We start from the raw sequence: 55,595 nt of genomic DNA on the forward strand, positions 1-55,595 counted from the left end.
CCGCCCGGGTCGAGGACGGCGTCCCCGTGGACGCTGCGACAGCCGATCGGCAGCCGTTCGCCCTGTCCGCCGAGAACGCGGACCGCACCGCGACCCGCATCCAGGTCGTCGCCCCGGGGGCAGCCCGCGTGCAGCTCGTCTCGGACCTGCCGACGCTGTACCCCGACACCGCCAAGGTCGCCCTGGCGAACGGCACCACGGTCCTGACGACTGCTGCGTGGCCCGAGACAGGTTCGCCCTACCGGATTTCGACCTTCGACTCCTCGGGTGCACTCATCGGCACCTGGCCGATGCGGCTGCCCGGCAAGGACGACCCCTACGACGTGGCGCCCTAGCGGCCCTGGTTGGCCACCGCGGCGGCGGCCTCGGCAGCAGCCTCCGGGTCGAGGTACTCCCCCGGCTTGGTCGGCATGAAGTCGTCACCGAGGGTGTAGACCAACGGCTGGCCGGTCGGGATGTTGAGCGCGGCGATGTCCTCGTCGCTGATGCCGTCGAGGTGCTTGACCAGGGCGCGCAGGCTGTTGCCGTGGGCCGTGATCAGGACCGTCTCGCCGGCCTTGAGGTCGTCCTGGATGGCGCCTTCCCAGTAGGGCATCATCCGCGCGATGACGTCCTTGAGGCACTCGGTGCGGGGCACCTCGATGCCCGCGTAGCGCGGGTCGCCGCTCTGGTCGAACTCTGACCCGACCTCGATCGGCGGCGGCGGGGTGTCGAAGGAGCGGCGCCACAGCATGAACTGCTCGTCGCCGTACTTCTCGCGGGTGGCCGCCTTGTCGAGGCCCTGGAGGGCTCCGTAGTGCCGCTCGTTGAGCCGCCAGTCGCGACGCACCGGGATCCAGTGGCGGTCAGCGGCGTCGAGCGCCAGGTTGGCGGTCGTGATCGCGCGCCGCAACACCGAGGTGTGCACGACGGTCGGCAGAACTCCCTTGTCCTTCAACAGCTTTCCACCGTTGACCGCTTCCTCGCGGCCCTGGTCGTTGAGGTCGACGTCGACCCAGCCGGTGAAGAGGTTCTTGGCGTTCCAGTCGGAGTGCCCGTGGCGCAGCAGGATGAGCGTGTATGCCATGGCGCCAGCCTAGTGCCGCGCCCTCATGGCCCTGATCTCGAGCCGGTTCTGGTGCAGGGCCTCGCGCAGCTCGGGGTCGTCCATGGCGAGGTAGACCAGCCCACAGTCCTGCGGGCCGGTCGCACCGGGAAAACACAACGAGCAGGGTTCACCGGGTCGCAGGGGGCACTGCGGCATGGGCACGCGGCGGGACGAGGTCGTCACGCTCCATGGTCGCCGCCCGGGGCCAGCCGGGCGCAGGGCCGAAGGTCCCGCGGTCCAGCGGTTCCTTGGTTCCCGTGGTTCCCGTGGCGGTCAGTCGTGGTCGAGGAGTGAGCGGAACGCCTCGAGGTTGCGCAGCGACTCCCCGCGCGACACCCGCCAGTCCCACTCCTTCTGCATGCTCGTCAGGAAGCCGATCGCCAACAGCTCGTTGAAGTGCGAGTCCGCTGCGTCCAGGACCACCCCGAGCAGCTGGTCGAGGTAGTTCGCGTCGACGCCGTCGGCCGGCACCCGGCCGGTCACGTAGACGTCGCCGGCCTTGTCGATCGAGTAGGCCAACCCCGGCAGGCGCAGGTTCTTGCGCAGGAGGTAGCGGTAGAAGGCCTCGTGGTTCTCGTCGGGGTTGCGCATCACGAACGCCGACACCGACAACGCATCGCGACCCGCGACCAGCGAGACGACCGTCTTGAGCTTCTTCTCCCCGGGCAGCGTGACCACGAACTCGCCGTCCCTGGCCCCCGGCTCCCACTCGATCCCCGCCCCGGCGAGGAACTCCTCCACCACCGTGGCCAGCCCGGTCACCGGTGTCACGGAACCACCGCCGCGGGAATGCCGGCCAGCGAGCCGTTGGGTGACGGGGCGTCCTTGGTGAAGGCGCGCGAGCGGCAGGCCTCGACGTACACCTCGTACAGGCGCTCGGTCGTGCGGTCCCACCCGAAGAGGGCCGCATGCTGGATGGCCTTGCGGCTCAATGCTTCTCGTTGCTGTGGATCGAGGAGGAGGGCTTCCAGGGCGAGCGACCAGACGTGGGGGTCGTGACCGTCCACCAGGACGCCGGCCTCGCCAACGGCGGTGGGGAGGCCTCCCACGTCGGCAGCGACCACCGGTGTGCCACAGGCCTGCGCCTCGACGGCGACCAGACCGAACGACTCGGAGTGTGAGGGCACTGCGACGAGGTCGGCGGCGCGGTACCAGTCGGCCAGCTCGGCCCGTGGCACCGGCGGGACGAAGCGGACCTGGGCACTGATGCCGAGCCCCTCCGCGAGCTCCTCGAGCCCCCGGGGGTGGGCCAGCCCCGACCCCGACGGACCCCCGAGCACGGCGACCACCAGCTCTCCGGCCCAGTCCGGGTGCCTGCCGAGCAGCTCCGCGGCCGCCTTGACCAGCACCTCCGGGCCCTTGAGGGGCTGGATCCGGCCCACGAAGAGCAGCACCTTGGCGTCCTGGGGCAGGCCGACCGCGGCGCGGGCGGCACGGGGGTCGCCCGGCGAGAAGAGTGACAGGTCCACCCCGGGAGGCACGACGACCACCTTGTCGGGCTCCGCGGCATACAGGTCGATCAGCTCGTTGCGCTCGCCCAGGGTGTTGGCGATGAGGCGGTCCGCCGCCTCCACCACCTGGACCTCACCGATCTCACGGCCGGTGGGCTCGGGGGTGTCGCCCTCGGCGAGGTGTTGGTTCTTCACCCGGGCCATGGTGTGCATCGTGTGCACGAGCGGCACCTGCCACCGGTCGGCGGCGAGCCACCCAACCTGTCCCGACAGCCAGTAGTGCGAGTGCACGAGGCTGTAGTGGCCCTCCGGCTCATGGGCCCCGGTGCGCATCACCCCCGCGGCGAAGGCGCAGAGCTGGCCCGGGAGGTCGTCCTTGCCCAGACCTTCGTACGGGCCCGCCGTCACGTGGCGCACGGTGACGCCGGGCTCCATCTCCACCGTCGGCGGCAGGTCGGCCGTCGTGGTGCGGGTGAAGATCTCGACCTCCACCCCGCGCTTGGCCAGCTGGTGGGCGACCTCCACGACGTAGACGTTCATGCCGCCGGCGTCACCGGTGCCCGGCTGCTCCAACGGGGAGGTGTGGACGCTCAGCATCGCGACGCGGTCGATGCGTTCGCAGCAGCCCATGTCGCGAGTCTGCCACGCGGCCCCGAGGGCTACGACGTGGAGGTGGGGCTGTGCCGGGCCTGCGAGGAGACGGTGAGGAAGCAGCCGTCGGTCCACACGTGGATGTCGGTGCGCCCCTCCTCCCGGATGTCGACCCCGCGGGCCACCCGCTGCGGACCGACGCCGACGTCGGTGCCGAGCACGGTGGAGAAGACCGCTCGGCCCTCCACGGTGCTCGGGTCCACCCAGGCGGCCCTCTTGCGCAGGTTGATCGACGGCAGGCCGGGCCGGATGCCGACGGTCAGCGACTCGCGGTTGAGGTGCCAGACGACGCCGTCCGCACCGTTGACGGAGGCACCGATGCGCACCACCCCACCCGCCGCCTCGATGCGGATCGTCAGCGGCAGCGAACGCGAGCCGTCACTGACCGTCCCGAAGTAGCTGGCCGTGCCGGGCAGGAAGACGAGCTCCTTGATGGTGACGTTGTCGAGCTGACCGGTCACCTTCTCCTGGGTGTGCCCATCCGCGTCGGTGGTCGCACTCCCCTCGACGGCCGACAGCATCGAGCCGCCGATGACCGTCTGCAGGAGCAGCGAGCTGTCGCGGCTGACCCGCATGCCGTCGGAGTAGAGCGACACGGTCACCCCACCCCCGAGGGTCGCCACGCCCTTGGCGTCGTCCTCCACCGTGAGCAGGCCGGGGCGCACGTCGACGAAGCCCTCACCGTGGGAGACCCAGCCCGGGACGGTCGTGGCCAGACCCAGCAGGGCCAGTGCGGTCAGGGAGACGACGAGGGCGACCATGCTGCGGCTGATGTCGCGCTCCCGCCACCGCCCGGCCTGCAGGCGGAGCAGCTGCCACCTGCGCGCGCCTGGCTTCCCTGCTGGCCCGTGCACCGGGGGCCCGTGCACCGCGGGCCCGTGCACCGCGGGCCCGTTCACGGCGCGCCGCCTCGCGGTGCATCAGCCAGCGAGGCGAACCCGTCGAGCAACCGGTCGACCGACCACCGCAGCTGCGCCTCCCCGACCCGGGCGGCGGCAGCGTCGCGGGTGGCGGCGGTCAACGGGTGGGTCTCGGCCGGCACGAGCTCCAGCGCGGCCCGTCGGCCGGCGATGCGCTCCGCCTCCGGGGTGAGGGGCACGGTCCCCTCGGTCTCTGCCATGGCCAGCGCGGCAAAGCCGATCACCTGCACGATCAACGCGTATGCCGCGCGGCTGGCCTGCGCGGCCGGCAGCCCCGCCCGGGTCAGCTCGCGGAGCAGGCCCTCGCCGAGCTCCATCGCCTGGGGTCCGTCCATGGGAGTGTTCATGAACAGCTGTGCCGCTCCCGGATGACGGACGAGCGCTGCGTGCACGTCGAGGCACAGGCCCCTGATCCGCGACTGCCAGGTGCCGCGGGCCCCTCGCGCCGGCACCTCGGCGAGCACCGACTCGACGACCAGGCGCTCGAGGTCCTCACGGCTGCGCACGTAGGTGTAGAGGGCGTTGGGGTTGATGCCCAGCTCGGTGGCCACCGAGCGCACCGAGAGACCTGCGGCGCCGCGCTCGTCCAGCACCCGCAGGGCGGTCTCGGCGACCTGCTCTGTGCTGAACCCGCGGCGCGTCGAAGGCTTCTTCGGCGCGGGAGGTGACATGCGCCCACTGTACACCGTACAGTCGCCTGTACGGTGTACAGTAGAAGGCCGGTCACCCGGCCCCGCCAGTCAGCCCCTCGCCCCCCTCCCCGACGTGTGGCCCCCAGTGCCTCACCAGACACCCGTATGCCGGGCCCGGTGCCACACCCGTGGCCACCAGTGCGCGGGCCTAGGCTTCGGCTCGTGGCTCGGCAGCGCCCGGTGGGCACCATCACCCGCGGCACCACCAACCCCAACCGGCTGCGTCGGGTCGACCGCTGGCTCGCCGGCCCGCAGGCCTGGCGACTGAGGCGGTCGGAGGCAGTGCCGGTAGTGGTCGACCTCGGCTACGGCGCCTCGCCGGTCACGGCGGTCGAGCTGCACGACCGACTGACGAAGGTGCGGCCCGACCTCCAGGTCGTGGGCATCGAGATCGAGCCCGACCGGGTCGCCCTCGGCCGGCCGCTCGAGCGCGACGGGCTGTCGTTCCGGCTCGGCGGCTTCGAGGTGCCCCTGGACGGTCGCGACGCCACCATCGTGCGGGCCTTCAACGTGCTGCGACAGTACGACGAGTCGGAGGTGGCGGACGCCTGGGCCACCATGCAGCAGCGGTTGACCGCCACCGGGCTCCTCGTCGACGGCACCTGCGACGAGCTGGGGCGGCGCAGCGCCTGGATCGCCGTCGACCGGACCGGCCCCCTGTCGCTCAGCCTGTCCTGGCGGCTGCGCGGGCTGGACCGACCCTCCGACATCGCCGAGCGCCTCCCCAAGGCCCTCATCCACCGCAACATCGAAGGCGAGCCGGTGCGCGACTGGCTGCGCGCGCTGGACCGGGCCTGGCTCCGGTCGGCCCACCACGCCAGCTTCGGGGTGCGCCAACGCTTCCTGGCGGCCGTCGAGGCCGTGCGCGACGAGGGGTGGCCGGTCGCCGACGGACCGTCCCGGTGGCGGCTCGGCGAGGTCACCGTCGACTGGTCGGCCGTCGCCCCGGACGCCGCCACGCGGCATACCTCACCCTGAGGGCGAGGGGTCAGCCCTCGCGGGCGTAGTCGTCCTCGAGGCGCACGATGTCGGCCTCGTCGAAGTCGCCGTAGGCGATCTCCAGCAGGCGTCCGGACCGGTCACCCCGGTTGGCCATGCGGTGGACGGCCTGGCAGGGCACCCAGACGGCCTCACCGGGCTGTGCGGCCCAGGTGCGGTCACCCACCGTCACCTCGATGGGCACGTCGAGCACCTGCCAGAACTCGCCACGGTGGTCGTGGGTCTGCAGGGAGAGCCGGTGGCCGGGCTCGACCGTGATGATCTTGACGGTGACCCGCTCGTTCGAGACGAACTGCTGGAACTGCCCCCAAGGCCGGTGCTGGGTGAAGACGCCGTCGCGCGGGTCGGCCAGGTCCGCGACGTCGCGGTCCGTCCCGCGTCCTTCGCTCACCACGGTCCGTACGGTCCCATGTGCTGGCCACCGCGACCGCCACTGACCTGCCGCAGAGCGGGACGCACGTCCGCGAGGTAGATGCCCGCGGCCACCACGGCGATGAGGCCGATGGAGAAGGTCAGCTGGCTCCCGATCGAGACGAAGCCGAGCAGGACGGCGACCGCGAGGACGATCGTCCAGAACTGCTTGGTGCGCTTGCCTGCCGCCACGAAGGCGTCCGGACGGTGCCGCACTGCATCGACGAGCGCGAACACCTCGGCAGCGAAGGCGGCGAAGCCCAGCAGCAGGGTGATGATGCCCTGAGCGGTGAACAGTCCGTTGAACATGAGGACAGCCTAAGGGTCAGGAGACACCGACACGCTCACGCGTCGACGACGAGCGTGACGGGACCGTCGTTGACGAGTGCCACCTCCATCATCGCCCCGAACCGCCCCGTCGCCACCTCGATCCCCCGGCCCCGCAGGGCCGCCACGACCGCGTCGACGAGCGGCTCGGCCACCGCGCCCGGCGCCGCGGCTCCCCACGACGGCCGCCGACCCTTGCGGGTGTCGGCGTAGAGCGTGAACTGGCTGACCACCAGGACCGGCGCGCCCTCGTCGGCGACGGACCGCTCGTCGCGCAGGATCCGCAGGTCGCCGATCTTGCGGGCGAGCGCCACGGCCTGTGCCGGTCCGTCGTCGTGCGTCACCCCGACGAGCGCCAGCAGCCCCGGGCGGCCGATCGACCCGACCACCTCACCGTCGACGGTGACCGACGCGCTGGTCACCCGTTGCAGGACGGCACGCACGGGTCAGAGGTTGACGGCGACGATGGCACCGACGGGTTCGCCGTGCCCCAGCACCGGGGAGTGCTCGAGCTGCGCCAGGGCAGCCGACTCGACCCCGAGGCGCCGCAGGGCCGCGGCGAGGATGACCGGCTTGGCCCGGGGGTAGCCGTCGGCGACCTTGACGGCGACGCCGCGCCCGTCGGCCAGCCCGACGGCATACACCGACTCGGCGCCGTCCTTGGCGATCAGTCCGGGCGTGGCCTCGATGAGCGCCGTGACGTCGCGCCCCGTGCCCCCGAGGTAGGCCGGGTTGCCGCGGATCGCGTCGGCGACCTCGGCCTCGTGGGTTCCCGGCTCGGCGGAGGCCATCCGGCCGAACGCGCGCGCGAGCCCGGCGAGGGTGACCGCCATGACGGGCGCCCCGCAGCCGTCGACGGCGACCGCGGTGATCTCGTCGCCGGTCAGCTCGGCCAGGGTCTGCGAGATGGCCTGCTGCAGCGGGTGCGCGGGGTCGCGGTAGGTCGCGGTGTCCCACCCGTTGACGACGCAGGTGACCAGCATCGCGGCGTGCTTGCCGGAGCAGTTCTGCGTGATCGGCAGCTTGCCGCCACCCGCCCGGAGAACGGCCTCACGGGCCTCCTCGTTCACGGGGTAGTCCGGGGTGTTCTGGAGCGCGCCCTCGTCGAGCCCCACGGAGGCGAGCATCTCGCGCACGGCGGCCACGTGGAAGTCCTCGCCCGAGTGGCTGGCGGACGCGAGCGCGAGGTGGGCGGCCGGCATGCGCAGGCCGGCGCGCACCATCGCCAAGGTCTGCACCGGCTTGTTGGACGACCTCGGGAAGATCGGGTCGTCGACGGCGCCCAGTGCCAGCAGGTGGCTCCCGTCGGGCGCCGTGGCGACCACGCTCGCGCGGTGGGCCGACTCCACGAAGCCGCCCCGCACGTAGTGGGCGAGGACCGGGGCCTGGTCGAGGGCGGGAGGGGTCTGGGTATGCGGCGTGCTCACCGTCCGAGCCTAGCCACCCACCGACCGTCGCCCACGTCCCACCTTGATCGGGCCCAGGGACAAGGTCGGCCTCCACCCCGGAAAGGATCTCGGGTGAGGCCGAACGGTTCCGGCGTGGAACACGTCGGCCACGACAGGCAAACGGCCCCCTCCCGGATCACGGGAGAGGGCCGAATGGCTGGGGGCGAGGCGTCAGTCGCCGACCTTCTTGGCGGCAGCGGTGCTGGCCTTCTTGGTGGCGGTGGCGGTCTTCTTCGCGCTGGTGGTCGCGCCCTTGGTGGCGGACTTGGTCGCGGCGGCGCGCTTCTTGGTGGTCGTCGCGGTGCGCTTGGCGGCGGTGCGGGTCGCGGTCGCGGCCTTGGTGACGGCCTGGCTGGCCTCGGTGGCCTCCACGGCGACGGAGTCGACGATCGCGTCGGCGACGACGACGGTCTGCTTGCGACCGGTGGTCAGCGTGGCCTTGGCCGAGCGCTGGATGTCGGTCGCGGACTTGCGCACCGTGGTGACGGCACCCTTGCCGAGGGCGAAGGTGGCCTCGGCCTGCGCGATGAGGTCCTTGGTCGACTTCTGGGTGCGGACGCGCTTGACGAGCTTCTCACCGCGGGCGGCGACGGTCTCGTAGGTCTCCTGCGCCTTGCCGGCGATCTCGAGGCCGCGGTTGAGCGCCAGGGCCGGGAGCTCCTGCGCCTGCTCGGCGGCTTCGGTCACGCGCGCCTGGGCCTTGGCCTGGAGCTTCGTGGCGTCGAGGTCGATGCGGACCGCGGTGGCCTTGAGGCGGGCGTCGCGGACCTTCTCCACCGCGAGGTCGGTCAGGCCGACGGCGGCGAACACGGGAGTGGTGTCGATGACGTTCTTGCGGATGTCGGCAACGATGGCCATGTCATGCTCCTTGTTTGCGAGGGGTTTTGGTGGTCTTGGTGGTCTTGGTGGCGGTCGAACGCCTGCGGGTCGGTGCCTTCTCGGTGCCCACGAACGAGTCGTAGATGTCGAGGAGCGCGGCCTTCTGGCGATCGGTGAGCTGCGGGTCGGCGCCGATGGCGGCCCTGGTGTCGACGGCCGCACCGTGGGACGCCGGGGCGTCGCCGTGCCGCTCGTCGAGGATCCCGGCCCTGACGTAGAGCGACTCCGCGGAGACCTCGAGGCCCTTGGCGAGCTGCTGGAGGATCTCGGCACTGGGCTTCTTCAACCCGCGCTCGATCTGGGAAAGGTAGGGGTTGGACACGCCGGCGAGCTCGGAGAGCTGGCGCAGCGAGAGCCGGGCGGACTGACGCTGCTCCCGCAGGTAGTCACCCAGGTTGTTGCCGCCCAGCGGCCCCAACGGAATTCTGCTCATACCCCCAGTGTGCTTGCTTTAGTTAGCAGAATGCAAACTGGAGGCAGCGTGTTCCCCATCACACGGCATACATCCACCCACCATCCACCCGGTCCCATCCCTCTCGGGCAACCCGATAAAAGGGGGGGTATGGCGCGCGGCCGGGTCAGCCGCGGTCCTTGACGCCGAGCATGGCGCGGGCGTCCGCCGTCGACAGGGCGGGGCGTTGCATCACCTCGGCGAGGTGCGCGGCGCGCTCGACGAGCTGGGAGTTGTGCTCCACCGGCACGCCCCGCGCGTAGACGACGTTGTCCTCCATGCCGACGCGCAGGTGACCGCCCGCCGCGAGCGCCGCGGMAGCGACCGGGAGGTGGCTTCGTCCGATGCCGGTCGCCGACCACGAGGTGACCTCGGGCGGCAGCATCGCGACCCCGGCGAGCAGCGCCGCGGGCGTGCCCGGCATACCTCCTGGCACCCCGGTGACGAAGTCGACGTGCACCTTGTCCCCGAACGGAAGGCCGTGGGCGTCGATGAGGCGCGCCAGCGACGCCACGTGCCCGAGCTCGAAGAGCTCGAACTCCGGCACCACCTCGCGCTCCTGGGCCTGCACGTAGAGATCGGACATGAAGCCGTAGGGGTTGAGGAAGACGTCATCACCGAAGTTGGTCGTGCCGCAGGTGAGGCTGCACGAGTCGGGCTCGGCGTCCAACACCGTCAGCCGCTGGTCGAGCGGGTCGTGCACGCTGCCCCCGGTGGACAGCTGGATGACCAGGGAGGTCTGCTCGCGAAGCGCATCGACTGCTGCCTTGAGGTGTGCGTGGTCGAGCGTCGGGCGGTGCTCGCCGTCCCGGATGTGGAGGTGGATCATGGCCGCGCCCGCGGCCTCGCAGGCGACCGCAGTCTCGACGAGCTCGTCGAGGGTGGTCGGCAGCTGCGGGAAGTCTGCCTTCGCCAGCTCGGCGCCCGTGGGCGCGACGGTGATGAGGGTGCCGGTCGTTGTGGAGCCTTTCGACAGCTGCATGGCCGACATCATGGCAGCAGCGCGGCCGGGCCCGTGCGGGGCCAGCGATGCTAGGGGGCGACGACCACGACCTGGCTCGCGCTCACGCCTGCGACGTCGAGGACCTCGTCGACCGGGGTGTTGCGCTTGACCAGTGCCAGCCCGATCGGGCCGTCCTCGAAGTGCCGCGCCACCGACGTGAGGTGACCGACCTGCCGGTCGCCGGCCAGGACCGCCGACCCGCGCTCGGGGAGCGTGTGGCCGGAGCCGTCGAGGTGGAGGAAGACGAGGCGGCGTGGCGGTCGGCCGAGGTTGTGCACCCGCGCGACGGTCTCCTGCCCGCGGTAACAACCCTTGTGGAGGTGGACGGCGGTGCGCAGCCAGTCGACCTCGTGGGCGATGGTGCGGTGGTCGGTCTCGAACCCGAGTCGCGGACGCCAGGCCTCGACGCGCAGCGCCTCACTGGCCCACGTGCCGGCCAGGTCACGGTCGCCGACCACCTCGGCCAGTGCCGCGCGCGGCACCAGCACCTCGCGCCACGCGCGCCCCAGCGCGGGGTGCCCGTCCACCGGACCGTATGCCGCGGTGTCACCGACCAGGTCGGGCCACGGGTCGCGCCACGCGAGGAGCTCACCGGGCTGGGACTCGGAAGCCGAGGGCTCACCGAGGACCGCCCACTCGGACGTCACGTCGGCCACCTCGACCCGGAGCATGAACCGCATGGAGTTGAGCCAGGTGGTGAGCGCCGCGGACTGCCCGGGCTCGGTCGTGATCCAGGCCGTCTCGCCGTCGTCGACCAGGTGGAGGTTGTGCTCGACGTGACCCTTGGGGGTGAGCACCAGCGCCTCGCGTGACTGGCGCGGGGGCAGCCCGGTCAGCTGCTGGCTGGTGATCGAGTGCAGCCAGGAGAGGCGGTCGGGGCCGGAGACCGTCACGACGCCGCGGTGCGACAGGTCGACGACCGCCAGGCCTTCGGTGATGAGGCGCTGCTCGCGCAGCGGGTCTCCGTAATGGGCAGCGACACCGGCGTCGGGGCCGTCGCCCTCGACGGCGCCGTGACGGTCGAGGAGCACCGACCGGACGGGCGTGGACGCCACCGGGTCGGTCGTCGTGCCTAGCGCGTCGCGCATGTGCTGCACTCTCCGTGGATCGCCATGTGTGTCACGTCAGCAACAAAGCCCGAACCTGCCAGAACATTCCCCGCGAAGCCCTCGGCGTACTCCTTGGGGCACTCCTGCACCCTGCCGCAGGTCCGGCACACGAGGTGGATGTGGGTCGCGTGGTCGGCCAGGTGGTAGCTCGGCGCGCCGTGGTCGAGGTGGGTGTGGCCGACGATCGCCAGCGACTCGAGGGCCTCGAGCGCGCGGTAGACGGTCGACGGCGCCAACGCCGGGCCGCCGTCCTCGGCGACCCCTGCGACGACGTCCTCGGGAGTCGCGTGGCCCAGTCGAGCGACGGCGTCGAGCACCCGCTGGCGCTGGGGCGTCATCCGCCGCCCCTGGGCCCGCAGCTGTTCGCCAACGTCCGGTCGCACGACGACACTGTACGTCGCGCGACGTAGGTCGGGATCGGCGCGACCTACCTACACTTGGTGGGTGCTGGACCAGTTCGAGACCATCGAGACCGCCCCCGCGGCGGAACCGCCACGCCGCCGACGACTGCGGCGCACCATCGGCATCGTGGTTGCCGTCGTCATCCTCCTCGTCCTCGGCGGTGGTGCGAGCTACCTCGCCTTCCTCAACCACACGGTCACCACGAACGTGAAGCACGAGGCCCTGCTCCCCACACCGGGGGTCGACGGCGCGACCGACGCCCCGACCGTTGCCCCGGCGGCCAAGGGAGCCCAGAACATCCTCATCATCGGCTCGGACGCCCGTGCGGGGCTGGCCGGTGCCCGGTCCGACGTCATCGTCCTCGTGCACGTGGCCAGCGACCGCAAGACGGTCACGCTGGTGCACTTCCCCCGCGACCTCTGGGTCTCGGTGCCTGGCCACGGCAAGGACAAGATCAACGCGGCCTTCGCGTACGGCGGCGCCCCGCTGCTCGTCCGGACCCTGCAGGACCTCGTGGGGGTGCCGATCGACCACGTCGCACTCGTGGGCTTCGAGGGCTTCAAGAACATGACGGACGCGGTCGGTGGGGTGAACGTCTACGCCGAGCAGGCCAGCAACAGCCGCGGGTACGCCTTCCACAAGGGCTTCAACCAGATGAGCGGTGCGGCGGCGCTCGCGTTCGTCCGCGAGCGCAAGCAGCTCAGCGAGGGCGACATCTCCCGGGGACGGCGCCAGCAGGCGTTCATCAAGGCCCTCATGCTCAAGTCGCTGAGCAAGGACGTGCTCGCCAACCCCATCACGCTCGCGCAGTTCGTCGACGCCGGTACCTCGAACCTCACGGTCGACAACGGGTTCAGCGTCGCCGAGATGCGCAGCGAGGCGTTCGCCCTGCGCAACCTGCGGGGCAAGGACATCGCGTTCGTGACCGCTCCGTTCAGCGGTTTCGGCACCTCACCCGGCGGGGCGTCCATCGACGTCGTCGACGAGTCGGGGATGAAGGCGTTGGGCGCCGCGTTGCAGGCCGACGCGATGAGCAAGTACCAGGACAAGACCCACACGCCCTAGCCCACGTCCGGCGTGGGCGCCGGCGTCAGGGCTTGCCGAGCGCGCGCACCACCGCGGGCAGGGCGCCCATGATCTGGGCCGTCATGTCCTCGAACACCCGGGTGGGACGGCGGTAGGGGTCCACCACATCGGCGTCGTCGCCGGCGAGCGGGGCACCCATGCCGCGCTGCCCGGTGGCCAGGGCCACGACGCGGACGAGGTGGTCGCGGGGGTGCACCCCGCCGTCGAGGGCGTCGGCCAACTCGTCGTCGCTCAGCCCCGAGGCGAGGTGGGCGAACTCCCGGAAGGTGAACGTGTAGCGAACTGCCTTGGGGTGCAACGTCATCACCTTGCTGCGGTGCGCCCGGGTGGCGGTGAGCACCAGGTCTGCGTCGGCGACCATCTCGCTGGTGAGGTCGCGCGCGCGAAAGCCGTCCGCGGCATACCCGTTGGCCTCCAACAGCGAACGCGCCTGGTCCTCCATGGGGTGGCCCGCGAGGGCGCCCGTGCCGGCGCTCGAGACCTCGACCCCGCCAGGACCCCACGAGCGGTCGAGCTCGGCCTGCAAGGCACGCTCGAGGAACGGCGAGCGGCAGATGTTGCCGGTGCAGACCGTCAGGACCCGCCCCGGGGTCGGCGCCATGGCCGAGACCTAGCCGACGCGCTTGAGCTCGGCCGAGAGGTGGCTCTGGATGGGTTGGCCGACGGCGGCCATGTCCATCGCCCACATCAGGTTCGAGTTCACCAGGCCGTAGAGGCGGCTCGCGGCGTTGTACTCCTTGGCGTGCGGGCTGCGCAGGACCCCGTCGGTGCGCAGCTCGATCTTGGCGGGCTCGGCCTTGCCGTAGTAGAGCTCCACGATCCCCGTCGGGTGGGCCAGCAGCAGCTCGACCTCGCCGTCGTCGAACGGGCGCCAGAAGCCCACCTCGGTGGCCAACGGGCGGACCTTCTCGCCGGCCTCGTCGAGCAGCCACGTGCGGCTGTGCCACTCGAGGAACGGCCGGCCGTCGTGGGTCACCTCGAGCTCCTGGCCGAAATGGGCCGACTCGATGGTGGGGTAGCCGACCACGCCCGCGCCCTCCCAGCGGCCGATCAGCCAGGCGAGGGGGGCGAGCGCACGGGGGAGGTCGGGGTCGAGGGTGAACTGCATCAGCGGGGCGTCTTCACCAGGCGGTAGACGACGAATCCCGCGAACCAGGTGATCACCACGGCCGTCAGGGCGAGCAGGGAGATGTAGAACGTGTGCACGCGCCAGATCGTAGCCTGTGCGACATGACTGCCTCCCGCGCGCTCGTCGTCAAGGTCACCTGTGGCACCGAGTCACTCGAACGCCTCAACCAGGCCTTCACCGTCGCCGCGACCGCCGTGGCGAGTGGGGTGCGGGTCAGCCTGTGGCTCACCGGCGAGGCCTCGTGGATGGGGGTGCCCGGCCGGGCCGAGGAGGTCGAGCTCGCGCACGCCGCCGACCTGGCCGACCTGCGCGACGCCGTGCTGGAGTCCGGGACGCTGACGGTGTGCGGGCAGTGCGCCGCCCGGCGGGACCTCAGCCAGGCCGACCTCCTCGACGGCGTCATCATCCGGGGAGCCGCGGCCTTCGTCGAGGAGGTCACCGCCGAGGGCGCCCAGGCCCTCGTCTACTGAGCCTGAAGTGGGCCAGCACGGACTCCGGGTATGCCGGGCGGTCCCCGCGCCGCCCAGGGGGCGGGGAGAGGGGGCCGGTCAGGCGAAGAGAGGTGACGTCACGACGGCATAGGCGACGACGCCGACCAGCAGCGACGAGGTCGCCGCCACGGCGAGCTGGGCGCGGGGCATGGCCGTCGCGGGCAGCGGCGCGAGGACCCGCCGGGTGGCGTGCGAGATGGCGGCAGCGAGCAGGCCGAGCAGGGCAGCCGGGGCGGGCATCGGATCTCCTGCGATCAGGGATACCACCAGCGCCGCTGCTCCGCCGACCACCATCGCGATGAAGAGCGCCCACTTCCTCAGCCGCGGGATCGAGACGCAGGGGTCGGCCAGGGCACCGAGGCCCAGGCCGGCCATGGTGGCGGCGAGGGCGTGCTCACCGGCCAGGGCGTGCGGGATGGGGGCGAGGGCGGTCCCCGCGGAGATGATCGCCAGGCCCGACGTCGTGGCGGCGACCGACTCGGTGAGGCGTGGGCGGCCGTCACGGCGCATCAGCTGGTGCAGGAAGCCGACGATGACGCTGACCGCGAGCGCGGCGGGCATCCACTTGAGGTAGGGGTCCTCACGGGTCGCCAGGGCCGTGCCGGTCATCAGGACCGTGCCGATCGCCAGGACCGCGCTCGTCCCCCGGGGGCTGGGCAGGCTCAGCAGCAGCGGCCACCCCCACGCCAGCACGAAACCGGCGAGCGCGACCGCGAGCGCCACGAACTGGGGGCTGGCGTACCCCGTCAGGGCGACGAGGGCGGCGAACGCAATGGTCGCCGCGATCGACAGCGGGCGGGCCAGGAGGGCGCGGCGCGGGAGAGCCGGCTTCGGGGTCTGCGCGTGGGCTCGGCGCTCCCGCCGGGTCAGCGGGACGGCAGGGTTCGGAGCCTGCTCGGGGACGTCGGACACAAGGGGCATCCTCGCATCACCCCCCGGCGAAGGGAGGCAGGACCTCGAGCACCGACCCGTCCGGGAGGTCGTGGTCGCGGTGCGCGGCCCGCCCGTCGAGCAAGAGCGTGCTGACCGCCGTCACCGCGGCCAGACCGGGGTGCAGCCCGTCGACGGTGGCGACGGCGTCCGCGACGGTCCGGCACCCCCGGACCACGTCGGACTCCACGCCTGCGGCCGCCCTGGCACCCGCCCAGTAGCGGACGGTGACCGTGGCGACGTCGTCCTCACGCGGCATACCCACGCTCCTCTCGCGAGATGGCTCTCATCGTGGGACAAGGGTCTCACCATGTGTTCACACCCCCGGAAGGGGCCCACCACCCGTATCCTTTCAAGGCATGGCCCGTCTGCTGCTGCTGACCAACGCCTTGGCGCCGAGCGCCGAGGTGCTGCCGGCACTGGGCCTGCTGACGCACCACGTGCGCATCATCCCCGCGGAACCGACGGCGCTGGTCGACGCGCCACCCTGTGACGCGGTGCTCCTCGACGCACGTCGCGACCTCGCCGTGGCCCGCTCACTGTGTCGGGTGCTGCGCGCGACCGGGATGTCGGTGCCGCTGATCGCCATCCTCACCGAGGGTGGCCTGGCCGGCATCACGACCGAGTGGGGCGTCGACGAGGTGCTCCTCGAGTCGGCCGGACCCGCCGAGGTCGAGGCCCGGTTGCGGCTCGCCGCTGGTCGCCTCCAGGACACCCAGGAGCCGGAGGACGTCCAGATCACCTCGGGCGAGGTCACCATCGACGAGGCGACCTACTCCGCCCGGGTCCGCGGCCGGCTGCTCGACCTGACCTACAAGGAGTTCGAGCTCCTCAAGTACCTCGCCCAGCACCCGGGTCGCGTCTTCAGCCGCGCCCAGCTCCTCCAGGAGGTGTGGGGCTACGACTACTACGGCGGCACGCGCACGGTGGACGTCCACGTGCGGCGACTGCGCGCCAAGCTCGGCTCCGAGCACGAGGTGCTCATCGGCACCGTGCGCAACGTCGGCTACCGCTTCGTGCTGGCCGAGGAGACGCAGACCGACGACGTCCGCGCCTGAAAGTCGACGCACGAAAAGTCGACGCCTGACAGTCGACGCCCGAAAGTCCTTGCGCAGCAAGCCTGCCCGGCACGCACCGAGCCGCCCCTCCCGTTTCCGCGAGGGGCGGCTCTGCCGTTGCGTATGCCGCGTGGCGGCGTGCCGCTTGGCTCAGGACCCGTGGATCAGTTCTTGGTGATCCGGGTCTCGGCGACGGGGCTGTACGGCGAGCTCGCCTGCAGGTAGTTCGCGAAGGCGTCGATGTCGAGCCCACCGAAGAACCGACCGGTGCCGTCCCGGAAGCCGGGCAGGCCGTCGCCACCGTCTGCGACGAAGTTGTTCGTCACGATCCGGTAGGTCGCGGTGTCGCTGATCGGGGTGTTGTTCAGCGTGACCGGGCCGAGGACCCGGCTCCCTGTGGCGTCGCTGTAGCTGTAGGCGAAGCCCTTGGACACCTGGAGGATGACCGGGCGGGCGACAGAGTTGGGCGAGGTCTTCGTGCCGCCGTTCCACTGCTCGAGCAGGATCTCCTTGATCTGGGCCCCGGTCAGCGTCATCGAGACGAGGTAGTTGTTGAACGGCTGGACCGAGAACGCCTCCTCGTAGGTGACCGCACCCGGCGCCTCGCCCCAGGGGGAGTTGGCGTAGGTGAGGTTGGTGCGGATGCCACCGGGGTTCATGAAGGCGATCACCGGGACGTCACCGTTGGTCACCACGGACGGGTCGGCGAGCTGGCCGTCGGCGATCAGGTCGCCGAGCTTGGACTCGCCACCGGCGTTGGACGACGTGGTGATGTCGCTGGTGATGGTGCCGAGGACCCGGCTGGCGACCGGGGCGATGAGCTTCTTGTAGTCGGTGATGATCTTGGTCTGCGCCGCGTCCTTGAACTGCGGTTCACGGGTCACGATGACGTTGCTGCCCGCGACCGAGCTCCGCACGATGTCCTGGGTGCGACGGTCGAAGGTCAGGTTGGTCTCGGTGACGAGCCGCCCGAACGACGAGGCCGAGGTGACCAGGCGGGGCTGGCCGGACGGGTCGGGGATGCTGCAGACATAGGGCGTGTGGGTGTGGCCGCTGATGATCACGTCGATCTGCGAGGACAGTCGCTGGGCGATCGGGATGATCGGGCTGGCCGGGACGTTCAGACCCGTGCTGGTGCCGGTGGGGCAGGCCGAGTCGAACTTGTTCTCCAGGCCGCTGAGGTGCGCGGTGCTGGCGGTGCGGGCGGGCACGCCACCCTGGTGGATGAGGACGACGATGGCCTTGACGCCCTCGGCCTCGAGCTGCGGGACCAGGGCGTTGGCGGTGTCCACCTCGTCGGTGAACTCCAGGCCCTCGATGCCTGACGCGGTGACGATGTTCGGGGTGTCCTTGAGCGTCATGCCGATGAAGCCGACCTTGGCGCCCTTGAAGTTCTTGACCCACGTGGCGGGCAGGATCGTCTGGCCGGTCGCCTTGTAGCGGACGTTGGCGGCCAGGATCGGGAAGTTCGCGCCCGTGAAGGTCTTGCCACCGGGGCAGGAGTCCTGGTTCGCCGCACCGTTGCCGTCCGGCAGGCAGCCACCGTTGGCCAGCCGCTGGAGTTCCTTGTAGCCCTCGTCGAACTCGTGGTTGCCCACGGCCGTGACGTCGAGACCCAGGCTGTTCATCGCCTCGATGCTGGGCTCGTCGTGGAACGCGGCCGACAGCAGCGGCGACGCCCCCACGATGTCACCGGCGGCGACGGTCGCGGTGTACGGGTGACCCACACGCAGCGCCTTCAGGTGCCCGGCGAGGTACTCCACGCCGCCGGCGTTGACCGTCTGCGGCGTCGCCGTGTAGGTCGTGACGCCGGTGTTCGGGTTGGTCGTCGACGACTCGGTGTAGGTGTCCGAGGTGATGATCCGACCGCTCGAGCCGGCCGGCGGCTCGAGGTTGCCGTGGAAGTCGTTGAACGACAGGAGCTGGATGTCGATCGTCGGACCGTTGGAGGCGGCGGAGGATGTGCCACCGGTGAACGCTGCGCCGGTGGCCGCGAGGGCGGCCACCGCCACGACGCTGGAGATGCGCCGAGTGCGGGAAGAGGTCATGAATGCGTCCTTGTGCGGGAGGAGGTACCGGCGGTAGCCGGACTCGTGCACGCTAACCGTGGATCCGCCGTTAGGGAAGATGCATGGTCCAATGCTTGTCGTGCCGAAATCTCCCGTCCGCCTTGCTGACACCCTGACGTCCGCCGAGGTCACCCGCGTCCGCGAGATCCAGGCGGCGGCGACCGCCGCCGACGGCGTCAGTCCGTTGTCCGAGCAGACCGTGCTCTCCCTCGCCGCCCCGAGCGGCCGGGTCCGCCACCTCCTCGGGTATGCCGCGGAGCGGCTCACCGGGTACGCGCAGCTGGACAGTCCCTCCGAGCCGTCGGCCTCGGGCGAGCTCGTGGTCGATCCCTCGGCGCGGCGGGAGGGCATCGGCCGAGCACTGGTTGACGCCCTGCTCGACGCGGCCCCGGAGGCGCGCGTCTGGTCCCACGGGCAGCTGCCCGCCGCGCAGGCCCTCGCGGCCTCTGTCGGGCTGGAGGCGGTGCGTGAGCTGCACAAGATGGCACGACCGCTCGGCGCGGCCGACCTCGAGCCGGCTGCGTCAGCACTGCCCGAGGGCTTCACCGCGCGGGCCTTCGAGCCGGGCCGCGACGAGCAGGCGTGGCTCGACACCAATGCGGCCGCCTTCGCCCACCACCCGGAGCAGGGGCGGCTGACCCTCGCCGACCTCGAGGAGCGGATGGCCCAGCCGTGGTTCGACGCGGCCGGGTTCATCCTCGTCGAGGCGGACGGCTCCCCCGGTGAGGTCGCGGCCTTCCACTGGACCAAGGTCGATCCCGAGCAGCGCTCGTCCGTGGACCCGACCCTGCCCGCCGGGCGGGCCCACGGCGGGGCGGGTCGCGAAGCGACCCTGCCCGCCGGGGAGGTGTACGTGGTGGGGGTGCACCCGGCATACCAGGGACGGGGGCTGGGGCGGCCCGTGACGGCGCTCGGGCTGGCCCACCTGGCCGGGCTCGGCCTGCCCGAGGTGGTCCTCTACGTCGACGGTGACAACCAGGCAGCGATACGCACTTACACGGGGCTCGGTTTCCGCAGCATCATGGTGGATGTGATGTATTCGCGCGCTGTTCACCGAGCACTGTCAGGATGACTCCATGAGCGTGACCACCCGTCCCACGGACGACAACGAGATCTTCGACGGTGACGAGGCCGGGCACGAGATCTCGATCGCCAGCGCGCAGCCGCGCGCCTCCAACGGACGCTTCATGCGGATCGTCAACGCGACCGGCGGACAGGACGAGAGCGGCCTCCCCACGGACCGGTTCCTCGACCGTGAGATCTCGTGGCTGCAGTTCAACGAACGGGTGCTCCAGCTCGCAGCCGATGAGACGGTGCCGCTGCTCGAGCGCGCCCGGTTCCTCGCGATCTTCACCTCGAACCTCGACGAGTTCTTCATGGTCCGGGTCGCCGGCCTCAAGCGACGCATCGCGACCGGCCTTGCGGTCCGTTCGGCCTCCGGGCTGGAGCCACGCGAGGTGCTGGAGCAGATCTCGCTCGTCGCCCACGAGCTGCAGGCCATGCAGACGGCGGTCTACAAGGAGAAGGTGCAGCCCGCTCTCGAGGACGAGGGCATCTCGATCGTCCGCTGGGACGAGCTCAGCGACCCCGAGCGCACCTTGCACTCGCAGCTGTTCGCCGATCGGGTCTTCCCGGTGCTGACGCCGCTGGCCGTCGACCCGGCCCACCCGTTCCCCTACATCTCCGGGCTGTCGCTCAACCTCGCGGTCGTGCTGGTCAACCCCAAGACCGGCAAGGAGCACTTCGCCCGGGTCAAGGTGCCGCCGCTGCTGCCACGCCTGCTGCACATCGAACCCGAGAGCGGCGAGCCGTCGACCTCCGACCTGTTCAGCACCCGGTTCGTGCCGCTCGAGGACGTCATCGCCGCCCACCTCGACATGCTCTTCCCCGGCATGGAGGTGCGGGAGCACTTCACCTTCCGGGTCACCCGCAACGAGGACCTCGAGGTCGAGGAGGACGACGCCGAGAACCTCCTGACGGCGCTCGAGAAGGAGCTCACCCGGCGCCGGTTCGGGCCGCCCGTCCGGCTCGAGGTCGACGAGACCATCGACGACCACGTGCTCGACATGCTGGTGCGCGAGCTAGGGGTCAACGACAGCGAGGTCTACCGACTGCCGGCCCCGCTCGACCTGCGCGGGCTCAACCTCGTCGCCGACCTCGAGCGCTCCGACCTGCGCTACCCGCCCTTCCGTGGGCAGATGCACCCCGACCTGGCGCCGGCCGAGAGCTCGAAGGCCTCGGAGATCCTGCCCATCGTCCGCGACAAGGACGTGCTGCTCCAGCACCCCTACGACTCGTTCTCGACGTCGGTGCAGGCGTTCATCGAGCAGGCTGCCGCCGACCCCCACGTGCTCGCGATCAAGCAGACGCTCTACCGCACGAGCGGCGACTCCCCGATCATCGATGCCCTCATCGACGCGGCCGAGTCGGGCAAGCAGGTGTTGGCGATCGTGGAGATCAAGGCGCGGTTCGACGAGAAGAACAACATCTCGTGGGCCCGCAAGCTGGAGCACGCCGGGGTTCACGTCGTCTACGGCATGGTCGGGCTCAAGACGCACGCCAAGCTCTGCATGGTGGTCCGCGAGGAGCAGGACGGCAGCCTGCGCCGCTACTGCCACATCGGCACCGGCAACTACAACGGCAAGACCGCACGGCTCTACGAGGACTTCGGCCTGCTGACCTCTGACCCGCAGGTGGGCGAGGACCTCGCGCGGCTGTTCAACCAGCTCTCCGGCTTCGCCCCGCGCAGCAAGTTCAAGCGGTTGCTCGTGGCCCCCCGGTCGGTTCGCTCCGGCCTGCTCGAACGGATCGAGGCCGAGGTGGAGCACGCCGAGGCCGGGGGCAAGGGCCTGGTCCAGCTCAAGGTGAACTCGATCGTGGACGAGCAGCTCATCGACGCGCTCTACCGCGCCTCGCAGGCTGGCGTCCACGTCGACATCTGGGTCCGCGGCATCTGCGCCCTGCGTCCGGGTGTGGAGGGACTGTCCGAGAACATCGAGGTCCACTCCGTCCTGGGCCGGTTCCTCGAGCACTCCCGCGTCTTCCTCTTCGGGGGCGGTGGCGAGCCGGAGGTCTACATCGGGAGCGCCGACATGATGCACCGCAACCTCGACCGGCGGGTCGAGGCACTGGTGCGCATCGCCGACCCCAAGCACATCGCCGACCTCCAGGCCGTGCTGGCCCGGGGCATGAGCGACGACTACGCCCACTGGCGGCTGACTGGCGACGGGCGCTGGACGAGGGTCAACACGGCCGAGGACGGTGAGCCGCTCGCCGACCTGCAGAGCGCGATGATCGAGATGCACGCCAGGCGTCGTCGCAAGGCCCGCCGCCGTTGACGGCCCCGATCCCTGCCGCGGGCACCGTCCCATGGCGTCGACGGCGCGGTCAGCTCGAGGTGGCGCTGGTGCACCGTCCCAAGTACGACGACTGGTCGTGGGCCAAGGGCAAGCTCGACCCCGGCGAGGAGTGGCCAGTCGCCGCCGTGCGTGAGACGCACGAGGAGACCGCGCTGTCCGTCGGCCTGGGGCGCCCGTTGCCGGGGGCCGAGTACACCGTGCTCGATGGTGCCGGGCAGCCGGCCACCAAGGAGGTCCGCTACTGGGCGGCCGAGGCCACCAGCCCCGCGGGCCCGTTGCAGAACGAGATCGACGAGGTGCGCTGGCTCGATGTCATCGCTGCCTCCGACCGGCTCGACTACGCCCGCGACCGCGACCAGCTCCGGGCCATCGTCCGCGCCGACAAGGCCGGGACGCTGACCACCTGGCCCCTTGCCCTCGTCCGGCACGCGCACGCGGTGGGGCGGGGCTCGTGGGCCGACGACGACCAGCAGCGCCCCCTGGACGCCACCGGGGTGGAACGCGCCGGGGTCATCGCCGAGATCCTCGCGGCATACGGCGTGCGTCGACTGGTCAGCTCACCCTCGGTGCGCTGCGCCGACACCCTCCGCCCCTACGCGGCACAGATCGGCGCGTCGCTGCGCACCAAGGACGGCCTGAGCGAGGAGGGGTATGCCGCGGAGCCGGCCCGCGCGTCGCGGCACCTCGGCCGGCTCGTGGAGCGAGGCACGCCGGCGGCGCTCTGCAGCCACGGCCCGGTCCTCCCGGACCTGCTCCAGGCCCTGCTCGCCCTGGTGGACCCCAGCGAGCCCGAGGCCGACCTCGCCGCCGCCTCGCTGCGCGACGCCGCGGCCGACAAGATGGGCAAGGGCGAGGTCCTGGTCACCCACCTCGTCGGCAGCGGCGAAGGGGCTCGAGTGGTCGCCGTCGAGCGCCACCTTCCCCCGTCCTGACCGCCCGCTGACCAGCCGTTCACCCAGTGCATCCCCTGGGGTCGGTGCGACGACGTCGAATGTCTGACTGGTGTTCACCGTGCGTTCACCCTGCACGGGCCACTGCGTCACTCTCCCTGCCTACCTTCGGGGCGTCGGGTACGTATGCCCGCCCCTGATTTCCCATCCCTGAAGTTTCTGTGGAGAGGTTTGAACACCGTGAAGATCCAGCGTCTTGGCCTCCTGGCCAGCGTCGCCCTGGTCGGCTCGATCGCCCTGACCGCGTGCGGCTCGGACAGCAACGACCCCGCCGCCTCCGGCTCGTCCAGCTCCGGCACGTCGGCTGCGACCGACTGCCCCGCGGGCGGCGGCACCTTGAACGCCGAGGGTTCCTCGGCGCAGAAGAACGCCATCGAGGAGGCCATCGCGTCGTTCCAGGACGCCTGCGCCGGCACCACCGTCAACTACAACCCGACTGGTTCGGGCGCCGGCATCAAGCAGTTCATCGCCGGCCAGGTCGACTTCGCCGGCTCCGACTCGGCGCTGAAGAAGACCGAGAAGGACGGCAAGATCGAGGCCGACGACGCCGCCAAGTACTGCGGCTCCCCCGCCTGGAACCTGCCGATGGTCACCGGGCCGATCGCCGTGGCCTACAACCTCAAGGGCGTGGACAAGCTCGTCCTCACCCCCGAGGTCGCCGCCAACATCTTCGCCGGCAAGGTGACCACCTGGAACGACAAGTCGATCGCCGCCCTGAACTCCGGCGTGACCCTCCCGTCCGAGCCGATCAAGGTCTTCTTCCGCTCCGACGAGTCCGGCACCACCGAGAACTTCACCAAGTACCTCAAGGCTGCCGCCCCGGCCGCCTGGACCGCTGAGCCGGGCAAGGCCTGGACCGGCAAGGGCGAGGGCAAGCAGAAGTCCGACGGTGTCGCCGGTGCCGTCAAGGCCACCGAGGGTGGCATCACCTACGCCGAGTGGTCCTACGCCAAGGACAACAAGCTCGGCATCGCCCAGATCGACAACGGTGCGGGCGCCGTCGAGCTGACCGCCGAGTCGGTGGGCAAGGCCGTCGCCGCAGCGAAGTCCGACGGCGAGGGCAACGACCTGCGCCTCAAGCTGGACTACGCCACCAAGGAGGCCGGCGCCTACCCGATCCTCCTCGTCACCTACGAGATCGTCTGCTCGAAGGGCAAGGACGCCAAGAAGGCGGCCCTGACCAAGGCGTTCCTCAAGCACTTCGCCTCCGCCGAGACCCAGAAGAGCCTCGAGGACATCGGCTACGCGCCGCTGCCCGCCGAGGTCCAGACCAAGGTCGAGACCGCCATCGCGGCCCTGTCCTGACTACCCTGACCTGATCGGTATGCCGCGGGGCTGGCTCCCAGCCCCGCGGCATACTTGCTCCCTGGGCCCCTCCCCATCGCGCGTCGCTCGCACCCCCGCTCCCCCCACGAACGTGAGGACCATCCCGTGGCATCAGTGACTGGAGTCTCCGTCGCCGACGAGCTGCCCGGCCCCGACGGTCGCCGCCCGCTCACTGGCGACCGAGCGAGCACCGGGCGGCTGGGCGACCGGGCCTTCGCAGCGGCGGCCCAGGGTTCCGGGGCCCTGGTCATCGGGCTGGTCACCTTGGTGGGGGTCTTCCTGCTCTGGCAGGCGATCCCCGCCATCGCCAACGACAAGGTCAACTTCCTCACGTCGCGCCAGTGGTCGGTCAGCGACAGCGACAACCTGCGGTTTGGCATCGTCGAGCTGCTCTGGACCACTGTCGCGGCCTCGACCATCGCGATGCTCATCGCGGTGCCCGTGGGCGTCGCCGTCGCGCTGTTCATCACGCAGTACTCGCCGCGGTGGCTGTCACGCCCCGCGGCCAACATCATCGACCTCCTGGCCGCGGTGCCGTCGATCGTCTACGGCCTCTGGGGCCTGAAGACCTTCACCCCGTGGTTCAACCCGTTCCAGGTGTGGCTCTCGGACCACCTCGGGTGGATCCCGCTCTTCTCCCGCACCGGGACCAGCGGCACGATCCTGCTCATCGGCGTCGTGCTGGCGATCATGATCCTGCCCATCGTCACCGCGCTGTCGCGTGAGGTCTTCGCGCAGACGCCGGTGACGCACAAGGAAGGCGCGCTGGCGCTCGGCGCCACGAAGTGGGAGATGATCCGCACCGCGGTCCTGCCCTTCGGCCGCCCGGGCGTGATCTCCGCCGCGATGCTCGCCCTCGGCCGGGCGCTCGGCGAGACCATCGCCGTCACCATCATCGTCTCGTCGCTCCCGCAGGGCGCCAAGTGGACGTGGTCGCTGCTCAACGGCGGCGAGACGTTTGCGTCGCGGATCGCCAACAACGCCGGGGAGTTCGACAGCCCCGCCAAGACCGGAGCCTTCATCGCCGCTGGTCTGGTGCTGTTCGTCCTCACGTTCATCGTCAACGCCATCGCCCGCATCGTGATCGAGCGCAGGAAGGCCTTCACCGAATGAGCACCGACACCGTGGCGAGCACTCCCGAACGCGGGGCTCCCTCCTCACGCGCGGACCGCCAGGCAGGGGTCGGCGAGCGCGGGGGCGCGGCCGGGCAGGGTGGACCCCCGCAGGGCAGCCTCCTGCCGGCGCTGGGGCACCCGGCCCGCGGCCGCGAGCTCAAGGACCAGCTGGCCCGCGTCGTGATGTGGCTGGCCTTCCTCATCGCCCTGATCCCGCTCATCTGGATCCTGTGGACCGTGCTCTCCAAGGGGGTCGGGCTGCTCCTCGACTCGCAGTGGTGGACCAACTCGCAGAAGGGCATCACCTCGCGGCGCGAGGGAGGCGGTGCCGTCCACGCCATCCAGGGCACCCTGATCCAGGGAGTCACCACGTCGGTGATCTCCGTGCCGATCGGCATCATGACCGCGATCTACCTCGTCGAGTACGGCCGCGGGAAGTTCGCCAAGACCGTCTCGTTCATGGTCGACATCCTCACCGGCGTCCCGTCCATCGTGGCCGGCCTGTTCGTCTATGCCGTGTGGGTAACGACGTTCGGGTTCCAGCGCGTCGGCTTCGCCGTCTGCCTCGCCCTGGTGCTGCTGATGATCCCGGTGATCGTCCGGTCCACCGAGGAGATGCTCAAGCTCGTCCCGAACGAGCTGCGCGAGGCGGCCTACGCGTTGGGAGTCCCCAAGTGGAAGACCATCGCGCGGGTGGTCCTGCCTACCGCGTTCTCCGGCATCATCACCGGCGTCCTGCTCGGCCTCGCCCGCGTCATGGGTGAGACCGCTCCCCTGCTGATCCTCGGCCCGTACACCAAGTCGATCGCCACCGACCTGTTCGGCGGCTACATGGCCACCCTGCCCACGATGATCAACCAGGACCGCACGGAGAGCCTGCAGCCCGCGGTCGACCGCGTCTGGGCCGCCGCCCTGACCCTCATCCTGCTGGTGCTCCTGCTCAACCTCGCCGGCCGGGTGGTCGCCCGGTTCGGCTCCGTCAAGAGATAGCCCGACGACCCCCCGACTCAGCTCCTCCCCGATGCCGGCCTGCACGGCATACCCACCCCGAAGGACGAAAGCACATCATGGCCAAGCGAATCGACGTCAGTGACCTGAACGTCTACTACGGCGCGTTCAAGGCCGTCGAAGGCGTGACGATGACGGTGGAGCCGCGCTCGGTGACCGCCTTCATCGGCCCGTCCGGCTGCGGCAAGTCGACGTTCCTGCGGACGCTGAACCGGATGCACGAGGTGATCCCAGGTGGGCGGGTCGAGGGCAAGGTCATGCTCGACGACCAGGACCTGTACGCCTCGAACGTCGACCCCGTGGCCGTGCGCCGGACCGTCGGCATGGTGTTCCAGCGGCCCAACCCCTTCCCCACCATGTCGATCTACGACAACGTGGCCGCCGGGCTGCGGCTCAACGGTGTGAAGGGCAAGAAGAAGCTCGACGAGGTCGTGGAGAAGTCGCTCAACGGCGCGAACCTGTGGAATGAGGTCAAGGACCGGCTCAACAAGCCCGGCGCCGGCCTCTCCGGCGGGCAGCAGCAGCGGCTCTGCATCGCACGCGCGATCGCCGTCGAGCCGCAGGTGCTCCTGATGGACGAACCGTGCTCGGCGCTCGACCCCATCTCGACCCTCGCCATCGAGGACCTGATCTCCGAGCTGAAGAGCCAGTACACGATCGTGATCGTCACGCACAACATGCAGCAGGCCGCCCGCGTCTCCGACCAGACCGCCTTCTTCAACCTCGCGGCCACCGGCAAGCCGGGCAAGCTGATCGAGGTCGCCGACACCCAGAAGATCTTCAACAACCCGGGCGTCAAGGCCACCGAGGACTACATCAGCGGCCGCTTCGGCTGACCGGCGCCGCTCCGCCCCCGCCGCTCCGTCGTCGCCGCTCCGCCCCCGCCGCTCCGCCCCCGCCCCACTTGTTGCGACCCGGTCGTCACTGACCCCCCTCATCGGGGTGATCGTGACGTGCAGAACGCAACAGGTGGCGCCTTCAGGCTGCCCAGGGCCCGTCTCCGCCGCCCATCGGCACCGCAGACGGGTTCCACGGTTGGAGGTCATCGCTCGGGTCCTGCCGCCACAGGCACCGAATCCGACTTGGGTCAGCTCGTCGTCGGGCCTCTTGGAGCACGCGGGCCAGGCCGGAGCCACCTCCGAGGAGCTCCGAGGTGCCCCATCTGGCCACCGCGAACCCGGCCCCCTCCAGATCTCGCTCGCGATCGCGCTCGGCCAGCATGTGCGACGCGGCCTCCTCCGCGTCCCAGTTCTCAGAGGCATAGGCGCCCAGGTACTTCCCGCGACCGTCGGCCTCCCCGATCACACCCGCCACGCGCCAGAGGAAGTCGACGCGACCGATGGGCGTGCCGTCCAAGCGGTGGATCCACACCTGGCTCATGGGCACCGAGAAGCCCAGCTGATGCGCCGTCGCCACGGAGGCTGACTCCAGCCAGCTCTCCCGACGCGGGTCGACCATCGCCAAGCCGACATGGGCCTTGCGCACGCCGGGCCACCGCGTCTGGAAGGCTCGCATCACCTGGAGGTCATGCAGCTCTGTCTTCCCCGCTCGCAGTGCCCCATCCGCGATGGCAAGAGCATCTCGCGGCCGGAGCTGACGGAAGGAGTCGACGACCGTGCGGTCCACCGACGTCGCACGGACACCCTCGATTCGCGTGACGTGCGTATCGGGCAGGTCGCCATCGAGCAGCCGTCGCCAGTCGTCGCGGGCCGCTGTGCAGGTCGACTCCGGGAGGGTGAGGCTGACGGGTCCGAGCGGACCGATCGGGTGGGGCAGCCCGTGAAGCAGTGCGGCACTCTGGTGACTCACGGCTGACCCCTCCACCGAGGCCGCAGCCGCACGAGACATCGCGAGGTGCAGCTCCCTCGGCGAGAGCTCGACCCACGCTTCGCGCACCGCGTAGAGACTGGGCGCCACCGGGATGATCTGCCGACGCCTCACTGCACCCGCGATGCTGGTGCTGCTCAGGCCTGCGGCGCGGGCCTGCCGCGCAAGGAATGGTTGAGGGAGGGCCTGCCACGCTGATTCGGGGATGGTCCGCATGCGATGACCGTGGAGGAGTCATCGGGTCACCACCATCGTCAGCCGCGCGCAGTGTGGACGAGGGGTCCAGTCGTCGAGAGCTGTGGATGCGGCTCCCCGTTCAGTGCCATCTGAGCCGTCGCGACAGCACGAGCCTGCCGACCCTGCCGACTTGTTGCGGACTGGTCGTCACCGAACCCGCGAAAGGGGACCGACGTGACGACCAGGACGCAACAAGTGCGGGACAGGTGTGGGGGCCGCGACGGGTGTGGGGGCCGGGAGTCCCAGGGGCCGGGTCAGACGAAGACGTTGATGATGAAGAAGCTGGCGGCGGCGACCAGGCCGGCACCGGGGAAGGTGAGCACCCAGGCGCCGACGATGTTGCCGGCCACGCCCCACCGCACCGCCGACAGACGCTTGGTGGCGCCGACGCCCATGATCGCCGAGGTGATCGTGTGGGTGGTCGAGATGGGGGCGCCGAACGCCATGCCCGCGACATACAGGATCGAGGCGGCGGTCGTCTCCGCCGCGAACCCCTGCGGGGGGTCGAGGTGGATGATGCGGCGGCCGAGGGTGCGCATGATCCGCCACCCACCGGCATACGTGCCGAGGGAGATCACGATGGCACTCATGAGGAGCACCCAGAGAGGGACCCGGTCGCCGCTGTAGTGGCCACCCACGGTCAACGCGAGGACCACGACACCGGCGGTCTTCGCGGCGTCCTGGAAGCCGTGGCCGAAGGCCATCGCTGCCGCCGAGGCGGTCTGGGCGTAACGGAAGCCGCGCGAGACCTTGCCCGGCTGGGCCCGGCGGAACAGCCACAGGATCAGCGTCATGACGAGGAAGCCCAGGGCGAGCCCCACGATCGGCGAGAGGATCATCGGGATGATGACCTTCTCGAAGATGCCGGCCCACTTCACGTGCGCGCCGGCGGCCAGAGCGGCACCGCCGAGGCCTCCGATGAGGGCGTGCGACGACGACGACGGCAGGCCGAACCACCACGTCAGCAGGTTCCAGCCGGTCGCCCCGATCAACGCGGCGGCACAGATGACCAGGCCCTCGTTGCCCTGGGGGGCTTCGATGATGCCCTTGCCGACGGTCGCAGCGACCTTGCCGTACTTGTAGACGATCAGCCCGCCGACGAGGTTGGCGATCGCCGCCATCACCAGGGCGACGCGGGGGGTCAGCGCGCGCGTCGAGACCGAGGTCGCGATCGCGTTGGCCGCGTCGTGGAAGCCGTTGGTGTAGTTGAAGCCCATCGCCAGGGCGATGACGATTCCTACCGGAAGCCAGTCCATGGGGTGGCTCAGGACTCCTTGACCGCGATGCTCTCGACCTTGTGGGCCACCTTCTCGAAGGCGTCAGCGGCGGCCTCGAGCTCCTCGACGACCTCCTTGAGCTTCATGATCGTGAGGGTGTCTGAACCGAAGTCACCGTTGAACAACCCGGCCAGGAGGCGGCGGTAGATCTGGTCGGCCTGGTTCTCGAGGCGGTTGATCTCGATCCAGTAGCCGGACAGGTCCTTCATCGACCGCAGTCGGGGCATCGCGTCGGCGGTGAGCTCGGACATCCGCGCCAGCACCTCGACCTGGTCGGACACGCCGGCCGGGAGGTCGCCGATGCGGTAGAGCACGATGAGGTCGACCGCGGCGTCCATCATGTCCATGCAGTCGTCGAGCGTGGACGCCAGCCCGTGGATGTCCTCACGGTCGAACGGCGTGATGAACGAGCTGTTCACCTTGCGGATGATCTCGTGCGTCGCCTCGTCGGCGTCGTGCTCGATCTCGCGCATCCGCGTGGCGACGGCTTCACGCTCCGACGGGTCGACGCCCAGCAGCGTGGTCAGCTCGCGGGAGCCGAGCACGAGGTAGGAGGCGGACTTGGCGAACAGTTCGTAAAAACTGTTCTCCTGGGGGGTGAGGCGAAAGCCCACGGTTCTCTCCGGTCACGCAAGGGGGGATGGCCGTGGACGATGCTACGGGCAAGCACGCGTCAAAGCGCAACTCGGCAGCTGCAACCGCGCCGTCAGGGCACCCTGCTCAGGCGTTGAGCCGCTTCCCGGCCCGGTGCGGGCGCGCGGCACCCTGCGTGTCCTCAGCGGACTTCTGGTGCCCGCGTTCGATCCCGAGGGCCTCGTCGATCTCGTCCTCGGTCAGTGGTCGCTCGATGGCGGACGCGGCCACGACGAGGTCACCGACAAGCTCGATCTCGTTCTGCAGCGCATCATCGGTGAGGTCTGCACCGGCGGCGCGCGGGTCGGTGGTCATGGGTTCAACGCTAACGGAGCGGCGAGCGAACGAGGCATCCAGTTTGCTATCTCTTGACCCGCCATGCCCCGGAACCACCCACTTGGGTCATGCGACCCTCATCATGACTAGTCCTAACCGGCTATGCCGAATGATGGCCGCGGGGGGCCAACGACCACTGCGGGGTGGGTATGCCGCGAGGGCGGCTCACAGCCCCGCGGCACCAGCGCTGGCGCTCCCTGGGAGACACCCCGGAGAGGCGCTGGGGACGCCACCACACGGCATACCGACGTGGACGGGAGGTGAACAGTGTGCGCGTCGGGCCGGGAGCGCCTCACGGCGCGTGGCCGCTCGTAGCGGCTTCAGTTGGGACCCGGGGCTACCGCGGCCCGACGCACGTCCGACTGTAACCCGGGTGGCCCCGATGTTGTTCCCCGAGACCGATGTTTGCCTGCGGGCAAGAGGCCGTTCAGATGAGTTCGCCGGCGTGCCACAGCCGGGCCCCGACCTCCAGGTCGTCGGCCGTCGACAACATCGACGCGGCTCGACGGGTCTGGGCGCTCGCTGCCTCGGGGTCGTGCGCATCGGTGGTGTGGGCGCGGTCGGCCCGGCCCGCCGCGACGACCCGGCAGAACGCGGCAGCCCGCTGCAACGCCACCGCGAAGTCGCCGGAGAACACCCCACGCAGGATCGAGTCGGTGAGCTCGCGCAGCTCGGCGGGCCCGGGCGGTTCGGCCACACCGGCCACCGCGTGGTTGACGTCGGTGAACCGGATGCCCGCGGCGTAGTCGGCGCTGGCCTCCTCGGGACTGCGCTGCACCCACTCCCTCAGCGCGTAGAGCCGCCAGAGCGCGCCGGGCAGGCTGCGAGGGGGCCGGTCGGCCCACAGCTCGGCGACGGTGGACAGCCCCAGCTCGTCGACGAGGGCGACCAGCCGCGCCGTGAGGGCCGGGTCGTCAGTGGCGCGGCCAGTGCCGACGAGGACCGCCGCAGTCTCGTGCGCGATCTCGGTCACCTGCGCGGGGTCGGGGACCATGCCTCCCTGCGCCTCCATCGCCATGGGGCTGAAGAAGGCTGGGCGGCGGGGACCGGGGCGACCGCTGGGCTCGTTTTTCATCAGGCCCAGTCTCTCAGGTGGCGCCGACGACGGCCGGTCGAACCAGCCCAGCCCGATGGCCGCGACCGAACCAGCGCCGGCGAGCCGACCCGTCGATGACGCTCAGTCGAACAGCTCGCTGAGGAAGGACTTCCTGCGGCGCTGGCCGTAGCCGTGCTGCCCGCCATACGGAGCCTTCGACGTCGCGCCGTAGGGCGTCTCGTAGCCCTGAGCCGGCTGCTGCTGCCACGCGCCCTGCTGAGGCGGCTGCGGGACGGGCTGCTGCTGCGGCGGAGCTGCCGCGGCAGGCTGCTGGTGCCAGGCGTTCTCGGCAGCCACGAGGGCTTCGAGCTCCCCGCGGTCGAGGAACAGGCCGCCACAACCTGTGCACTGGTCGACGTGGACCTGGTTGCGCTCGTAGTTGCGCATGTCGGAACCACACTTGGGACAGGTGAGGGTGCTCATGTCGGGCCAACGGCCCGGGCCACGAGCGGGTTCCGAACGGCATGGAGGGCGGTGCTGCCCAGCCGTTAGTCTGTGGCCGGTTCGGCACAGCGCGGTATGCCGCGTGGCCGGCGAGGGCCTCTAGCTCAATGGTTAGAGCTGCGGACTTTTAATCCGTAGGTTGTGGGTTCGAGTCCCACGGGGCCCACCAGTGTTTTGTATGACTTCGCCTGATGCTTGACGTTTGGGCTTCGGTTGATGCCTGACAGTGTTTCGGTTGATGGTTGACACCTACTTCGGCTGATCCTTGACACTCCCTTGATGAGGGAGATGAGCGTGGCGGGGCAGAGATACCAGACGGCCTCGGCCGTTATCGGTGGCCGCCGCTAGGTGACGACCGCGGGGTGACGGCCGTGGGCTGTCAGTCGTGGGCCAGGATTCGTGCGGTCGGGAGCCGGCTCAGCAGGAAAGCTGGCACGAGGCTTACTGCGGTTGCGGCGGCGACTGCTGTCACGATGGCCAGCGCGGCGAGACCCAGGGTGGCGATCGTGATGGGCCCGATGAACAGCGCCGTCCCTAGCAAGGCGAGGGCTGCGCCGATGGTCGCGCCGGTGAGGCCGATGGCCGTCGCCTGTGCCATCAATGCGACGCTGAGGGCGAGGTCTGTCCAGCCGGTTGCCCTCAGCACGGCGAAGGAGGGTGCGTCCTCGGCGAGGGCCAGGAGCAGCACGGTCGCCACGGCAACGACCCCCAGGACTGCAAGGACGACGGCCGCGGCGATGTCAGGTCCGCGTACCTGGAGAGCGACAGCGTCCCCAAGGAACGAACCGACCACCGCACCGTTGAAACTACTCACGATGATGACCAAGGCGAGGGCCGAGGCGACCGCCACGGCGACGGCCAGCGCGCCGACCATCGCGCGACCGCGTCGGCTGTTGGTCATCATCAGGCCCAGGGTGACAGGACCGGAAAGCGAGAGTCGGGTGGTCCTTTCACGACGTCCGACCTTGGGCCTCAAAGCGTCGATGGGCGCGGTCTTGCTCGCGTCATAGGTCGCGGCCAGCCCTGGGATCAGCGCAAGAGCCGCCCCCAGTGGGACCGCCAAGGCGCCTTGCCGCCCGGTGATGTCGATCTCCAGGGCGCGGGCGAGCGGCCAGGAGGCGAGGGCGGCGAGGGCTCCGGCGCCGATTCCGAGCAGTGCGAGCTCAGTGGCGAGGAGGGACCCAAGCCGCCGGTGCGGCCAGCCGATGCACGCCAGCGTCGCCAGCTCGCGCCTACGGGAAGCGACGGCGGCGGCCGAGGTCAGGGCAACCGTGAGGGCGCTGGAGATCAGGATGACGATGGACAGGACCAGGCTCTTGACGTCCAGCGACTCGCTGATGGCAACGGCCACGCCCTTCTTCGTCCACTGTTCGTTGAGGGTCAGAGCTGGGGTGCCCGAGGGAGTCGCGGGAAGGTCTACCTCACGGTTCTGCAGCGAGGCCCCGATGGTGACGTCGACCTGCAGGCCAGTGCGGGCCTCGATGGTCTGGGCGACTTGCCGGATCTTCTCCCGATCGACCGGCCCCAAGCCGGTGATCCCGGCGACCCGGACCCGCACGCTCGACACCGGGGCTTTGTGGTTCAACCCGGCGAACGTCCTCCACAGGAGCGGTAGGGCCTTGAGACTGACGAGCATGGCGGGCGGCGACTGGACGTACCCGGTGGGGTTGAGGTCGGAGCGCAGGGGCTTGTCGCCGAGCGCGGCGCGGGAGGCGGCGTCGGCTCCGAGCAGCGTTGGCGGGCGGTAGGTCTCGAGGGGGACCTGGTTGAGCCGGGATGGTCGGGGTAGCCGGTCAGGGTCGTACGTGCCGATGACGTTGAACGCGACGAGCGTCGAGGTGTCTGTCCTTGGCTGGCCGGTGACCGACCGGTAGCCGGTGTCGGTCGCGCTGGTCGGCATCGGCACGAACCCGCCCGTGCCCTCGCCGAGTCGCCAGGCTTTCGGATCGAAGGGGACCCCCTTGGGCAGCAGGGGGTTCGTCTTGGTGTAGGTCACATCGCTTGGCTGGATGAACGATGAGATGAAGAGACTCTCGTCGACGGGCCCGGCTGCTTCCCCTGGTGGCTCGACGAGCACGTTGCTTCGGTATGCCTCCGCTGCGTCCCGGGACAAAGTCGCGACTGTGCCTGCCGGTTCTGCCGCCAGAACCAGGCGTCGCCGGGACGCGGCGTCGGGGGTCGCAAGGACCTGGTCGGTGGTTGCCGCTGTCAGCTCCTCGACCTTGATGGTGGCCTGGTAGTCGAACGGCAGCTCGTCGGCCATGATCGCGGTCACCGTCGAGATCGGCGCCGGCCCTGCATGGGACACGGCTATTGCATCGCGGCCGGTCAAGGCCCTGCCGTCGGTGATGGCGTGGCCCAGTCCGGTCAGTTTCGCCTCGGCCACAGGGTCGATGGCCTCGACCGTGAGCGGGAGGCTGAGCAGGATCTCGAGCCGTTGGCTGCCATCGGCTCCCCGGTCAACACTCCAGCATTGCTCCTTGAACGACTCCGCCGGACTCTGCGCTTGGTCCTCCGGGGCGGACGGCAGGCAGGCGGTAACCGTGGTACCCGCACGCTTCTCCACCGACGCCCCGACTGCGTCGGGGGGACCGTCGGCCGGTGGGTCGAGCATGGTCAGGGGCGACTTCGTCAGGTAGACGTACCCGTGCTGGTTCGAGGTGCTCGCGGTCCCGTTCCGCGATGATCCGTTGAGGGAGTATCGGACCATGGCACGGTCCTTGCCCTTCAGCACCGCCCGGACGTCCACCGGTATCAGGATGTTGCGCATCGTCTGTCCGAGGACTGCGACCGGGGCGGCCACGTCGACTCCGGGCACCGTCGCGATCTGCCGGACTTGTTCCATGCGTATGCCGCCGTAGCTGCCGGCGAGGAAGTTCGGCCTCACGAGGCCGGCTGACTGCTCAAGAGGTCCAGCGGTGCCTCGTGGACGAACGAGGATGTCGTAGGTGGATCGGTAGTTGTTGGCAACCGTCTGGGTGACCTGCAGCTGCTGGGTGGTCACAGTTCCGGTCAGGATGACGAAGCTGGCGACGGCCACGAAGATGGCGCAGGCTGCGGCCGTGGTGCGCTGCCACGAGCCCCGCAGGTGGGCGACAGCGAACCGGAAGAGGGCGTTCATGGGGCGAGGTCGCCCGTGGCGAGCTTGTCGAAGCGAACCCGACCGTCACGCACGGCGATGATGGCGTCGCAGCTTCTCGCGACGGTCGTGTCGTGGGTGGCGATGACCAGCGTGGTGTTGAAACGGCCTTGCACCTCGGCAAGCAGCTCCAGGATGTCGTCGGCGGTCGCTGAGTCGAGGTTCCCTGTGGGCTCGTCTGCCAGCAGGAGGGCGGGACGGACCACGAGAGCTCGGGCGATCGCGACCCTCTGCTGCTGGCCACCGGAGAGCTGCCCGGGTCGAGAGGACGCTCGCCCGGCGAGGCCCACCGCTTCGAGCATCTCCTGCGCCCGGGCGCGCCGCTCCGTTGCGGGGCAACGCCCCACGAGGGGAGCGATGACGTTGTCCAGGACTGTCAGGGCCGGGACCAGGTGGAACTGCTGGAAGACGAACCCGATCGTCGACCGGTACTCGGACAGCTGACGCCGCCCAAGCGCGGTGACCTCGACGTCCCCGACGAAGATCCGACCTTCATTGGGGACGTCGATGGCTCCCACGAGATGGAGCAGCGTTGACTTGCCCGAGCCCGAAGGACCCACGAGAGCAGTGCGTTTGCCGTCGGCGATGTCGACGGTGACGTCATCGGCAGCCATCAGCTCTGAGCCGTCGCCAAGCCGGTAACGCTTCGACACATGTTCGAAGCGAATTGCACCGCGCACTAGTCCCCCTGGCCATCGTTTCGATCGAATCGACGCCGCCGCAGCTCAAGCCCCAGCAGTTACCTACTTCCCCGCATGACGAAGGTTCCCAAGGCGGCCTTGACACTCCGAACACTCATGAGGTTGCCCCTTGCGTTGTGCTTGTCGCCCACCCCAGAGCCGCCGCTCGAGGGATTACCGGGGCGAGCCGCTCGTCGTTGAGCGGCAACTGAGGGACGCGCTTCCACGCGCATGGTGACGCCGGCACGCGGGCCGCACGTGACCATCGAGCACCTCGAGAAACATCGCGCCGCGGATCGCCGTCGATCTACCGGCCCACCCTCCCCCGGCGGCCGTCCAGAGGCCGGCCGGCGCTAGCTCTGACAGGGCTGCCCGGAGTTGGGTCTCATCCCATGCTGGCGGGGCCGTCGAGGAACATCGGCAGGGCCTCGTCCACGCCGGAGACCCGGCCCTCGCCCTTCTGCGTGTTGGCGCGCGCAAGCTGGCGACACCGAGCGCCTCCCCGGTGGGGAGGAAGACACCGACTCGTGGCGACTTGGACTCTGGGGCGCCTCCCGATTAGGCACGCCAGGGCGACGGTCGCGGCATACCCCCGGCACTTCGGGCCACCGGTGCCGCATCGGCAGCGCCACCACGGGGTCGAGTGCGACAGGGGTGGCCAGAAGTGCGGTCACGCCATGGGGGTCTCGGCGGGCGGCAGGGAGGCTGTAGCCTTTAGTTAGGTAAGCCTTCCCTTGTCGGCGCAGGACGCGTCGCGGACGACCCCCAGGAGTACTGACGTGGCCCTTCGACGTTCCATCCTCGCGGCACTCGGCGTGGTGAGCCTGATGGCCATCACCGCGTGCAGTGACGGCACGCTCGAAGCCGGCAAGCAGCTCGACCCCGAGAAGCTCACGATCTACAGCGCCCAGCACGAGAACCTCACGCAGGCGTGGGCCGAGAAGTTCAAGAAGGACACCGGGATCGACGTGCAGATCCGCTACGGCAACGACTCGTCGATGGGCAACCAGATCGTCCAGGAGGGCGCCAAGTCCCCCGCCGACGTCTTCCTCACCGAGAACTCCCCCGCGATGACGACCGTGCAGGACGCCGGGCTGCTCGCGCCGGTCGACGCCGCCACGGTCGCCCAGGTGGGCAAGGCCTACGTCCCGTCGAGCGGTCAGTGGATCGGCATCGCGGCGCGCTCCACGGTGCTCGTCTACAACCCGGGCAAGATCTCCGAGGCCGAGCTGCCGAAGTCGATCATGGACCTGCAGGACCCGAAGTGGAGCGGCAAGTGGGGTGCCGCGGCTGGCGGCGCCGACTTCCAGGCCATCGTCTCCGCGATCGTCGCGACCGAGGGCGAGACCAAGGCTGCGGCCTGGCTCAAAGGCCTCAAGGACGGCGGCAAGATCTACCAGAACAACATCGCCGTGATGAAGGCAGTCAACGCCGGCCAGGTCCCGGTCGGGATCATGTACCACTACTACTGGTACCGCGACCAGGCCCTCACCAAGGCCGGCAGCAAGAACACCAAGCTGCTCTACTTCCGCCACCAGGACCCCGGCGCGTTCGTCAGCCTCTCCGGCGGTGCGGTCCTCAAGGCGAGCAAGCACGCCGCCAACGCCCAGAAGTTCCTGGCGTTCGTCACCAGCCCCGAGGGCCAGAAGCTGCTCGCCAGCAGTGACGCCAAGGAGTACGCCGTCGGCAACGACGTGGCGTCCGACCCCGCCCTCGAGCCGCTGTCGTCCCTCGAGGCGCCCGACCTCGACCCCGCCAAGCTCAATGGACCCAAGGTCATCGAGCTCATGACGAAGGCAGGCATCCTCTAGGTGGCCCGGTCCGTCAGGGGGTCGACCTCCCCCGTCCCCGTCGTGGTCACCAGCCTCGCGGTCGCCGTCCTCTGCCTCCTGCCGCTCGGGGTCGTCGTGGCCGCGAGCATCGACGTGGGCTGGGACGCCGCTCGTACCCTCCTGTGGCGCCCGCGGGTCGCAGAGCTCCTGCGCAACACCACCGCCCTCGTCGTCCTGACCGTGACCGCGACGACCCTCCTGGGTGTCACCGCCGCCTGGCTCGTCGAGCGGACCTCGCTCCCCGGTGCCCGGGTCTGGCGGGTGCTCATGGTGTGCCCGCTCGCGGTCCCGGCCTTCGTCAACAGCTACGCGTGGGTCACCATCAGGCCCGACCTCGAGGGCCTGCGGGGGGCGGTCCTGGTGACCACCCTCTCCTACTTCCCCTTCGTGTTCCTCCCGGTCGCAGCAGCCCTGCGCAGCCTCGACCCGACGGTGGAGGAGACCGCCCGGTCGCTCGGCCTCGGCCCCTGGCGAGGGTTCGCCCGGGCGGTCCTGCCCCAGCTGCGCCATGCCACGCTCGGCGGGATGCTCTTGGTGTCACTGCACCTGCTGGCCGAGTTCGGCGTGCTGGCGATGCTGCGCTTCCCGACCTTCACCACGGCCATCCTCGAGCAGTTCCAGGTTGCGTTCAGCGACAGCGCCGGCAGCCTCCTCGCCCTGGTCCTCATCGCCCTGTGCCTGGGGCTGCTCACCGCCGACCAGCTGCTGCGTGGCACGAGCCGCCAGGCCCGGGTCGGCCGCGGCACCTCGCGTCGTGCGGTGCCCGCGGCCCTGGGGCGGTGGACGGTGCCCGCGCTGGCCCTCATGGGACTGCTCACCGTGCTGTCGCTGGGAGTCCCCGTCGGGAGCCTCGCCAAGTGGCTCGCGGCCGGAGACCCGACCTTCGACGCCCGCACCTGGGTCGTGACGGTCGGCAACACCGTCGGACTGGCCGTCGTCGCGGGCCTGCTCACCGTCGTGGCCGCCTTCCCCGTGGCGTGGTTGATCAGCCGGCGGCGGTCTTGGCTGAGCATCCTCACCGAGCGAGCCACGTATGTCGCGTCGTCGCTCCCCGGGGTCGTCGTCGCCCTGGCGCTCGTCACCTTGACCATCCGGTACGCGCGCCCCGTCTACCAGACCAGCATCGTGCTCATCGCGGCATACACGATCTTGTTCATCCCGCGCGCGATGGTGAGCATCCGCGCCTCCATGGCGCATGCGCCCGAGGAGCTCACCCAGGCGGCTCGCGCGTTGGGGGCCGGCCCGGCGAGGGCGTTCGCGCGGGTGCTGCTCCCGCTCACCCTCCCGGGCGCGCTGGCCGGGTTCGCGATGGTGTTCATCGCCGTGTCGACGGAGCTCACCGCGACGCTCATCCTCGCGCCCACCGGGGTGCGCACCCTCGCCACGGCGTTCTGGAGCGCGAGTGAGAGCATCGACTACGCGGGCGCCGCGCCGTATGCGGCCGCACTCATCCTCGTGTCGACGCCCGTGACGTACCTGTTGCTGCACCGTTCCGATGAGGAGCCCGACCTGTGACCACGCTTCTCGTGCGCGGCGTCCGAGCGTCCTACGGCAGCACGGAGGTGCTGCACGGCATCGACCTCGTCGTGCCCTCCGGCTCGACGACCGCCATCCTCGGGCCGTCCGGCTGCGGCAAGACCACCCTGCTGCGGGTGGTCACCGGTTTCCAGCCGCCCACCAGCGGATCGGTCGTCCTCGACGACGAGACGGTGGCCGGCGACGGCTCGTGGACGCCGCCGGAACGCAGGCGGATCGGCTACGTGGCCCAGGAAGGCAACCTCTTCCCCCACTTGTCGATCGCGGCCAACGTGGCCTTCGGCCTCCCCAGGTCCGAACGCAAGGACACCGGCAGGGTCGCCGAGCTCCTCGGCCTCCTCGGCCTCGACCCCGGACTCATGGGCCGGCGCCCCGACCAGCTGTCGGGCGGCCAGCAGCAGCGGGTGGCCATCGCCCGCGCGCTCGCGCCGCGGCCGCGGCTCGTCGTGCTCGACGAGCCGTTCTCCTCGCTCGACACCGGTCTGCGCGCCGCGACGCGCGAAGCGGTGGCGGAGGCCCTGCGCCACGAGCGGGTCACCGTCGTCCTGGTCACCCACGACCAGGCCGAGGCGCTCTCCTTCGCCGACCAGGTGGCGATCATGCACGAAGGTCGCCTCTCCCAGGTGGGGACGCCACTGCAGGTGTATGGCGCGCCGGCCGACCGCCGCTCGGCGGAGTTCCTCGGCGAGGCCCAGTTCGTGAGCGGCGTCGTGAGCGGCGACGGGACGAGCGGTGACCGGGTGGCCTGCGAGCTCGGTGAGCTGCTGCTCGACACTCCGGCCACCCCGGGACCGGTCGACGTCCTGGTGCGTCCCGAGCAGCTCCGGCTGGTCAAGACGCCCGGAGGCCGTCGGGCCCAGGTCGTGTCGACGACCTACTTCGGCCACGACGCACTCGTCACCGTCGACCTGCTCGGGGCAGACGGTCGTCCCGGCCTGCGACTGACGGCCCGTGTGAACGGGCTGGAGGCGCTGCCCGCCGGCACCCCGGTGGCCCTGGACGTGGTCGGACCGGTGCGCGCCTTCGTCGGCGGTCAGGCCGTGACGGTGTCGAGCCCGGGCTGAGCCGGGCGCGCCGGTCGACGTGACCCGGTGCCTCGGCGCAGGCGCGCCACCGCCGCCCGCGCCGCTGCCGTGCAGACGCTGGAGGCCCAGCCCCAGGCCTTCCAGTAGGCCAACCCCACGACCAACGACGCCACGACTGCGAGACCGGAGTTCACGGGCATCACGTGCGGGTACACGACGAAGTGGGTCAGGTAGACGAAGAGCGACGCAGAGGCGACCGCCGACAGCCCCTTGACCGACCACGCCGGCACCGGGACGGCAGGCAGCCAGACGAGCAGCAGGACACCGGCGACGACCGTCGCCTCACGCCCGGGCATGTTGGTCCAGAACCCCGGGAGCGTCAGCACCGGGATGAGCGAGACGAGGAGCCGCTGGGCGGTGGTCGTCGCCCGGCTGACAGCCCACCCCGTCGCGAACAGCCAGACCAGGACCAGGGCGTTGGCCCCGCGGTAGGGGCCCGCATCCGGGATCACCACGGCATACCTCGTCAGCAACCCGAGGCCCACCAGGGCCATCGGCACCGCGAACGGGTAGCGCCGCTCCAGCCGGTCGAACCCGGGCACGAGGCACAACAGCGCCGATCCGAGCAGCAGCGCCACCAGGGCCTCGATGAACCAGAAGTGCCAGTGCGGCGACCAGCGGGACCAGTCGCCCAGCACCTGGTTGAGCATGAGGACGTTCCGCCAGTCGTAGGTGCCCACGACGAGCGCGACGACGCCGATCCAGAGCGCGCTGGGGGCCCAGATCCGCGCGGCACCCCGGACGATCCCAGCAGCTCGCTCGCGGGCTGGCCGGGCCGTGAGCTGGAAGCGGGCGAGGTTGTAGCCCGCGATCACGAGCAGGGTGTGCGCGCCCCCGGGCAGGTCGGCGAGCTTGGTGTGGTTGGCCAGGATGAGGATGACCGCGAGCGCCCGGATGGCGACGTTGGTCTCGAGCCGCCGCCAGCGGGGTCGCTGGCGCGCGGTCGGCTGCGTCGCGAGGGCGTCCACGAGCTCGGCGGGGGTCAGCCGCTGCCACTGGTCGGGGAGCACGCCGAGCAGCTCTTCCAGGCGGACGGAGACCTCGACGTAGGAGAGCGAGTCGCCGCCGAGGTCCACGAAGCTGGTGCGGGCGCTGGCGTCGGGGCGACCCAGGAGGGTGCGGTAGAGGCTGACGACGAGGGAGCACCGGTCGGCGCCGTCGGCGTCCACCGGGGCGGGGACGGCGTCGAGCTGGCTTCGCATCGCGACGTAGTCGGGCTTGCCCGTGGACAGGACGGGGATCTCGCACCCGTCGAGGACCACGACCGCGGTCCGTGGGAGGCCGTGGCGCTCGGCCGCGACCGCGAGCAGCGCCCCGGCGTGGTCGGGCCGCGGGGTGACCAGACCGAGGCGGCCGTCGAGGTCGACGCACCGCACCGGGCTGCCGTCGTCACCGAGGTCGCGCTCGAGGTGGTCGAGGTCGAGCCGCAGGCCGAGCACCTTGGCGACGCGGCTGCGGCGGCCGACGACCCGCACGACGCCGGCCTCGTCGACCGTCCCGAGGTCGCCGGTGTGGAGCTCGTGCACCTCACGCCCGCGGGCCAGGTCCTCTGCGGAGGTCGCGTAGCCGAGCATGACGTTGGGCCCGGTGTAGACCAGCTCACCCACACCGGCCGGGATCGCCGTCGCCCCGACCTGCGGGCCCAGCGGCTCGACCCGGAACGCCCCGCCGGGAACGGCGAGGCCCACCGCGTCGGGGTGCGTCGTCGCCAGCGCCGGCGGCAGCACCGCCATCCGTGCGGTGGCCTCGGTCTGCCCGTACATCGTCGAGAACCGCCAGCCGCGCTCGGCGGCGAGCGCACGGAACCGGGCCGCGGTCGCAGCCGGCAGCGCTCCGCCGGCCTGCGTGAGGCTGCGCACGCCCGGCAGGTCCAGCTCGGCCAGGCCGACGCGATCGAGGAGCTCGTAGGTGTGTGGCACGCCGGACAGCCCGGTCGCCCCCGACCTCCGGAAGAGCTCCCAGTAGCAGGGGTCGACCACCGAGTAGTCACTCAGGACGAGGCTGGCCCCGCAGGCCAGGTGGCTGTGCACCACGGACAACCCGTAGCTGTAGTGGACCGGCAGCGTGGCCATCGCGCGGTCGTGCTCGGTCAGCGACAGCGCCTCGACGATCGAGGTCGCATTGCTGTCGAGGTTGTCGTGCGACAGCCGCACCAGCTTGGGTGACCCGGTCGACCCCGAGGTCGTGAGCAGCAGCGCCAGGTCGGGGTGCAGGTCGTGCTCGGGCGCGTCGGGCCGGGGTGTCACGGTCCACGTCGAGCCGGTCCGCTGGACGACCGTCCCCGGGCGGTAGCGCCGGACCAGCCCCTCGACGTGGTCGGGGCGGTCGCCGGGCGCGAGCAGCACGACGTGCCCGCGGCTCAGGGCGGCGAGGTAGGTGACCAGCCAGTCGACCGAGTTCTCCGCGGCGACGAGGACCAGCTGCCGGGTGGCCGACAGCCGCTCCGCTTCCTCGCGCACGGCACCCGCCAGGTCGACGTAGGTGAGGTCACCCCCCGGGGCGACGACGCACGGCCGGTCCCCCCACTCCTCGAGCCGCTGCAGGAAGCCGGCCGTGGGTCGAGGAGAGGGGGGCCGCGGGTCGACCCCGCGCCCTGCGCTGTCCGTGACGTACGCGAGTGACACGCGGCGACTATATTAGGGTTGGCTTACCTAACCAAGTCGGGCCCGGAGCCGCTGGTCCAGCGAGCGCCGGTGCCGGCGCCTCAGCCGCTTGCTGGGGTGGGGATCCACAGGACAGGCTGCCCATCGGCGCCCACGACCCACGAGCGGTTGTTGATCGCCGAGGGCGCCGTGACGACCGAGAACGGCGGCGCAGCCATGCGGGGAAGGATCACCGGGCTGCGTCGGACGGGGTTCCACACGAACGCGGTCGCCCGCCCGGACTGGTCGTCCCAGTAGCCGACGACCTGGCCGAGCTCGTTGATGCCGGTCGCGTGGCTGAAGACGTCCGGCACCCCCGGGAGGGTGGACATCCGCGACGTCCTCGGGTCCCACCGGAAGGTGCGGTCGGTGAAGTCACCCACGTTGTTGGTGAACCCGACGACCTCACCTCGGTTGTTGATGCCCGTCGCGAAGGAGACCACGCTGTTCGGCAGGACGCCAAGGTCCCGCATCTGCCCGGACCACGGGTCCCAGCGGAACGCGTGCGCGAGGAACTGGCTGGTGCGCGCCCAGCCGACGATCTGGCCGAGGTCGTTGACCGCAGTTGCCGAGGACGACTCCCCACCGAGGGTGCCCAGGTCGGACATGCGGCGGCTGCGCGGGTCCCACCGGAAGGCATGGCTGGTACCGTCGGCCGTGTCGGAGTTGCCTACGACGACCCCGACGTTGTTGATCGCCCAGGCGGTCGAGGAGGACCCACCGAGCGTGCCCAGGTCGAGCGGCTGCTGGCTCCCGCGGTTCCAGAGCGTTGCGTGGCCAGCGGACCCGAAGTCCGAGGCGCCGACGATCTGGCCGAGGTCGTTCACCCCGTTGGCGACCGAGCGCACGCCGCCGAGGTCGGTCATGAGCCGGGTGCGGGCGCTCCAGCTGAACGCATGACCGCTCGACTCCCCGACGACGAGTCCGCGGTCGTTGATGTCGGTGATGCGCGCGTCGAACCCCAACGGGTGCTCCACATACCGGACCGAGGCGGGGTTGGCCCGGAAGGCGGTGACGTCTGCGGTTGCTGCCCCCGCGGCTTGCGGGATCATCGCCAGGGCAAGGGCGGCCGCCGCGCCGGCGGCGATCTTCACTGCGCTTGGTCGGGTCATGTGCGCGTCCTCTCCAGGTCCGGCACTCCACCGGGGCGCCGGTGAACGGCGAGCTGCCGCACCCCTCCACCAGAGCACTGGGTCAGTGATCGCCCACAGGGACCAAAGGCCCGCAACAGGCTGGTGCACCGTGGCACCGGCCCGTCTGGGTCAGCCGGAGTCGGTCAAACCAGCCGGAGCCGGTCAACCCAGTCGGAGTCGGTCGGCCGCCTCGAGCACCAGGGCGCCGAACTCCTCGGGGTACGTGAAGGGGTTGTTGTGCGACCCGGGCAGCACCACCGCACGACTGGAGTCACCGGCGCGGCGTGCGAGCAGGTCCAGCCAGTCGCGTGGGGCGAAGGAGTCCGCCTCCCCTGCCGTCACGGTGAGGGGCACGGTCAGGAGGCCCACCCGCTTGTCGGTCGGGTGCCGACGGCCGGACTGCACGATGCGGGCGAGGTCGGTGCGCACCCGGGCGACGTCCTTGAGCACGACGAGCTCCCTGGGAGGGTCCTTCAGGTATGCCGTGAGCGCGGCAGGGACGAGCCCGCGCAGGCGACGCTGCTCGGGCGTGAAAGTCGGCCCGCCCATCACGAGCGCCAGGGCGGGCCGGCTCCGCTGGACCCGGAGGACTGCCTCGAGAGCCACCTGCGAGCCGGTCGAGTGGCCGACGACGACGATCGGGCCCTCCTCCTGCCGACGCAGCCACGCATCGGCGAGCTCCGACAGGCCCGCGATGGTCGGGACCGCCCGCTGCGCGCCAGCGCCGGCGGAACCGCGACCACCGGCGGAACGACGACCGCCGGCGGAACGGCGACCGCGCCAGGCCAGGGCGTCCAGCAGCACCGTCTCGAGCCCCTGCGCTGCCAGGTGGCGGGCCAGCGGATGCAGGTAGCGGGGCAGGCCGAGACCAGGCACCAGCACTGCCATCCCCGACCGCGCCGGGTCGCGCGGACCACGGGGCGCGAGCTCCCCGGGCCGAGGCGTGAAGCGGTGGATCCGCAGCCAGGTGCCACCCACTCGCTCCCACTGGGTCGACTCGCCGACGTCAGCCACCGCGTGGTCACTGCTCATGGGTTGCGCTCCGCGGCTCGTGGGGGGCTGGGCTCGATGCTCCCCCAGACAACCACACGGGCGGTGCGACACTGGCTTGGTGAGCAACGTCGAGACCCGGCCACAGGAGACCGTCTGCCCCACCACGCCGCCGGCTGAGGGCGTCGAGCTCCTCGAGCCCCGTGACGTCCCTCTGGGCGGGCCTCGGGCGATGACGGTCCGGCGCACCCTGCCCCAGCGGCAACGCTCCCTCATCGGCGCCTGGTGCTTCGCCGACCACTACGGCCCGGACGACGTGGGGGCAAGCGGTGGCATGGACGTCCCGCCCCACCCGCACACCGGGCTGCAGACCGTGAGCTGGCTGTTCACCGGCGAGATCGAGCACCGCGACAGCCTCGGCTCCCACGCGCTGGTCCGTCCCGGCGCAGTCAACCTCATGACCGGCGGTCTCGGCATCGCCCACTCCGAAGTGTCCACACCGGGGACCACCGTGCTGCACGGCGCCCAGCTCTGGGTTGCCCTCCCCGAGGCGCACCGCAACGCGCCCAAGTCCTTCCAGCACCACGAACCGACCCCGACACGGGTCGGCGGCGCCATGGTGAGCGTCTTCCTCGGCAGCCTCGCCGGCCAGACCTCCCCGGTCGACACCTTCACCCCCCTGCTCGGCGCAGAGGTCACCGTCGACCCCGGTGCAAGCGTCGAGCTCGCCCTCGACGCGGCATACGAGCACGGCGTGCTGGCCGACAGCGAGGGGCTCACCGTCAACGGCACAGCCACGCCGCGCAGCCACCTCGCCTACCTCCCCACCGAGACGCCGGCGCTCAGGCTCGACAACACGGCCGACGCGCCGGCTCGCGTCCTCCTCCTGGGCGGCCCGCCCTTCGACGAGGAGATCGTCATGTGGTGGAACTTCGTGGGCCGCAGCCACGAGGACATCGTCGCCGCGCGTGACGAGTGGATGGCCCACTCGGCGCGGTTCGGCGAGGTCGAGGGGTATGCCGGTGAGGTGCAGCACCTGCCCGCGCCCCCCATCCCTGCTGTGCGAATCCGCCCACGGGGCAACGCTGCTCGCAGCAGCCGGGACTCGTGAGGCAGCGCTTCGCGAGTCGGCTGGGGTTCGGCGCGACCGGCGCCGCCGTGGGCCTGGTCCTCCTGCTGGGGCTCGGGCTGTACCTGCTGACGCCGCGCACCCAGGGCCTCGACGGCGAGTGGTCGGCCAAGGCCGTCGCCGGCTCGGTGGTCGCCGCTCGGGCCGTGGTCGGCGGTGGCAACACGGCCCTCGACCTGCGCACCGGCAAGACGGTCACCCTCGGGTCGGTGCACGGTGGCACGCCGTACGTCGCCGACGACCGCCTCGTGATCGCCAGCCCCGGCCGGGTCGACTCGGCGAGGCTCGACGCCACGGCCCGGTGGACGTGGCGGGCTCCCGCTGGCGCGACGGCCTCCCCCGTGGCGGCGAACGGCGGCAACACGACCGTGCTGACCTGCCGCCCCGAGGACACCTGTCGGCTGGTCGGCCTCGACCCTCAGGGCAAGGAGACCTGGTCGTCCGACGGCGTCGCCCCGCGGGACCCCCTCCCCTCCGGAGCGCTCCCCCGAGTCGACGCGGCCAGCGTGGGCGGAGGCGTGCTCGTGACCGACCCGGCGAGTGGCCGCGCGGCCCTCCAGCCCGGGAGGTCGTTCGTCGCGCTCCCCGACGGACCCGTCGTCACCGAGGTGGTGCAGGACGGCAGGTGCGTCATCGCCGCCTACGTCACGGCCGACCCGGCCTGGACCCGGGTGCTCCCGACCTGTCCTGCGACACAGACCCCACGCCTCACAGCCGATCCCACTGACGCGAGCGCGCTGACGGTCAGCTGGCCGTCGCTGACGGTGCGGCTCGACCTGGCCACCGGACAGCAGACCGCTCGCGCGGCTCCCCCCACCTCGGCCGCGGTCGTCGCACGATCCGGCGGGCTCACCGCGACCACCTTGCGGAAGTCGTTGCGCACCAACCCGTTTCGCTGGGGCAGGCAGATCGCCGTGCTGCAGCTGTGGGATGACCGGACCGGGGACCTGCGCGGCCAGGTCGTGTCAGATCGGCCCCTGAGCCTGCTCCGACTGGAGCGGACGTCCGTGGTGGTCCGGGACGGCGACGAGGTGATCCGCTACACCCGCTGAGGAGTCATGCTGGCCAGGACGCGCCCCGACCACGCCGGCCCACAGGGGTCGGGCGTGGTGGGCCGATGAGGCAGACTGACCACATGAGCCCCACCTCCGGCGGCCGCCCGGGCAACCGCCCCACTGGCGTCGCCGCCTTCGCCCCGATCATCGTCGCGGTCTGCGCGATCGTCATCGTGCGCGAGGTGGTCGCGGCACTGGTCCCGGACCTCAGCTCGTGGATCGCCTTCATCATCGCCCTGGTCGTCGGTTGGCTCGCCTACGCCGGCGTGGAGCGGCTCTCGAACCGCGGCCGCGACCGGTCCAACGGTCCGCGCGACCAGTCGTGAGCCCAGCCCCCACCGGTCCCGTCCTCGTCACTGGCTGCTCGTCGGGAATCGGGCTCGCCGCCGCGCAGGTTCTCCTCGACGCCGGTCACGTCGTCTACGCCACGGCCCGCCGCGCCGAGACCCTCACCCAGCTCGCCACCGCGGGCGCCCACGTCCTCACCCTCGACGTGACGTCCGAGGAGTCGATGACGGCGGCCGTGCGGGCGATCGAGGCCGAGCACGGCCGGGTCGGCGCGCTGGTCAACAACGCTGGTTACGGCGAGTACGGCACCATCGAGGAGACCGACCTCGACAAGGTGCGCACCATGTTCGAGACCAACGTGTTCGGCCTCGCCCGCCTGACCCAGCTGGTCCTGCCCGCCATGCGTGCGGCCCGCGAAGGACGCATTGTCAACGTGGGCTCCATGGGTGGTCGCTTCACCTTCCCCGTCGGTGGCTACTACCACGCGACCAAGTACGCCGTGGAGGCCCTGAGCGACGCCCTCCGGAACGAGGTGCGCGGCTTCGGCGTCGGCGTCAGCCTCGTCGAGCCGGGCCTGATCCGCACCGGCTTCGAAGGCACCGCGCTCGCCTCGGGCACCGCTGCCGCCCAAGGCAACTCACCGTATGCCGCGTTGCTGGCTTCCAGTGCCAGCAACACCACGGGCGGCTACGGCAACCGCCTGATCTCGGCCGGACCCGAGGCCGTCGGCAAGGTCATCCGCAGGGCGATCGAGTCCCGCCACCCCAAGCCTCGCTACATCGTGACGCCCACAGCCCGAGCGCTCATCGCCACCYGGGCCCTCGGCGGCGACCGGGTCTGGGACCTCATGATGCGGGCTCAGTTCAACACCTGACGGCTCGAGGCGGCAGTCCGCGCCCGCCCTAGACTCGAGCGCGTGGTCGCCGCTGTCGAACCCCTCACCGCACCCGTCGAGCCTGACGAGGCCCTGCGGCGCATCGCGTTCCTCCTCGAGCGCGAACGCGCCGGCACCTACCGCGTGGAGGCGTTCCGCAAGGCTGTCGTCACCGTGCGCGAGACGCCCGACGACGAGCTGCGGAGCCGGCACGAGGCGGGCACGCTGCAGGACCTGGCCGGGATCGGGAAGTCCACCGCAGCGGTCGTGGGCGCGGCCCTGGACGGTGAGCTCCCGGCATACCTGGAGTCCTTGCAGGACAAGGCGAAGCCGCTCGCCAAGGGCGGCGCGGAGCTGCTCGCGCGGATCAAGGGCGACTGCCACTCACACTCCAACTGGTCGGATGGTGGGAGTCCCATCGACGAGATGGTGCTGACCGCGGTCRAGCTCGGCCACGAGTGGCTGGTGCTCACCGACCACTCACCGCAGCTGAGGGTCGCGAACGGGTTGACGGCCGAGCGGCTCACGAAGCAGCTCGACATCGTCGAGGCCATCAACTCCTCGCTCGACGGGGAGTTCCGGCTGCTCAAGGGGATCGAGGTGGACATCCTCGACGACGGCTCCCTCGACCAGACCGACACCATGCTGGGCAAGCTCGACCTCGTCACCGCCAGCGTCCACTCGAAGCTGAGGATGAACAGCGCCCCGATGACCAAGCGGATGGTGGCAGCGGTCGCCAACCCTCGCGTCAACGTCCTGGGCCACTGCACCGGCCGACTCGTCGAAGGGTCACGGGGCATGCGACCCCAGTCAGACTTCGACGCACGGGCGGTCTTCGAGGCCTGCGCCGAGCACCACACGGCGGTGGAGATCAACAGCCGCCCCGAGCGCCGCGACCCTCCGGACGACCTCATCCGGCTCGCGATGGACCTCGGCTGCCTGTTCGCCATCGACTCCGACGCGCACGCGCCGGGACAGCTGGAGATGAAGGCCTACGGCTGCGAGCGCGCCGAGGCGCTGGGCATCGACCCGGACAGGATCATCACGACCTGGGACGTCGAGCGACTTCTGGAGTGGACTGCCTCCAGGGCGTGACGGAGAGGCTTGACGAACGGCAGAGTCCAATGTCTTAATGAGTTAAGTCATTGAGACAAAGGAGCCGTGATGGCCGTTGCACTGGCAGGACTGCTGTTCGTCCCCGTCGCCCTGGGGATCCTCGTCGCCGGGGTGATCCGGCTCGTCGACACGGTGCAGTCGCGCGGCGCAGCACGGGCCGCCCAGGCCCGCTCGCTGGCGGCCTCGGCCGCCACTGGGGTGGCCGGGTTCGCGGCCACCTTCGTCTGGCTGGGCTGGGCGAGCAGCCTCGACCTCGACCTGCGGCTGGCCACCCTTCCGGCTCTCGGCTGCACCGTCGCGGTGCTCACCGCGGCCGTCGCGGAGCTGACCTGGCCACGCCCCACGGGTGCGGTGCGCACCGCGAACCTGGGCGGTCGYCGAGCCACTCCACCCGCGTGGCTGCCCCGCCTGGTCGGGGTCGGTCTCGCCGCGACCGTCGCGGCGCTGGCGATCGGCACCCTGACCGCAGCCGGTGACGGGCGCTCCTTCGCCCGCCAGAGCGACGACGTCACCGCCGCCGGCAGCCCCTACCCGGGCTCCTCGTATGCCGTGGTGGTCGGGATCGCCATCGCCGTGCTCGCGGCGGCCACCTGGTTCGCCTGGGCGCGGGTCGATGCCCGGCCGGCGCTCGGCCCGCTCCACGAGGAGCTCGACGCCGCCGTCCGCAGTGTCTCCATGGTGCGGGTCCTGCGACCTGCCGCGGCTGGCTCCCTCAGCACCGCCGCCGGACTCTGGCTGACGATGGGGGCGACCGTCAACAGCGTGACCCAGAACCTGCGGATGAACGACGCGGGCAGCCCCCAACCGCCGTTCGACTGGGTGCAGGACCTCGGCTTCACCGCGACGGCGATCGGTCTGGCCTTGCTCCTGCTCGCCCTGGGCGCGCTCGGAGTGGGGAGCCCGCGCCTCCCCCGCCACGAGGCTGTGCCCGCCCCTGACACGATCAGGGCCGACGCGTGAGCGACCTGCTCGTCACCATCGACCTGGGGGCGGCCGAACCGCCGTACGAACAGGTGCGCGCCCAGCTGGCGGGGCTGATCGGCCGGGGCAGCCTTGGCGAGGGAGACCGGCTGCCGACGGTGCGCGCGCTGGCCGCCGACCTCGGGCTGGCGGTGAACACCGTCGCCCGCGCCTACAAGGAGCTCGAGGCCGAAGGACTGGTGACCACCCGCCGAAGGGCCGGCACCATCGTGGCTGCGGGTTCGCAGCCGCTCGACGTGGCTCTCAACCGCAGCGCCGCCGAGTACGCCATCCGCGCGGCGCGGGCCGGTCTCAGCGAGTCGGCCGCTGTCGACCTGGTGCGCGCCGCGTTGCGCGAGGCGCGCGCCTGACCCGGGCACGCCGCATACCCTCGGGTGCTCGGGGCGGGCACCGGGGGCCTCTGGCCACCGCACCCGGGGCAGCAGGCGCGGACCCGTTTTGGTTATCGGGGCGGTCTGCCCTTATGCTTTCGCGAGTCCTCGACGGATCCGCGCCTGGCGCTAAACGGCGGGGGGCCGTTGAACTGGTCCCCATCGTCTAGCGGCCTAGGACCCCGCCCTTTCACGGCGGTAGCACGGGTTCGAATCCCGTTGGGGATACGCAACACAGCACCACCTAGGCCCCGTAGCGCAGTTGGTTAGCGCGCCGCCCTGTCACGGCGGAGGTCGCCGGTTCGAGCCCGGTCGGGGTCGCCCACACGAAGGGCCCGCACGAGAGTGCGGGCCCTTCGGCATGTCCGGTGCTGTCACCGCCCGAGTCAGGCGCCTGAGGCGGGTCCGGAGCGCCCCCTCAGGCACCCGACCTCAGTCGGTGCTGACCTCGATGGCGATCTTGCCGCGGACGTGACCGGTCTGGCTCAGCTCGAACGCCTTCGCCGCGTCGGCGAGCTGGAACACCTCGGCGACCGGCACGGTCAGCTTGCCGTCGTCGGCGAGGTCGCCCAGGGCGGTCAGGTCGTCCGCGTTGGGACGCACCCACGCGGAGATGCCACCGGCCTCGGCCACGGTCCCGTCGGCGATCGACCCGTGTCGCCCACCGTCCTTGAGCACCGCCAGGGTGGTCTCCAGGACGCCGCCGACGAAGTCGGCCACGACGTCCACACCGTCGGTGGCGAGCTCACGCACGCGCTCGGCCAGCCCCTCGGCATACGACACCGGCTCGGCGCCCAGCCCGCGCAGGAACTCGTGGTTCGACTCGGAGGCGGTGCCGATCACGCGGGCGCCGAGCGCCTTGGCGATCTGCACGGCGAGGAGGCCCACGCCACCGGCGGCGGCGTGGACGAGGACGGTCTCGCCCTCCTTGAGCCCCAACCGCGCGAGCAGCTGGTATGCCGTGAGGCCGGCGAGCGGGAGCCCGGCCGCCTGGTGCCAGTCGAGTGACTTCGGCTTGCGGGCCACGGTGCGCACCGGCGCCGTGACGAGCTCGGCGAAGGTGCCGCCCTGCACCCAGTCCTTGCGGGCATACGCGATGACCTCGTCGCCGACGGACCACTCAGGGGTGTCGAGACCGACCGCCTCGATGACACCGGCGACGTCCCAGCCCGGGATCGCGGGGAAGCTCACGACCATGAGGCCGTCGAGGTAGCCCTTGGCGACCTTCCAGTCGACAGGGTTCACGCTCGCGCTGCGCACACGGATCAGCACCTCGCCGGGTCCGACCTTCGGGTCGGGCACGTCGGTGAGCTGGAGGATGTCGGGGTCGCCGTACTCGGCGTAGGTGATTGCCTTCATGCCCAGCGCAACTTCGTTGCACACGCGGGTATTCCGCTACTGCACCCGGGTGTGAGTTAGACCTCTCGATCGGCTATGATCCTGCAGTCGCGACGGTCCCCCGGGCTTCGGCACGAGGCCGCCGCGATCGCATGTCCGCCGCCACGGACCTGCGACACGGCCAGGTAGCTCAGTTGGTACGAGCGTCCGACTGAAAATCGGAAGGTCGGCGGTTCGACCCCGCCCCTGGCCACCACTCCCCGGAACCGCAGGTCAGCCCGACGCTGGCCTGCGGTTTCGCTGTTGCGGGAGCCGCCCGCCCGGCCTGACACCGAGCGGGGCGCGTTCGGGGTCAGCCGGAGGTGCTCGCGGCCACCTCGCGCACCATCACGCAGTTGCCGAGGCCCTTGGGCCGGTCGTAGGTGAAGCCCTCGCGCTCGTACATCGTGCGCGTGCCGTTGTAGAGGAACGACGAGTTCTTCTTGCGCACCCCACCGGTGTCGTGCGGGTAGCCCTCGACGAGCCCTCCGCCGGCCTGCGCGATCAGGTCGACGGCTCCGCGCAGGGCGACCGCTGCCAGCCCCTGACCCCGATGGCTGCGCTCCACCTGGATGCAGGTGACGCGGTAGTCGGGCAGGCGCTCGGCGGTGGCGAGGTACTCCTTGCGGTGGTGGATGTTCGGCAGCTCGTCGGGAGTCCCGTACTCCGCCCAGGCGATGACGAGGTCGCCGTCGTAGACCAGCGCCGCGTGCGCGATGCCCTCGGCCACCCACTGTTTCTTGAGCGCCCGGTTGCCCTCAGCGGTCTGGCCCCTCTCCGCGCAGTCGGGATGGAACCACGTGCACCAGCAGCTGGCGAACATGCCCTTGTTGCGCTCGACGAGAGCGGCGAAGTCGTCCAACGTCTCCGGCGTGAGTGCCCTGATCGTGTACTCGGACATGCTCGGCAACGTACTCGAGATCGCGGACGTTCGGCGTCCGCTTTGCCGGGGTCACGGTGCGGGCCGCCCGGATCAGACTGCCTGTCGGGGCAGGGTCACGTCTGGCCGCTGCTGACCGCCGGAGGCAGCGGCAGGTGGTGGCTCCAGCGGGCGGACAGCCGGTGGACGCGGTGGGCGGGGTCGCGGCGCAGGGGACGAGCCGTGGTCGGGACGACCGTCTTGTAGAGCAGGTACTTGGCTCCCTCGACGGCGGCCAGGTACGTGACGACGAAGACGGTGAGCACCGCGAAGAACGCCGGTGGGAGCGGGTCGAACCCGAGTAGGTCGTTGAACGGGCCCTGCGGGATCACGACGCCGACGGTCACCACGGCGAGCACCGAGACGAGCAACGCCCTGGAGGGATGGCTCCGGAAGAAGGGGACCCGACGGGTGCGGATCACGAACACGATGAGGGTCTGGGTGGCGAGCGACTCGACGAACCAGCCGGACCGGAACTCGGGAGCGGTCGCGTGGAACACCTGGAGCATCACGACGAAGGTGGCGAAGTCGAACACCGAGCTGATCGGGCCGAAGCGGATCATGAAGCGGCGGATGAACCCGATGTCCCAGTGCGAGGGACGCGCGAGCTGCTCCTCGTCCACCCGGTCGGTCGGGATGGCCATCTGGCTGGTGTCGTAGAGCAGGTTGTTGAGCAGGATCTGGAAGGGGAGCATCGGCAGGAACGGCAGGAACGCCGCGGCGACGGTGACGCTGAACATGTTCCCGAAGTTGGACGACGTACCCATCAGCACGTACTTGATGGTGTTGGCGAAGATCCGCCGCCCCTCCGCGACGCCGTCGGCGAGCACGCCGAGGTCGCGCTCGAGCAGGATGATGTCGGCGGCGTCCTTGGCGACGTCAGTGGCCGAGTCGACCGAGATCCCGACGTCCGCGTGGTGCAGGGCGAGGGCGTCGTTGACGCCGTCGCCCAAGAACGCCACGGCCGAGCCGGCGTCTCGCTGGGCGCGCAGGATGCGGGCCTTCTGCTCCGGGCTGACCCTCGCGAAGATGGTGGCCCGGCTCACCGCGGCGGTGAGCTGGGTGTCGTCGAGCGAGGAGATGTCGGCGCCCGTGAGAGTGCCACCCGACTCGACCCCGAGGGCCCGGCACACGGTCTCGGCCACGACCGCGTTGTCGCCGGTGACGATCTTGACGGTGATGCCGAGCCCTGCGAGTCGGGCGAGGGACGCTGCCGCCGACGGCTTCGGCTGGTCGAGGAAGACCAGGAAGCCGGCGAGGGTCAGGTCGTGCTCGTCGTCGGGGACGAGGGTGGTGAGGTCCGGCGCCGCCCGGCTGGCGATGGCGACGACGCGGTGGCCCGCGCTGAACTCGGCCTCGAGCACACGACGAGCGCCCTCCGCGACGTCCGTGCAGCGGTCGAGGACCGTCTCGGGAGCGCCCTTCGTGATGAGGAGCCGTTGGCCGTCGTGGTCGGCCAACACCGACACACACCGCCGTTCATGGTCAAAGGGGGCGACGGCCACCCGGTGGAACGGGTCGACGAGGCTGGTCGACGCGCCCGGCGCAGCCCAGAGGGCCACGTCGAGCGGGTTGCCGCTCACCGCCGTGTCACTGCCCGACGTGGCCTCGTTGCAGACCAGGCCGAGCCTGAACACGTCCTCGCTGGGGGTGCCGGCCGGGTCCATCGCGCGTTCGAAGCTGATCTGGCCGTCGGTCAGCGTGCCGGTCTTGTCCGTGAACAGGACGTCGATGTCGCCGAGGTCCTCGATGCACACCAGCCGTTTGACGAGCACCTTCTTCTCGGCGAGGCGCCGCGACCCGGTGGCCAGGCTGGTGGAGACCACGGCGGGGAGCAGCTGGGGCGTGATACCGACGGCGACGGAGAGCGAGAACAGGATGGCGTCGATGACGGGGCGGCCCAACGCGAGGTTGATGACGAAGATCGTCGCGCTGAGCCCACCGCCCAGCTTCGCCAGCAGGCCCGAGAACCGGGTCAGGCCGAGCTGGAACTCGGTCTGGGGGTGGTGCTCGCCGAGCCCGACAGCGATCCGGCCGAACTGGGTCGCGGAGCCGATGCCCACCACCACGGCATCGGCCGCTCCCTCGTGCACGACCGTGCCCATGAACAGGCACGACGACAGCTCGTCGAGCGGCACGCCGCTCGCCACCGGCGCGGCCGACTTCTCCGACGGCACCGACTCGCCGGTGAGGATCGACTCGTCGCACGTGAGGTTGCTCGCGGAGAGGATCCGCACATCCGCGGGG

General features: G+C 70.8%; 56 protein-coding genes and 4 tRNA genes (1 of these 60 running past the window's edge). 26 read left to right on the forward strand and 34 right to left on the reverse strand.

All coding sequences use genetic code 11. The features are described 5' to 3' along the window. The coding region (locus AC1DX8_RS03305; RefSeq protein WP_477628481.1) for a hypothetical protein at positions 1–335 on the forward strand (335 nt) is incomplete at its 5' end. On the opposite strand, the gene AC1DX8_RS03310 is transcribed toward AC1DX8_RS03305, so the two are convergent. The 6 genes from AC1DX8_RS03310 to AC1DX8_RS03335 all read right to left on the reverse strand — a co-directional run bounded on the left by AC1DX8_RS03310 (position 332) and on the right by AC1DX8_RS03335 (position 4,780). Continuing rightward, a complete protein-coding gene (locus AC1DX8_RS03310; RefSeq protein ID WP_477628482.1) occupies positions 332–1,066 on the reverse strand; it encodes a phosphoglyceromutase in 735 nt (244 codons plus the stop codon). The two genes, AC1DX8_RS03305 and AC1DX8_RS03310, sit on opposite strands and share 4 nt — an antisense overlap. A gap of 9 nt (positions 1,067–1,075) precedes the next feature. After that, positions 1,076–1,270, reverse strand: coding sequence for a DUF6767 domain-containing protein (locus AC1DX8_RS03315; protein WP_477628483.1), 195 nt, complete (start codon positions 1,268–1,270; stop codon positions 1,076–1,078). A gap of 90 nt (positions 1,271–1,360) precedes the next feature. Then, the gene (locus AC1DX8_RS03320; protein WP_477628484.1) at positions 1,361–1,858 is read right to left on the reverse strand and encodes a YbjN domain-containing protein; all 498 of its coding nucleotides are present in this window, start codon (positions 1,856–1,858) and stop codon (positions 1,361–1,363) included. After that, positions 1,855–3,168: a D-inositol-3-phosphate glycosyltransferase gene (gene mshA / locus AC1DX8_RS03325; protein WP_477628485.1), complete on the reverse strand. Its 1,314-nt coding sequence runs from the start codon at positions 3,166–3,168 to the stop codon at positions 1,855–1,857. Before mshA ends, AC1DX8_RS03320 begins: the two co-directional genes overlap by 4 nt. A gap of 29 nt (positions 3,169–3,197) precedes the next feature. Beyond that, positions 3,198–4,088 (reverse strand): hypothetical protein, encoded by an 891-nt coding sequence (locus tag AC1DX8_RS03330; protein WP_477628486.1) that lies wholly within the window; start codon positions 4,086–4,088, stop codon positions 3,198–3,200. Next, complete coding sequence (locus AC1DX8_RS03335; protein ID WP_477628487.1) at positions 4,085–4,780, reverse strand: TetR/AcrR family transcriptional regulator; 696 nt, start codon at positions 4,778–4,780, stop codon at positions 4,085–4,087. Before AC1DX8_RS03335 ends, AC1DX8_RS03330 begins: the two co-directional genes overlap by 4 nt. 183 nt (positions 4,781–4,963) lie before the next feature. Here AC1DX8_RS03335 and AC1DX8_RS03340 point away from each other — a divergent pair, with 183 nt between their 5' ends. Beyond that, positions 4,964–5,779, forward strand: a complete 816-nt coding sequence (locus AC1DX8_RS03340; protein WP_477628488.1) for a class I SAM-dependent methyltransferase — start codon at positions 4,964–4,966, stop codon at positions 5,777–5,779. A gap of 10 nt (positions 5,780–5,789) precedes the next feature. On the opposite strand, the gene AC1DX8_RS03345 is transcribed toward AC1DX8_RS03340, so the two are convergent. The 9 genes from AC1DX8_RS03345 to AC1DX8_RS03385 form a co-directional block, all read right to left on the reverse strand. Then, the gene (locus AC1DX8_RS03345; protein WP_477628489.1) at positions 5,790–6,191 is read right to left on the reverse strand and encodes a phosphomannose isomerase type II C-terminal cupin domain; all 402 of its coding nucleotides are present in this window, start codon (positions 6,189–6,191) and stop codon (positions 5,790–5,792) included. Next, positions 6,188–6,520, reverse strand: coding sequence for a DUF2516 family protein (locus tag AC1DX8_RS03350; protein WP_477628490.1), 333 nt, complete (start codon positions 6,518–6,520; stop codon positions 6,188–6,190). Before AC1DX8_RS03350 ends, AC1DX8_RS03345 begins: the two co-directional genes overlap by 4 nt. Positions 6,521–6,555: 35 nt before the next feature. Then, a complete protein-coding gene (dtd, locus tag AC1DX8_RS03355) occupies positions 6,556–6,981 on the reverse strand; it encodes a D-aminoacyl-tRNA deacylase (RefSeq protein WP_477628491.1) in 426 nt (141 codons plus the stop codon). A gap of 3 nt (positions 6,982–6,984) precedes the next feature. Beyond that, complete coding sequence (locus AC1DX8_RS03360; protein WP_477628492.1) at positions 6,985–7,965, reverse strand: asparaginase; 981 nt, start codon at positions 7,963–7,965, stop codon at positions 6,985–6,987. Positions 7,966–8,157: 192 nt separating this feature from the next. Further along, positions 8,158–8,844, reverse strand: a complete 687-nt coding sequence (locus tag AC1DX8_RS03365) for a hypothetical protein (protein WP_477628493.1) — start codon at positions 8,842–8,844, stop codon at positions 8,158–8,160. Position 8,845: 1 nt separating this feature from the next. Next, positions 8,846–9,298 (reverse strand): helix-turn-helix domain-containing protein, encoded by a 453-nt coding sequence (locus AC1DX8_RS03370; protein WP_477628494.1) that lies wholly within the window; start codon positions 9,296–9,298, stop codon positions 8,846–8,848. Between the two features lie 145 nt (positions 9,299–9,443). Then, the gene (locus AC1DX8_RS03375; protein ID WP_477628495.1) at positions 9,444–10,298 is read right to left on the reverse strand and encodes a beta-keto acid cleavage family enzyme; all 855 of its coding nucleotides are present in this window, start codon (positions 10,296–10,298) and stop codon (positions 9,444–9,446) included. A 50-nt stretch (positions 10,299–10,348) separates the two neighbouring features. Then, positions 10,349–11,407 (reverse strand): CAF17-like 4Fe-4S cluster assembly/insertion protein YgfZ, encoded by a 1,059-nt coding sequence (gene ygfZ, locus AC1DX8_RS03380; RefSeq protein ID WP_477628496.1) that lies wholly within the window; start codon positions 11,405–11,407, stop codon positions 10,349–10,351. Further along, positions 11,392–11,811, reverse strand: coding sequence for a Fur family transcriptional regulator (locus AC1DX8_RS03385; protein WP_477628497.1), 420 nt, complete (start codon positions 11,809–11,811; stop codon positions 11,392–11,394). The genes ygfZ and AC1DX8_RS03385 overlap by 16 nt, the downstream gene beginning before the upstream one ends. Positions 11,812–11,872: 61 nt before the next feature. Between AC1DX8_RS03385 and AC1DX8_RS03390 the strand changes: the two genes are divergently transcribed. Then, complete coding sequence (locus AC1DX8_RS03390; RefSeq protein ID WP_477628498.1) at positions 11,873–12,895, forward strand: LCP family protein; 1,023 nt, start codon at positions 11,873–11,875, stop codon at positions 12,893–12,895. Positions 12,896–12,920: 25 nt separating this feature from the next. Here the strand turns inward: AC1DX8_RS03390 and AC1DX8_RS03395 are convergent, their stop codons facing one another. Both AC1DX8_RS03395 and AC1DX8_RS03400 read right to left on the reverse strand, forming a co-directional pair. Continuing rightward, positions 12,921–13,517 (reverse strand): arsenate reductase/protein-tyrosine-phosphatase family protein, encoded by a 597-nt coding sequence (locus AC1DX8_RS03395; RefSeq protein ID WP_477628499.1) that lies wholly within the window; start codon positions 13,515–13,517, stop codon positions 12,921–12,923. 9 nt (positions 13,518–13,526) lie between these two features. Further along, on the reverse strand, positions 13,527–14,024 hold the full coding sequence (locus tag AC1DX8_RS03400) for a heme-binding beta-barrel domain-containing protein (protein ID WP_477628500.1): 498 nt from the start codon (positions 14,022–14,024) through the stop codon (positions 13,527–13,529). Between the two features lie 122 nt (positions 14,025–14,146). Between AC1DX8_RS03400 and AC1DX8_RS03405 the strand changes: the two genes are divergently transcribed. Next, complete coding sequence (locus AC1DX8_RS03405) at positions 14,147–14,515, forward strand: DsrE family protein (RefSeq protein WP_477628501.1); 369 nt, start codon at positions 14,147–14,149, stop codon at positions 14,513–14,515. Positions 14,516–14,593: 78 nt separating this feature from the next. On the opposite strand, the gene AC1DX8_RS03410 is transcribed toward AC1DX8_RS03405, so the two are convergent. Then, positions 14,594–15,448 carry a hypothetical protein gene (locus AC1DX8_RS03410; protein WP_477628502.1) on the reverse strand — a complete coding sequence of 285 codons (855 nt, stop codon included), beginning with the start codon at positions 15,446–15,448 and terminating at the stop codon, positions 14,594–14,596. A gap of 16 nt (positions 15,449–15,464) precedes the next feature. Beyond that, positions 15,465–15,725 carry a MoaD/ThiS family protein gene (locus tag AC1DX8_RS03415; protein ID WP_477628503.1) on the reverse strand — a complete coding sequence of 87 codons (261 nt, stop codon included), beginning with the start codon at positions 15,723–15,725 and terminating at the stop codon, positions 15,465–15,467. Between the two features lie 100 nt (positions 15,726–15,825). Here AC1DX8_RS03415 and AC1DX8_RS03420 point away from each other — a divergent pair, with 100 nt between their 5' ends. Beyond that, entirely contained in the window at positions 15,826–16,524 is a 699-nt protein-coding gene (locus AC1DX8_RS03420) for a winged helix-turn-helix transcriptional regulator (RefSeq protein ID WP_477628504.1), read from the forward strand. 164 nt (positions 16,525–16,688) lie between these two features. Here the strand turns inward: AC1DX8_RS03420 and AC1DX8_RS03425 are convergent, their stop codons facing one another. Then, a complete protein-coding gene (locus AC1DX8_RS03425; RefSeq protein ID WP_477628505.1) occupies positions 16,689–18,572 on the reverse strand; it encodes a bifunctional metallophosphatase/5'-nucleotidase in 1,884 nt (627 codons plus the stop codon). A gap of 100 nt (positions 18,573–18,672) precedes the next feature. Between AC1DX8_RS03425 and mshD the strand changes: the two genes are divergently transcribed. The 7 genes from mshD (at position 18,673) to pstB (ending at position 27,187) form a co-directional block, all read left to right on the forward strand. Then, entirely contained in the window at positions 18,673–19,665 is a 993-nt protein-coding gene (mshD, locus tag AC1DX8_RS03430) for a mycothiol synthase (protein WP_477628506.1), read from the forward strand. A gap of 4 nt (positions 19,666–19,669) precedes the next feature. Beyond that, positions 19,670–21,931, forward strand: a complete 2,262-nt coding sequence (locus AC1DX8_RS03435; RefSeq protein ID WP_477628507.1) for an RNA degradosome polyphosphate kinase — start codon at positions 19,670–19,672, stop codon at positions 21,929–21,931. After that, on the forward strand, positions 21,928–22,884 hold the full coding sequence (locus tag AC1DX8_RS03440) for an NUDIX hydrolase (protein ID WP_477628508.1): 957 nt from the start codon (positions 21,928–21,930) through the stop codon (positions 22,882–22,884). The genes AC1DX8_RS03435 and AC1DX8_RS03440 overlap by 4 nt, the downstream gene beginning before the upstream one ends. Before the next feature lie 198 nt (positions 22,885–23,082). Beyond that, a complete protein-coding gene (gene pstS / locus AC1DX8_RS03445; RefSeq protein WP_477628509.1) occupies positions 23,083–24,207 on the forward strand; it encodes a phosphate ABC transporter substrate-binding protein PstS in 1,125 nt (374 codons plus the stop codon). Between the two features lie 126 nt (positions 24,208–24,333). Continuing rightward, the gene (gene pstC, locus AC1DX8_RS03450; RefSeq protein WP_477628510.1) at positions 24,334–25,341 is read left to right on the forward strand and encodes a phosphate ABC transporter permease subunit PstC; all 1,008 of its coding nucleotides are present in this window, start codon (positions 24,334–24,336) and stop codon (positions 25,339–25,341) included. After that, positions 25,338–26,333 carry a phosphate ABC transporter permease PstA gene (pstA, locus tag AC1DX8_RS03455; protein WP_477628511.1) on the forward strand — a complete coding sequence of 332 codons (996 nt, stop codon included), beginning with the start codon at positions 25,338–25,340 and terminating at the stop codon, positions 26,331–26,333. The genes pstC and pstA overlap by 4 nt, the downstream gene beginning before the upstream one ends. Before the next feature lie 77 nt (positions 26,334–26,410). Continuing rightward, the gene (gene pstB, locus AC1DX8_RS03460) at positions 26,411–27,187 is read left to right on the forward strand and encodes a phosphate ABC transporter ATP-binding protein PstB (protein ID WP_477628512.1); all 777 of its coding nucleotides are present in this window, start codon (positions 26,411–26,413) and stop codon (positions 27,185–27,187) included. Positions 27,188–27,329: 142 nt separating this feature from the next. On the opposite strand, the gene AC1DX8_RS03465 is transcribed toward pstB, so the two are convergent. The 6 genes from AC1DX8_RS03465 to AC1DX8_RS03490 form a co-directional block, all read right to left on the reverse strand. Next, on the reverse strand, positions 27,330–28,394 hold the full coding sequence (locus AC1DX8_RS03465; protein ID WP_477628513.1) for a hypothetical protein: 1,065 nt from the start codon (positions 28,392–28,394) through the stop codon (positions 27,330–27,332). Positions 28,395–28,669: 275 nt separating this feature from the next. Continuing rightward, positions 28,670–29,671, reverse strand: a complete 1,002-nt coding sequence (locus AC1DX8_RS03470) for an inorganic phosphate transporter (RefSeq protein WP_477628514.1) — start codon at positions 29,669–29,671, stop codon at positions 28,670–28,672. 8 nt (positions 29,672–29,679) lie between these two features. Then, a complete protein-coding gene (locus AC1DX8_RS03475; protein ID WP_477628515.1) occupies positions 29,680–30,306 on the reverse strand; it encodes a DUF47 domain-containing protein in 627 nt (208 codons plus the stop codon). Between the two features lie 106 nt (positions 30,307–30,412). Next, positions 30,413–30,640, reverse strand: a complete 228-nt coding sequence (locus AC1DX8_RS03480) for a hypothetical protein (RefSeq protein ID WP_477628516.1) — start codon at positions 30,638–30,640, stop codon at positions 30,413–30,415. Between the two features lie 448 nt (positions 30,641–31,088). Continuing rightward, the gene (locus AC1DX8_RS03485) at positions 31,089–31,736 is read right to left on the reverse strand and encodes a hypothetical protein (RefSeq protein ID WP_477628517.1); all 648 of its coding nucleotides are present in this window, start codon (positions 31,734–31,736) and stop codon (positions 31,089–31,091) included. Positions 31,737–31,838: 102 nt separating this feature from the next. After that, entirely contained in the window at positions 31,839–32,180 is a 342-nt protein-coding gene (locus tag AC1DX8_RS03490) for a TFIIB-type zinc ribbon-containing protein (RefSeq protein WP_477628518.1), read from the reverse strand. 114 nt (positions 32,181–32,294) lie between these two features. On the opposite strand from AC1DX8_RS03490, the gene AC1DX8_RS03495 reads away from it, so the two are divergent. Further along, positions 32,295–32,370: transfer RNA gene (locus AC1DX8_RS03495), tRNA-Lys, on the forward strand. Between the two features lie 210 nt (positions 32,371–32,580). Here AC1DX8_RS03495 and AC1DX8_RS03500 read toward each other — a convergent pair. Both AC1DX8_RS03500 and AC1DX8_RS03505 read right to left on the reverse strand, forming a co-directional pair. Continuing rightward, entirely contained in the window at positions 32,581–35,322 is a 2,742-nt protein-coding gene (locus AC1DX8_RS03500) for an FtsX-like permease family protein (protein WP_477628519.1), read from the reverse strand. After that, positions 35,319–35,993, reverse strand: a complete 675-nt coding sequence (locus AC1DX8_RS03505; RefSeq protein ID WP_477628520.1) for an ABC transporter ATP-binding protein — start codon at positions 35,991–35,993, stop codon at positions 35,319–35,321. The genes AC1DX8_RS03500 and AC1DX8_RS03505 overlap by 4 nt, the downstream gene beginning before the upstream one ends. Positions 35,994–36,799: 806 nt before the next feature. On the opposite strand from AC1DX8_RS03505, the gene AC1DX8_RS03510 reads away from it, so the two are divergent. Genes AC1DX8_RS03510 through AC1DX8_RS03520 form a run of 3 tightly spaced genes read left to right on the forward strand, consistent with a single transcriptional unit; the run spans position 36,800 to position 40,452 of the window. Then, positions 36,800–37,831 carry an iron ABC transporter substrate-binding protein gene (locus tag AC1DX8_RS03510; RefSeq protein ID WP_477628521.1) on the forward strand — a complete coding sequence of 344 codons (1,032 nt, stop codon included), beginning with the start codon at positions 36,800–36,802 and terminating at the stop codon, positions 37,829–37,831. Continuing rightward, complete coding sequence (locus AC1DX8_RS03515; RefSeq protein ID WP_477628522.1) at positions 37,832–39,367, forward strand: ABC transporter permease; 1,536 nt, start codon at positions 37,832–37,834, stop codon at positions 39,365–39,367. Then, on the forward strand, positions 39,364–40,452 hold the full coding sequence (locus AC1DX8_RS03520; protein ID WP_477628523.1) for an ABC transporter ATP-binding protein: 1,089 nt from the start codon (positions 39,364–39,366) through the stop codon (positions 40,450–40,452). Before AC1DX8_RS03515 ends, AC1DX8_RS03520 begins: the two co-directional genes overlap by 4 nt. On the opposite strand, the gene AC1DX8_RS03525 is transcribed toward AC1DX8_RS03520, so the two are convergent. From AC1DX8_RS03525 to AC1DX8_RS03535, 3 genes are all read right to left on the reverse strand, one after another. Beyond that, complete coding sequence (locus tag AC1DX8_RS03525; RefSeq protein WP_477628524.1) at positions 40,422–43,097, reverse strand: AMP-binding protein; 2,676 nt, start codon at positions 43,095–43,097, stop codon at positions 40,422–40,424. The genes AC1DX8_RS03520 and AC1DX8_RS03525 overlap by 31 nt on opposite strands. A gap of 80 nt (positions 43,098–43,177) precedes the next feature. Continuing rightward, complete coding sequence (locus AC1DX8_RS03530) at positions 43,178–44,227, reverse strand: hypothetical protein (RefSeq protein ID WP_477628525.1); 1,050 nt, start codon at positions 44,225–44,227, stop codon at positions 43,178–43,180. Between the two features lie 183 nt (positions 44,228–44,410). Beyond that, positions 44,411–45,280: an alpha/beta hydrolase gene (locus AC1DX8_RS03535; protein WP_477628526.1), complete on the reverse strand. Its 870-nt coding sequence runs from the start codon at positions 45,278–45,280 to the stop codon at positions 44,411–44,413. 79 nt (positions 45,281–45,359) lie between these two features. Between AC1DX8_RS03535 and AC1DX8_RS03540 the strand changes: the two genes are divergently transcribed. From AC1DX8_RS03540 to AC1DX8_RS03580, 9 genes are all read left to right on the forward strand, one after another. Further along, complete coding sequence (locus AC1DX8_RS03540; RefSeq protein ID WP_477628527.1) at positions 45,360–46,349, forward strand: pirin family protein; 990 nt, start codon at positions 45,360–45,362, stop codon at positions 46,347–46,349. Next, complete coding sequence (locus tag AC1DX8_RS03545; RefSeq protein WP_477628528.1) at positions 46,346–47,419, forward strand: hypothetical protein; 1,074 nt, start codon at positions 46,346–46,348, stop codon at positions 47,417–47,419. The genes AC1DX8_RS03540 and AC1DX8_RS03545 overlap by 4 nt, the downstream gene beginning before the upstream one ends. 83 nt (positions 47,420–47,502) lie before the next feature. Beyond that, on the forward strand, positions 47,503–47,748 hold the full coding sequence (locus AC1DX8_RS03550; protein WP_477628529.1) for a hypothetical protein: 246 nt from the start codon (positions 47,503–47,505) through the stop codon (positions 47,746–47,748). Next, positions 47,745–48,584 carry an SDR family NAD(P)-dependent oxidoreductase gene (locus tag AC1DX8_RS03555; RefSeq protein WP_477628530.1) on the forward strand — a complete coding sequence of 280 codons (840 nt, stop codon included), beginning with the start codon at positions 47,745–47,747 and terminating at the stop codon, positions 48,582–48,584. The genes AC1DX8_RS03550 and AC1DX8_RS03555 overlap by 4 nt, the downstream gene beginning before the upstream one ends. 42 nt (positions 48,585–48,626) lie before the next feature. Further along, entirely contained in the window at positions 48,627–49,679 is a 1,053-nt protein-coding gene (locus AC1DX8_RS03560; protein WP_477628531.1) for a PHP domain-containing protein, read from the forward strand. Positions 49,680–49,748: 69 nt separating this feature from the next. After that, positions 49,749–50,660, forward strand: coding sequence for a hypothetical protein (locus AC1DX8_RS03565; protein WP_477628532.1), 912 nt, complete (start codon positions 49,749–49,751; stop codon positions 50,658–50,660). Continuing rightward, positions 50,657–51,031, forward strand: a complete 375-nt coding sequence (locus tag AC1DX8_RS03570; RefSeq protein ID WP_477628533.1) for a GntR family transcriptional regulator — start codon at positions 50,657–50,659, stop codon at positions 51,029–51,031. The genes AC1DX8_RS03565 and AC1DX8_RS03570 overlap by 4 nt, the downstream gene beginning before the upstream one ends. Positions 51,032–51,207: 176 nt before the next feature. Continuing rightward, positions 51,208–51,280: transfer RNA gene (locus AC1DX8_RS03575), tRNA-Glu, on the forward strand. Between the two features lie 19 nt (positions 51,281–51,299). Then, positions 51,300–51,373, forward strand: a tRNA-Asp gene (locus AC1DX8_RS03580). Between the two features lie 111 nt (positions 51,374–51,484). Here AC1DX8_RS03580 and AC1DX8_RS03585 read toward each other — a convergent pair. Beyond that, a complete protein-coding gene (locus tag AC1DX8_RS03585) occupies positions 51,485–52,411 on the reverse strand; it encodes an NADP-dependent oxidoreductase (RefSeq protein ID WP_477628534.1) in 927 nt (308 codons plus the stop codon). A gap of 158 nt (positions 52,412–52,569) precedes the next feature. Between AC1DX8_RS03585 and AC1DX8_RS03590 the strand changes: the two genes are divergently transcribed. Continuing rightward, positions 52,570–52,646: transfer RNA gene (locus AC1DX8_RS03590), tRNA-Phe, on the forward strand. Between the two features lie 96 nt (positions 52,647–52,742). On the opposite strand, the gene AC1DX8_RS03595 is transcribed toward AC1DX8_RS03590, so the two are convergent. Both AC1DX8_RS03595 and mgtA read right to left on the reverse strand, forming a co-directional pair. After that, complete coding sequence (locus AC1DX8_RS03595; RefSeq protein WP_477628535.1) at positions 52,743–53,330, reverse strand: GNAT family N-acetyltransferase; 588 nt, start codon at positions 53,328–53,330, stop codon at positions 52,743–52,745. 95 nt (positions 53,331–53,425) lie between these two features. Continuing rightward, a protein-coding gene (gene mgtA / locus AC1DX8_RS03600; protein WP_477628536.1) for a magnesium-translocating P-type ATPase crosses the window boundary here: on the reverse strand, positions 53,426–55,595 show its 3' portion. Its footprint extends 500 nt past the window's final position; 2,170 of the gene's 2,670 nt are visible here — the last part of the coding sequence; the start codon falls outside the window, past its right edge — the gene reads right to left on this strand; it ends in the stop codon at positions 53,426–53,428.

The organism is Pedococcus sp. P2_A3 (assembly GCF_056405035.1).

Coding starts and splice junctions, on each gene's coding strand:
- AC1DX8_RS03310 (WP_477628482.1), bottom strand. CDS start 1,066: ATGGCATACACGCTCATCCTGCTGCGCCACGGGCACTCCGACTGGAAC.
- mshA (WP_477628485.1), bottom strand. CDS start 3,168: ATGGGCTGCTGCGAACGCATCGACCGCGTCGCGATGCTGAGCGTCCAC.
- AC1DX8_RS03335 (WP_477628487.1), bottom strand. CDS start 4,780: ATGTCACCTCCCGCGCCGAAGAAGCCTTCGACGCGCCGCGGGTTCAGC.
- AC1DX8_RS03350 (WP_477628490.1), bottom strand. CDS start 6,520: ATGTTCAACGGACTGTTCACCGCTCAGGGCATCATCACCCTGCTGCTG.
- AC1DX8_RS03365 (WP_477628493.1), bottom strand. CDS start 8,844: ATGGCCATCGTTGCCGACATCCGCAAGAACGTCATCGACACCACTCCC.
- AC1DX8_RS03370 (WP_477628494.1), bottom strand. CDS start 9,298: ATGAGCAGAATTCCGTTGGGGCCGCTGGGCGGCAACAACCTGGGTGAC.
- ygfZ (WP_477628496.1), bottom strand. CDS start 11,407: ATGCGCGACGCGCTAGGCACGACGACCGACCCGGTGGCGTCCACGCCC.
- AC1DX8_RS03395 (WP_477628499.1), bottom strand. CDS start 13,517: ATGGCGCCGACCCCGGGGCGGGTCCTGACGGTCTGCACCGGCAACATC.
- AC1DX8_RS03400 (WP_477628500.1), bottom strand. CDS start 14,024: ATGCAGTTCACCCTCGACCCCGACCTCCCCCGTGCGCTCGCCCCCCTC.
- AC1DX8_RS03405 (WP_477628501.1), top strand. CDS start 14,147: ATGACTGCCTCCCGCGCGCTCGTCGTCAAGGTCACCTGTGGCACCGAG.
- AC1DX8_RS03415 (WP_477628503.1), bottom strand. CDS start 15,725: ATGCCGCGTGAGGACGACGTCGCCACGGTCACCGTCCGCTACTGGGCG.
- AC1DX8_RS03420 (WP_477628504.1), top strand. CDS start 15,826: ATGGCCCGTCTGCTGCTGCTGACCAACGCCTTGGCGCCGAGCGCCGAG.
- AC1DX8_RS03425 (WP_477628505.1), bottom strand. CDS start 18,572: ATGACCTCTTCCCGCACTCGGCGCATCTCCAGCGTCGTGGCGGTGGCC.
- AC1DX8_RS03435 (WP_477628507.1), top strand. CDS start 19,670: ATGAGCGTGACCACCCGTCCCACGGACGACAACGAGATCTTCGACGGT.
- pstA (WP_477628511.1), top strand. CDS start 25,338: ATGAGCACCGACACCGTGGCGAGCACTCCCGAACGCGGGGCTCCCTCC.
- pstB (WP_477628512.1), top strand. CDS start 26,411: ATGGCCAAGCGAATCGACGTCAGTGACCTGAACGTCTACTACGGCGCG.
- AC1DX8_RS03465 (WP_477628513.1), bottom strand. CDS start 28,394: ATGCGGACCATCCCCGAATCAGCGTGGCAGGCCCTCCCTCAACCATTC.
- AC1DX8_RS03470 (WP_477628514.1), bottom strand. CDS start 29,671: ATGGACTGGCTTCCGGTAGGAATCGTCATCGCCCTGGCGATGGGCTTC.
- AC1DX8_RS03480 (WP_477628516.1), bottom strand. CDS start 30,640: ATGACCACCGACCCGCGCGCCGCCGGTGCAGACCTCACCGATGATGCG.
- AC1DX8_RS03485 (WP_477628517.1), bottom strand. CDS start 31,736: ATGAAAAACGAGCCCAGCGGTCGCCCCGGTCCCCGCCGCCCAGCCTTC.
- AC1DX8_RS03490 (WP_477628518.1), bottom strand. CDS start 32,180: ATGAGCACCCTCACCTGTCCCAAGTGTGGTTCCGACATGCGCAACTAC.
- AC1DX8_RS03500 (WP_477628519.1), bottom strand. CDS start 35,322: ATGAACGCCCTCTTCCGGTTCGCTGTCGCCCACCTGCGGGGCTCGTGG.
- AC1DX8_RS03530 (WP_477628525.1), bottom strand. CDS start 44,227: ATGACCCGACCAAGCGCAGTGAAGATCGCCGCCGGCGCGGCGGCCGCC.
- AC1DX8_RS03535 (WP_477628526.1), bottom strand. CDS start 45,280: ATGAGCAGTGACCACGCGGTGGCTGACGTCGGCGAGTCGACCCAGTGG.
- AC1DX8_RS03550 (WP_477628529.1), top strand. CDS start 47,503: ATGAGCCCCACCTCCGGCGGCCGCCCGGGCAACCGCCCCACTGGCGTC.
- AC1DX8_RS03585 (WP_477628534.1), bottom strand. CDS start 52,411: ATGAAGGCAATCACCTACGCCGAGTACGGCGACCCCGACATCCTCCAG.
- AC1DX8_RS03595 (WP_477628535.1), bottom strand. CDS start 53,330: ATGTCCGAGTACACGATCAGGGCACTCACGCCGGAGACGTTGGACGAC.